This is a genomic window from Halalkalibacterium halodurans, from assembly GCF_004376175.1.
GTDB lineage: Bacteria > Bacillota > Bacilli > Bacillales > Bacillaceae_D > Halalkalibacterium > Halalkalibacterium halodurans.
Genome location: NZ_SNUY01000024.1, coordinates 1 through 50582, shown reverse-complemented (window position 1 = coordinate 50582; position 50582 = coordinate 1). Strand labels below are relative to the sequence as shown.

The window sequence follows — 50582 nt, the reverse complement described above, 5'->3', positions numbered from 1 at the left end:
GAGCCACAGGACAAATTTCTGTAACCCTTGATATTACTGATTCCATTCAATTTGCTACTATAGATGTGTTCCCATACCTTTTTACGTGATCAAGTTCTTTATGTTTTGTCAAACCTCAATTTTAGCGATTTTTGGCCATAATCAGCCATTTCACCATATCGTCATTCTAGTTATTTACAGGATTTTTATGGAAAACGGAAACTTTGATCATTCAGGCAAAAAGAAAAGCCATAATGGTGCTCCTTTGGTAGAATAGAAGTATCTAGCAACTATCACGAAAGGAGTTCATTATGACTACCTCTATCATACCAAAATCTTATTCAAATGTAATCTATCTTCAACCTTCTTTTTCATTTACAGAAGATTCATTTTCTTCTTTACGTCACCTTCCTTATGTTAAATTAGGGTTGGAGTTTCCTTGGGAGGAGGTGTTCTCTCCCATTGAACAAGAATTTCTCCAAGCACGGTTTGAATATCATTTTAAAAAACGAACTTCAACGGATGCAGCCCCATCTTCAACAGAATTATTTCCAGATATTCCACAGGACTTGAGCACATTGCCTACGAGATCTGCCAAAGGACGAAAAGGAGTGAACTTTTATGCTTTATTAAAAGCTTTCCTCTTGGCTCCACTCCTCTATGTGGAAGTAATGGTTTCCAGTGTACACCTTCAAGTTATTGGGAACTCTGACTTCCGGATGGTCTGTGGTTTTGATACACGACCATCCTTGAAAACATTTGAACGTTTTGATCAGATCATGATTGAAAACGGACTTTGGGAGAAAGCTCGGCAACTTATGGTGAGCTACAATCTTTTTCACGGTATCGTAGGAAAAGAAGAACAACTCGCTGTAGATACCACCCATGTAGATGCGGAAGCCACTGTCCATAAAATGAAGAAATGTAGCCATTCTGAGCCATGTCATTGCCCAAAGATTCCTACGGATGATAACGTAGGCGTGATGAGAAAAAGCAATACCGTCACGTACATTGCACATAAAATCTCCTTGGTCTGTGGTGTAGAGTCTGAACTTCCTTTGTCCAGAAGTGTGTTTAAAGGAGACGAACATGATGCAAAAACACTAGAACCCACTTTGGAAAAGGTAACGGAAGATCTTCCTGAAGAGTTCCTAAAAACAGTGCAATACGTGAGCGCAGATGGGATTTATCAATCAGCGGACAATCAACAACACACAAAATCCATTCTTAAAGCAAAGCTATTGGCTCCCATAAATCCACGTAAAATTCAAGATAAAGCACTTGAATCTTGTGGCATGACCAAGCTGGATAGGTATGGTGTTCCTCATTGTATTAGTGGCCATAAGTTACAATTGAAAGGGTTGGATGAAGCAAAAGAACACTATGTTTGGACTTGCCCAGTCTTTGATCCAAAATACAAGCAAGAAGGACTTTCCTGTTCGAATGAACAGCATATTCAATGCTGTAATGGCGCGAAAACTGGTAGAACGCTTCGTATCCATCAATCGATGACACCACAAATTGATACGGAGTTCCCACAACACCTCCAATCGTTCAAAAAGAAATACGCAGAACGAACTGCGATAGAGCGTGTTATTGGAATTGCCAAAGACGGACTTAGTATGCGAAGAGTACATAAAAGAGGTCGCTTGGCAGTCGAAGCTCATGTCGATCGATGTATGATCACTGCACATGCCTTGGCTTATATGTCTGTTCAAGGAACTGGGCAACTATATCGAGGCTGGACGAAATTATCGGCATAATAGAGAATCCACTTAAAACCAATATATGGAAATTATCCATCCATACAACCTCAAGGGGATAGTCTGCCCTTTTTTAATATAATTTCAAAAAAATGTAAACTCACTCTCCGCTCTTAGCCTAATTTAATTTTTTTCTACGCTAGTTCTTCTGTAAAAATCGCTATCAACCAAGCAGAAATTAATTTTGTCCGGACGCTCCTAATAAGATGACATGTTCATCTTGACGCATCGCTAATTGCATGGCTTCATTAATAGCATTCGACATGCTGATTTTTCTTGTCATTATCCGTTCCTCCCTTCGTGATCGTAAGAAACATACACATCAGTTAACAGCTCTTCTGGTTGTGGATAGTCACTCGCGTTTGCAAAATCTACTGCTCGATCGACCGACTGTTCCACCTCGTGTCGTACCGTTTGGATCGCTTCTTCCGTCAGGAGATTATTGCTTAGCGCATACTTTTCGAAAAGTGTAATGGCATCCCGTTCTTCCGTGTGCTCCTCTTTCTCTCTACCTGTTTTGTACGTTTGTGCATCGCCTTCAAAATGACCGTAGTTGCGGTAAGTTATACATTCAATTAACGTCGGCCCTTCTCCTCGACGGGCTCGCTCAACTGCTTCACGTGCAACCTCATAGACAGCGACCACATCTTTGCCGTCCACTTTGACACCTGGTATGTTGTAACCTTTTGCGCGATCAGTAATCTGTTCACAAGCAGAAGCATAATGGAAAGGTGTCGCTTCTCCATAGCCGTTATTTTCCGCGACGAATACAACGGGTAAATCCCATATTGCGGCTAAGTTAATCCCTTCATGAAACGTACCTTGGTTGTTCGCCCCATCTCCAAAAAAGCAGACGGCGACTCCTCCGGTCTGTTTAAATTTCGCTGTTAAGGCAGCCCCGGCTGCAAGGGTAAAGCCGCCACCAACAATTCCATTAGCTCCGAGCATCCCTCGATCTAAATCGGCGATATGCATGGAACCTCCTTTTCCTTTACAAAGGCCTGTGCTTTTACCGTAAATCTCAGCCATCATCCCATCCAGTTCACACCCTTTTGCAATACAGTGACCGTGCCCCCGGTGTGTGCTCGTAATGTAATCGTTGTGATCTAAATGAGCGCATAGACCAACAGCAATCGCTTCTTCACCTGCATACAGATGAACAAATCCTGGAATCTCTCCTTTAGAAAAAATGTCATGGACTCGATCCTCAAACATTCTGATCTCCACCATTTTTTGATAAATCCACCTCGCCTTCTCACTTGTCATTGTTGGACTTGTCTGTTCCACTGTCTTCATCTTTATCACCTCACCTTTTTATGAAGCGCTTTCAAAAAAGTGCTTCTACATTTTGTTTCTTGCAAAAGTTGTGCCAACAATAAAGCCTGCATCTCTACAGGCTTTTACAAAACTAGCAACACTGTTACGTCTCACATTGTCTATAAATGTTCCGATTTGTTCACACGTTCAAGATACTAAAAGAGTGCTCTCAAAGAAGAGATCACTAATGGCTTAACTACAAAAGGTTTCTATACTCTAGTACTGTTCTTTACCGTTCTTAAAAGTAAAAAAGACTCCACCTTTGTGGAATCTTCCAAACGGTTGTCATTTAAATAAAAAATCGCTAACCTTTGTGACCGTCACACCTTCTACCTGTAATTGTGCGTGCAATCGCTCAATAAATGAAAGGGCGGTTGGACTATCACCATGTACGCAAATCGTATCTGCCTCAATCGGAATGTGACTTCCGTCGACAGCGATTACCTTGCTTTCTTTCACCATTTGAATCACTTGTTCGGTCGCTCGTTCACTTTCTTTGATCAGGGCATTCGCTTCACTCCTCGGCGTCAGTGTGCCATCGGGTTGGTACGTACGGTCAGCGAACACTTCATTGGCAACGGTTAGACCGAGCTTTTTCCCAGCCTTTATTAACTCACTTCCGGAAAGACCAAATAAAATTAAGCTAGGATCAATATCGTAAATGGCCTCGGCAATCGCCTCGGCGATCACGCGGTCTTTCGCTGCCATATTATAAAGAGCCCCATGAGGCTTCACATGCTGCATCCGTACACGATGCAACTGGCAAAAACCGTTTAGTGCAGCGACTTGGTACACGATAAAGTTGTAAATATCTTTATGATCTGTTTGGATGTTTCGTCTGCCAAACCCGAGTAAATCGGGAAAGCCAGGATGAGCGCCAATTCCCATTCCCTTGTCAGCCGCGAGCTTGACCGTACGCGCCATGACATTGTGATCTCCAGCATGGTAGCCACAAGCAATGTTGGCAGAAGTCACATGTTCAAGGACACGATCATCCTGACCAATCGTATATGCGCCAAAGCTTTCACCAAGATCACTATTCAAATCTACACGCTGCATTTTCGCTTCACCTCTTTAAGTTAAAATAGCTGTGGTATCATTTGCATCAATGTGCGAATACCTAAAAATAGCGTGAGTATGACAACGATGGCCCCCAAAATCGTTAGCCAGATCGGATGGTTATAATCACCTACAATCTTTTTCTGATGGGCAGCAAGCAAAATGCAGCCAAGTGTTAATGGCAAGATCAACCCGTTAAAGGCCCCGGCTAACACGAGTAGAGTGACTGGTTGTCCAACAAGAGCGAAGACTGATGTGGAAAAGACAATGAACCCGATCGTCCAATAGTTTTTGTTTCGCTCAATACTCGGATGAAAGGTCGTCAAAAAGCTCACGGACGTATACGCAGCCCCAATGACAGAAGTAATTCCAGCCGCCCAGAACACGAGACCGAACAAACGGTAGCCGATTTCTCCGGCCGCATGCTTAAACACATCTGCCGTAGGGTTGTCTGGGTTGAGTGTATACCCCGCAACAACGACACCTAAAATCGCTAGAAACAAAATAATCCGCATGACAGAGGCGACGACAATTCCTGATATCGCTGTATTCGTTACTTGCCGTAAATTTTCCTTTCCCGATATCCCTGCTTCTAATAAACGGTGACCACCAGCGAACGTAATATAACCGCCAACCGTACCACCAACTAGAGTTACAATCGCAAGAAAATCAATTTCAAGTGGAACAACGGAACGAACAAGCGCTTCACCGTACGGTGGCTTACTTACGATCATCACATATGCTGTTAGCAAAATCATGAGAGCCCCAAGATAACGGACAATTTTATCCATAGCCACTTGGGCTTCCTTTAATAGAAAAATAATAATACAAATAACTCCTGTTAAAATAGCTCCCACCGTTGGGCTTATCCCAAGCAATGCATTCGAGCCAAGTCCCCCTCCAGCAACGTTTCCGATGTTAAACGCTAATCCACCAAGGATAATGAAAAAAGCAACAACATATCCGAGCCCAGGCAAAACGGTATTGGCAATGTCTTGACCTTTCATTTTCGTTACGGCAATGATGCGCCATATGTTCAGCTGTGCCCCGATGTCGAGGATAATCGATGCGAGGATAACAAAAGCAAAGCTAGCAAGTAACTGTTCAGTAAATACGGCCGTTTGGGTCAAAAAGCCCGGTCCAATGGCTGAAGTAGCCATGAGAAACGTGGCTCCCATCATCGCGGTCAACCTTCGTTTCTTTGTCAATTCTTTTTCCATAAGCTCTTGTTTCATTCATTTCACCCTTTCGCTAGTTGTCTAGACAGTCTCTATTCCGTTTAGTAGAATGATAAGTAATGATCATTCTTCGGAGGCATACAATGCAAGAAAAAAATAAAACCGTAATTAAATCCATGAACCTCCTTAACCTCTTTCGTACCTATCCAACCCTCACCCTACAAGAGATGGTAAAACAATCAGGGATGCCCAAAACATCCGTTCACCGTATGATCAATTCTTTGGAAGAAATGGGCTTTCTTCAGAAAAGACATGATGGAGCCTACGAGCTAGGTGTCGTGTTCCTAGAGTTGGGTCAATTGGTTTCAGATAGGCTGGATCTTCGTCAAGTAGCCTTCCCTATTATGGAAGCGTTGCGCAATCAAGTGGAAGAGGCCGTTCACCTCACAGTTCGCGATGGCGACGAGGCCATCTATATCGAAAAGCTGGACACGCTACATCCAGTGCGTCTTTTTACAAAGGTGGGACGACGGGCACCATTATATGCCGGAGCATGTCAAAGAGTGATTCTTTCTTTTTTACCAGAGCAGGAGCAAACAGCTTATCTAGAGCGTGTTGAGCTAATACCATTAGCTGACGGGACAATTACCGATAAGCTCCTATTAAAAGAGCGTATTTCCGAAACGCAACAAACGGGTGTTGCGATCAGTCATTCAGAATTGGAAAACAATACGACAGCAATCGCCGCCCCAATTTATGATCATTCTGGAACGATTGTTGCCGGTATTAGCATCGCAGGTCCTGACATTCGTGTCACAGAGGAGCGTTTATCTACGTTGAAGGTGACTCTGAAAAATGCAGCGAAGAGCATTTCCAAGCAATTAGGCTGGCTTGCAACATAAATAATTTAGCGTGTTTGTAAATAAATGCTTGTCTTAAGCTCGTTAAATTCACGTGCTCGTCGTATGTATAGTCGCTCTGCCTCTTTTAGCGACGCTTGTTGAAAACGAATGGCTGCTCCAGGCTTGGCTTGTGCAATAATCGGTAAATCCACGGCAATGACATGGGCGATTCGAGGATAGCCCCCTGTTGTCTGCCGATCAGCCATCAAAATGATTGGGTTTCCGTCAGCAGGCACTTGAATCGTCCCAACCGAAATCGGTTCCGAGATTAACTCCTGTTCTTCTAGACGTTCAAGAGTTGGGCCTTTCAAACGATAACCCATCCGATCCGATTTTGAAGTAACCTGAAACGTTTCGGAAAAAAACTTATGCTGACTAGCCTCTGAGAACTGTTCATAATGTGAACCAACGGTTACCCGTACCACCTTTTCGGCTCCATCCCTACTCCGTTGCGAAGATACGACGCTCCATTTAGTTGTCGCGAACGAATGGACGATTCCCTTTTGACATGTTTTCACTAGTCTTTCTGTCTGCTCCGGTGGAGCTCCGCATATAAGTTCATCTCCTTCGACTAACGCCCTTCCTTGAAAACCACCAATTTTTGCACGAAGATAGGTACTCCTGCTGTTCATGACCTTTGGTACATCGATTCCGCCGCCAATCGCTAAATAGGATCGGCAGCCTGTTTTACAACGTCCAAAAGATAGAACGGCTCCTTTTTTTACAAATACAGGACGATACATCGGTACGGAGTGGCCGTCAATCGTAGGAGACAAGTCCCCACCTGTCATCGCGATCAGCTGATCAGACGTAAATTGAATCGTCGGACCGATAAATGTCATTTCTAAAAGTGCCGCTTTTTCATCATTCCCGACAAGTAGGTTGGCCATTCGGTGAGCATATTCATCCATCGGGCCACTAACAATGACACCGTACTTTAAATACCCCGTTCGACCAAGGTCTTGAATCGTAGTTAACAGACCTGGTCGAAAAATTGTCATGCTCATGCCTCCTCACCTTCCAAACGAATAAATTCTTTCTCTGTAATTGGTTGAAAGCGAACAAAGTCCCCCGCCTGCAAAAGACTTGGTTGTTTTGCTGTTGGTCGAAATAAAGAGAGTGGGGTTTTTCCAATGATTTGCCAACCTCCAGGTGTGTCAATGGAATAAACACCTGTTTGTTCGCCAGCAATCCCGACAGAACCAGCTGGTATAAGCGTCCGCGGTTCCTTCCTCCGAGGAGCTGCGATTCGCTTTGACATTCCCCCTAAATAAGGAAATCCAGGAGCAAAGCCGATCATATACACTAAATATTCCTTGCTCGCATGTATATTCACAACCTCTTCTAGGCTAAGCTGATTATGCTGAGCAACCTCCTTTAAATCCGGGCCATAGCTCCCTCCATAGCACACAGGTATTTCTATGATATTTCGTTTCTTCACCGTTCCTTCGTTCATCTGTTTGAGCTTTTCGTTAACAAGTTCTCGAACAACTTGGAATGCTGTGGAACCATGATCGATCAAGGGCGCTATTTTTAAAATATCGTAATAAACCGCAACACTCGTATAGGATGGTACACATTCAAGCATCCCTAGAAATGGCTGCGTTTCAAGCAAGGTCATAAAGGCATCCACTTTTCGCTGAACATGAGGATCTATCTCTTTTCCAAATTGAACCAGCAAAGCCGACTCTCCTAGTGGAAGAATCTTTACTGTACTTTTCATTTGAATGTAAACCGCCCCCTTTGTTCTGATATTCAGAACAATAGTCCGAATAATAGTTTTTCACTATTATAAATCATACAAAAATAAAAACACAAGAAAAACAAGCGATAAAAGATGCTGGTAGACTTACGACTTTGATTCTTAATGTAAGCAATCACCTTTATAGTAGACTCCAGAAAAGTTTTATCTTCATTGTGGCACGCCCTATAGACGTTCGTTATTGAATGATAAGCAGAAACATTTACCCTCCCCGTTTTAACAATATACCTTCGGGTAACCATTTGTTTAAATCCTGCATACAAAAAGGCGATGCCCAATTGACATCACCTTTCCCTTGAATGGTTATCCATGTGATTTCCACATTTTCTCCAATTTTCGATTCATCTCTCGTTTTACCCAATAAGTATGGTCCTTATCGATTATGAGCGGAATGAACGCCCAAAACCCTTTGTCATGAAACTGATCAATAACATCTAGCAAGTGCTCTTCCTCTTGACTATACGTATTCACTTTTCCATTCCGTCCATAACATGAGTAAATCCATTTGTATTGCCTGTCAGCTTCATCTCTCTCCTCCGTCTCTTGCTCCGTAGCTGTAAACAACGTCACCGTTTCATGATCGCGAACGAATATACCAACCTTTTCCCAGCGTTCCATATGATCCCCCTCTATCGAACTTTATTGTCATGAATTTGCTAACAATCGATATTGATCTATAATCGCCGTTGCTTCCCGTTGAATTTCTTCTGCAAGCTTAGGTGGATGAATCACTTTCACCTTTCCACCTAAAGAAAAGAGCCAATCCATCAATCCTTTGTCTATGACAGCCTTCGTTGCCAAGAGAAAGCGCTCATCCGTTAACGGTTGAATCGTTACATCAAGACCTAAACAATCGAATACGTCTTGCAAGGAATCTAGGTGACATTCAAGCTGCAAGTCTTCTTTCTCTTCTGTCATTACAGAAGAGTGGGTGTGAAGCCATTCCATAAGATCAAACTTTTCAGGCCATGTGAAAAGTGCACCTGTTCGTTCCACATGATACATTTGATCGACCCGTTCATAACGAATCAGACCTTCTTCTTCGTCTTCCCCAATTAAATAATACCTCTGATCATCCCAGATAAGTGCATATGATTTTAATGTATAAAAACGCCCATTTTCACGCAGCGTAAATTCTTTCGTAAGATTGTGTTGCCCATACTGATAGCGAATGATGTCACCGTGTTTAATCACATCATGGAGTAAGTGAACGGTCTTCATGAGCTCTTGAACGTCCCTACTCCCTCGATCTGGCTGTACCACTAGTCGGTTATCCAAATGTTCTGCTAGCCTATGACTCGTTAGCTTTTTTAATTTGTTAATCATTTGCTCAGTCTCTTCTTTGCTGATGAACGACGCGGTCGTAAGAGCATCTGCCAAGAGGCGCAGTTCCTGAATGGTAAATAATTTCGTTCGATGTTGGTACGTTTTCTCTACTCCGTTCTTTTCTTGTTTGACCACAATTGGAAATAATCCAGAATCTTTAAGGGTATTTAAGTCATCACGCAACGTTTTTTTATTGACTTCCGTACCTTTGACAGCATGAAGCTTTGTCATAATTTGCTCAAGAGTTAACTCATTCTCCTCATCGGTCTCTTTTTGCAAGATGTCTTGTACATATAATAATCGCTCTTTGTTGTTCAAATCCCCTCACCTCATTTCTATAACCCCTAACTATTTTTCATCCCCTCTTTCTATATATCGGACAGTTTTTCAAAGAGATCGAGTGAAAATAAGAAAAACCTTTCCCTGTCGTAAACATAAGAAAAGGTTTTTTGCTTTATGGTGTTAGCCTTTTAGCTAACTGTCATTTCTAGCGATTTTTGCAGTTTTTTGATCTCCTTATCTGCAATGTTAGCAAACAACTCGTTGTCCTGAATGTCGAAAATCATTTTTGCTTTTTCTAAAAACTTCACTGCTTCTTTTTTTCGTCCAAGATCAATCAAGTTTTGCCCTTTTTGATAATGGAATTCTCCGAATGAATATAAAAATCCATGCTGCTTACAAAGAATAATGCCTTTGTTACACAAATCAATTGCTTCCTTATATCTCTTAACATTGTTTCGGTTTAACGAATAATTAAATAAAAATCGAAGTTGAATTTTTCGATCGGATAGATAGTTTAATGCCTTTAAAGAATCATTGATGTCTTTGTAGATTTTTGTCGAGAGATTGTATTTCTTCTCTGAGTCATGAAAGTTAGCGAGACTAATCAAAATTTCAATTTCCCGCTCAGAATAAGAATTCCCTTCTTTATGAGTAAGTTTAAGTGCTTCTTCAATCGCTTCCACTGCTTCGTTATATCTTTTGTTTAGAGAATATTCACAAATCGCTTCATGCCACAATAAAAATTGCAAATATTTGCTGTTGTTAAAAATCGGATTTTTCTGTTCTGTCTTAATAATGTTAAGTGCTTCCTCATAATTGTGCTCTTGCACTTGTTTCCGTATTTGGTACTGTACTTCCAAAATATAATCTAAGGAATTGTCATGCGTTTCCAAGAAATAATCTGCTGGGGCTCCGAGCTTTTTGGCAATATTAAAAAAGACATCAACTGTAGGCGTCGTTTTGTTTTTTTCAATATGACTGATTAACGCTTGAGTGCAAATCCCTTCAGCTAAATCGCGCTGTGATAACCCTAAGGACTGTCTAAGCGTCTTAATTTTATGTCCAACCGATAATGTCTCCATAATAGCCCTCCAAGTAAAAATTAATATATTAATAAGCCCATACAAGAGAACTAGATAATTCCGTAATTTGGTTTAGAAATCGCGTAAAAACCCTGTATTTTCATTCTTTTCGCTTTTTTTTTCCACCCATTTTTCGTTTATACTAATTGTAAACCTACACGAAAGGGGAAATACTTCATGAAAATGGTAAAAGGTTTATTTGTTGCGACATTAGTTTTAGGTGTATTTACGATTGGCTCCTTTGATGCTGTGAGCCAAGATGTTATTACTTCTCTTGGAAACAACTTGCCTTATATGCATTAATTATATTTTCATCCGCCGTACAATACGTGCGGTTTTTTAGGCAAAGCGATGGTTACTGCAAGGGAGCTCCCTTGCAGTAACGTTTAGAAGAAGTCAAAAAGTAACGGACGCCTTCTTGGAATCATCCGCGCAAGCCGTTCAATTTCCCCCTCTGGGCCGTTTACAGCTTCAATTGCTAAAAGATCAATCACTGTTTTGTATCCGAATAAAAGCGCACTTAAATGATTTATTTCAATGACTACCGCTCGGTTCCCTGCAAATTCATCCACTTTCGTACAAGTGCCCTCCGTCAATTTAAATACCCCTCGATTCCATGGTGCTTGTTTATCCAAAACATGCAAAAACAACGGTTCGTCATTCTCTTTCAATAAAAATGGACATTGTGTTAAAAAACGCTGAACATCCACAATCCTCACCATGCCGAAGGGCTTTTGTTCAATGCGCTCTTTGACGTGCAAGCAAGTATATAGCAGTGGATCATGTTCTTGTAACGTAATGGTAATCGTTTGTACCATTGAATCGTGTTGACAAATAAAATTCCATAATCCTAGCCGAGCCTCATGTTGGAGGGCTACAAACTCATCTATGATCATCTTTGCGTCTTTCACTTGATAAAGAATATACCCAGTAGGGCTTCCTTCTTTAGTATAATAAATGGCTATTTCACAATCGTTTACGACCTTCTGTTGCCACCAAGAGTCCTTGCGATCAAGTATCCCTGAATACGTTTTTGCATATTCATCGTAAATCGTACGAAGCTCTGCAAGCGTAGCCTTAGCGGTACGTCGCCTCATATATCCTGAGGGCTCCTCCATAAGAACTAGCTCCTTAACTGAAAAGTCAACCGAAACATAATAAGAAAAAAGCTCCCAGCCATACTTTCGGTAAAATGGGATTGAAAAAGGGTGGAGGATCGAAACGGATTGACCATTGCGCCTCATCTCTCGTAATGAGTGAAGCAGCAAATCTTTAACAAAACCTTGACGCCTATATTCAGGATACGTTGCGACACCAGCAATACCACCCATCTCTATTTTCTGACCATTAAACCATATTTGGAATGGATAAATATGTAGCTTTGCTGCCAATTGTTCATCATGAAAAATACCGTAAATGTCTTGTTCCTTTAAAATAATCGCACGTTCTTGTCTCTCGCTTTGGGTCAATGGATATTGAAAAGCATAGCTTGATAGATTAAGAACTTCGTCATAGTGAGATTCATTCAACTGTATAATGGCCATCATCTCATCACCCTACTTCTTTCCCTTTAATTACCTGCTATCATTTATTATACCCTTCAATAAGTTTAAACTATGACCTTACGAGGACAAAACCTCCACATAAGCCCCTCGATCCGCTCGTCTCTGAGCTTCTTCATTCCACTTTTTCACCTGTTTAGAGAGTGAGGATATTCGTTGAAATGTTCCATCTAGATACACATGAGGATCAATTAGCCGGAGCTTGTTCGTTTTATGAATATGGTAGTGATTTTCATTTTCGCGAACGTTAACGTGTGGATGGAGGGTAGCAAGCTGCTTTTGGATCGAGTCATCGTTCAATCGTTGTAATTGCTCCATGAGTTCTTCGTCTGTTTTTAAAAAGTCATCTAGGCCTAGTGCTTTTCGTTCAACGGCACTCTTTAGCACTGATGTTAAAACAGACGAACCGTATACGTTCAATGGATCTAAAAAGAAATCAATCACTTCCTTGTAGTATGCTCTTACAAACCACTCAGCCCCTGCAACAGAAGACGTGCTAATGATTCCATCTACAACAATCAAATTAGCGATAAAATCATCCACTTCTTGTTTGTTAATATGACCATAAGTGTATAAATCCCGAAGTGTATAATCGATTCGATCAGCACATAGAGACGGTGAGGGTTGCTCTAGTAAAGTCCAGCACGAATGATTAAGGACGATTCGTTCTAAGTCAAAGCCGTACTTGTCTAAAATGTGTGGAATCTCGGAAGCCCGTATCACTTGCTCGTAAATTTGCTCGTGATAGTCTTCCTCCTCTTCCGCTAATACATAATCAATCACATGGGAAAAAGCGGTATGAGAGACATCATGGAGTAACCCGGCGATTTGCTCTTCAAGAGAGCCTCCTAACTTCCGAATAAGGAGCATGACCCCAATCGAATGCTCAAAGCGAGTCACATTCCATGATGGTTTTACTAAATAGCACGCTCCACCCTGATGAATACCTTTTAATCGTTGTACTGGCGCTGAATCGATCAGCTCCGAAATGACAGGTTCTACCGTATACGTACCATAAATGGAATCTACTAATTTCATTTTACTCCTCCTCATCATTAATCATTCGCCATTCACTCGTACCACTCCTTCATTTTACCAATTTATTCCCTGTTAACAAAGCGTGAATCTTTTTTATTAAACTTTTAGCTGGTTTTGACTAATGGTTGAGACATCCTGCATTTTACGAATACAACATCCGCCAATCATCGAAGCCATCAAAAGAAAAATACCTGAACCGAAACACATGATTTCTAAAAGTTTACGAAGCAAGACAACAAGCACGAAAAACAGAAATCTATCACGATCATTTTGATACAAAAGTGGCACACGAAAAAACCTTGAAAACTTAAGCCTTCAAGGTTTTGAAACCTAAAATCATTCTATTAAAACTTTCGTCCACGGCCACCATATGATCGGCCACTACTAGAGCTTCGGACCGTCGATCGTCCTGGACGCGACCCGCTAGAGGACTGCGTCTGAATTCTCCGCTTTGTCACTTTCGTATTGTAGTGGCGATCCTCGTGTCGAATCAACCGAAACGAATCTTTTAACAAATAAGTTCCCTTACTTATACTAGACGTGCTTCGATTTTTCGTTGCCATTCCCCCGACAACCAGCAACCCGATTACGCTCGAAATACCAAGGTATACTAATAATTTATAGGCTAAGCTCGTTTCGGTTTTTTCGCTTACTACTACTGTGTGTTGGCCCGCAGGTATTCCTTGTTGAACGTATTCGTTGACCCCTGTTAAGAAAAACTCCACCGCAGAGGTGTAATTCTGTTCAGATAAATAAGGATAGATGTCATCCAAAACTAAGTCCAGTCGTTGATCTGTTAAATATTTGCTCCCGAGCCCGCTCGTCAATATAAAGACTTCCCGACCGTCCATGTCAATGAGAAGAAGGACACTGTCTTCACCATCCTCGTAACCTAAATCATGCTCGTCAAAAAAGTCCATTGCATTTTCCTCAGCTGTTTTCCCAGCATTGTCATCGATCGTAACTACGGCAATATCCAATTGAACCTGTTCTGAAAGTGTTGTTGCTTGCTGCTCCAAATCATCCCGTTCTGAATCAGTAAAGAGCTTAGCATGATCATAAACATGAGGCGTGGCACTGTTTACCGGATTCGAGAATGTAATAAGTAACATAATGGCGATACCCATACGATAAAATAGCTTCATGACCACATTACTCATAATACCCATCCTCCAATTAACATCGTGAGAAACGACGCTCCGGTAACAATCCCGAACCATGCAGCAGCTCGTTTCATACTAATTGGGAGGTTTCTGGAAATTTTTCCTGTTTGCCCGTTCATCGCAAAGACGTACGTCTTGCCTTTGTATTGGTATGTGAACATCCAGACAGGGAGCAATACATAGGTCGCATCAACTTTCTTAATATTAAACGATGAATCTTTGATCGAAACACTCCCATACCCCTTGATCGTTTGCCGAAGCAGAGAGCTTGTATGCTGCCGGATGACATCCGATATTCGACCGTACACATCATTTTGATTGAGATCATACTTTTCCGCTAGATAGCCCGATAAATAAGACATGGAAAAATCCTTTAAATCTGCATAATCATAAGGTTCAAGTCCACCCATGAGCTTCTCATCCATTTTTGTTGAACCATCAGCAGGGACTTTTCGATAATCTGCTTTCCCTTCTCTGATCACTCGATAATATTTTGTTTCTGTGTAACGCATATTTCCTCGAGTATACGATCGTGATTTCGTTGCTTCTGCATCAATGCTCCCTAATGTATCGCAATCAAAGAGCCAAAAAGGGACATAAATTCCCGATAATTTCTCGAGTTGCGAAGGCAATGTAAAGTATTTGGACAAAAGGGGTTTTTTGTTACACCATTGAACGAACGATTCTTCCGCTTGTTCTTTCGTAATTTGAAAAGGAATCACTTGTGCTGGGCGATAGTCTCCTGATAATTGTCCGGGAATGATCGTCGGATTATGACAGTAGTAACAAAAAGTTGCAGCCGTCGTTTCCTCCGTTACAATTTCCGCCCCGCAGCTTTTGCAGCTATAACTCTTCGATTTTTCTACAAATTCAATCTCTTGTCCCTTCTCTTTTTCGAATGTTTCTGTATCCATTTCTGCCACTGCTTGTGACTTTTGCTCATCCTCAAAGCGCTTCATGTCCTCTGCACTAAAATCGCTTAAACAGTATTCACACTCCCTCTTTTGAGACTCTGCCTTGAATTCCAGTGGCCCACCACAATTTAAACATTTATAGACAATGACCCCCAAAGTACGCCCCTCCTATTCATGATTAAAATCATCAAACCGCTAATCATTAAACGATTGGCCGCATTCTGGACAAAATTTCATAGCCACATTCGGTGGAGGCGTAAACCCACAATTATTGCATGTCACAGCTTTCATTTCTTCAGGCTTTTTCAAGCCACATTCCATACAAAAATTCCCAGTGTTATGTTGTCCACACGTGCACGTCCAGCCTTCCTGATTTGGACTCGGCTTTGCTGTTCCACATTCGGTGCAAAAGCGACCATGGTTCATCTGACCGCAACGTCATTTCCATTTATTGGAATCTTGAGCTGCCTGCTGTTGTCCGCCCGACTGTTGAGCCTGCTGCATTTGCTGACGATTAGCATCTGAAACGGCGCCCATAAAGCCACCACTTCCTTGCATCCCCATGCCGACCCCCATAAAGCCTTGCATCGCACCACTTTCATTCGAACCAGCAGCCTCTAATCCTCGTGCAACTGAACCTTGAACATACCCTTCTCGCACGGTAGGATCTTGTAGCATCGCCCCTTTATTTCTCATGTTGATTAAGTTTTGCGATTGTTCATCATATGAAATACTGGCAATTCCGACAGATTCCACTTGCATCCCGCGCATCCGACGCCAATCTTCATCTAAAACGGTCGCCATATATTTCGCTAGCTCCATTCCCTTTGACGTGACAAACGAGATGCGTGTCCCGTCACTTGACATTTGGTTGATGGCCGCCTGCAAGGCATTCATAAACTCTGAGAGATATTGTTCGTTAATTTGTTTAATATCAACGACCGACTGATTACGTGGAATTGCCTCCATAAAAAATTTTATTGGGTCAACAATCTTGATTGAATACGTTCCGTGAGTTCTTAAAAATAATTCAGCATTGTAAAAGTTATCGAAATAGTTAATTGGATGACGAGTCCCAAATTTAATACCTTTAATTTCTTGTAGATTAATAAAGTAAACCTTCTGTGTTTTCGATGGAACCCCGCCAAACTTCACTCGATTAAACGTCTCTTTTAGTGAATCGCCAAACTCCCCATTAAACATGGACGGCATTCCAAAAAAGTCCACCTCATAATAGCCTTCCTCTGCCGTATAGTCCACGATTTCTCCCCCGTCGACTAACATCATAAATTGATTCGGGTACACATGAATGATCGAACCGTTTGAAACAGTAGCTTCGGTTCCTTTGAAATTTTGATTACGCCGATCTTTTGGCCGCACTTTTACGCCAACAGACATCACTGTACTATCGCTCATTCCCTGCGGTTCTATAACTTCGAGCCACTGATCCGCCAATCCACCTTTTACTGCACTTACCGCAGCTTTAATAATTCCCATAAGTCCCTCCAATAATATAAAAGTTTTCTTTATTTCAATTGCATTTTTCAACAAAAATCTACTCGTTCTATCTTAAAATAAAAGAATTTTTCAAACAACATTTTTTCATAGATTTTCCACCTTCTTTGCTTCTTAAGATCCTATTAGCTTCTGTTCGTTCTCTTTTTTTTATATGATTTGTGCCCGTTTTCACTTGTGATTTGAAAACTCTAAGCTTTTTTACCGAATTGACTGTATATAATAGGTAAAAGAGGTGTTCGGTTATCATATTGACTTTCACGACAAGCGTTACCAATATAGTTACGCAACAAGACGAGCTGACGTTTCATGGATCAAGAAGATGTCTATCCTTCTTGATTCTCCAACAGGACATGCCGTGGACATCGGCTGTGGCAGAGGTATTTATACAAGGGCTCTTACTTCATAAGGGTTTGATACGGTAACAGGTGTAGACAGTTCCCTTCCTATACTTGAGGTGGCAAAACAATTGCACCCAACTCTCCCTTTTCACCACGGGCAAGCTGAGGCTACTGGACTTGCATCTGGTCACTACTCCCTCGTTTATTGTCGAGCTCTGATCCATCAATTGAATGAAGTTGAACCTTTCCTTTCTGAAGCCTTTCGCTTGTTAGAAAATGATGGGCAGTTGATCGTACAAGATCGCACGTCGGAGGACTGCTTTTTGCAAGGAAGTCCATCCCATATCCGTGGCTATTACTACAACCTATTTCCTCACTTGCAAGAGATTGAAAGAAAACGACGGCCAACAATTCAAATGCTTTCTTCCACAATTATTCGCTCAGGGTATGAGGTCGAACGGGTAGAAACGTTTTTGGAAACGAGACAGACATCATCCAAGCAACATTTCCTGCAAGAGATCCGAGCTAGAACTGGGTGCTCGATCCTCCACGCATTATCAGACCTCGAATTGAACAAGTTAATTGACTATCTCGATCAACAAATCCAAGAATTCATTGAAGAAACCGACCGTTGGACCATATGGGTTGCTAGAAAATAATCGCTCACTTTATTACAAAATATCAATTTTTTTATTACACCGGTCACCCTATAGTAATATTTTCGTAAAATTTGCTACTTTTATTTCAAGCACTTCCCATGTCTTGCTTTCAGCGTAGCAATGCCCATCTTGCCCACCGATTCCCGCTATACTTTTCAAACGTAACCTATTAAGATGAAAACCATGAGATACTTAACACAATTTTTTATCATTTTATTGTTGTCTGTTGTCTGTGTCTTTGGTATTGGGGAAAAGGCTGAGGCTTCCACTACACATACTGTTGTCTCAGGTGATACGATGTGGAAGATCGCTGCTCGCTATCAGGTCGGCGTATCCGAAATCATTCAAGCGAACCCTCAAGTTTCGAACCCAAATGTGATTTACCCAGGGCAAAAGCTAAACATCCCAGCCAAAAGCGCTCATCTAAATTTTGAAGAGGAGGTTGTAAGACTCGTAAACCAAGAGCGCGCAAAATATGGGTTAAAACCATTAAAATCAAATTGGGAGTTGGCGCGGGTAGCTCGCATTAAATCAGAGGATATGAGAGATCGCAACTATTTTAGCCATACATCCCCAACATACGGTAGCCCACATCAAATGATTCGCAATTTCGGCATTAGCTATCGTTCATCAGGTGAAAACATTGCTGCTGGCCAATCCACACCACAAGCTGTATTCCAAGCATGGATGAATAGTTCGGGGCATCGTCAGAACATTCTTTCATCTAATTACACCGAAATCGGTGTCGGTTATGCACGTGGAGGCTCTTACGGTCATTACTGGACGCAAATGTTTATCGGGCGTTAAGTAGCATATAAACATTGAGTAGTACATACCAACGTGATGGTTTGTGCTACTTTTTTATTTGGAGGATAACCCGAGTACGCTTGAGTCTATGAAATGGGGAAGGAAAAAAGATTGGGTAAGGAGGAAATTCATTTATTTGTGATTGTAGTGATAACTAGTTCAATGCCATAAAAGAGACCATTATCCCTATGACTCAAACTTAGACAAAGTAAACGAAGAGGGAATGACCACTCCCTCTTCGTTGTATCGTGTGACAATCTTTTCTGTTCATGTTTTTCTGAAGCCGTCTTTCATTCAGCTTAAGCATCATCCGCCAACGGCAACGAGATTTGAAAGGTCGTACCATTTTCTGAGGAGTCCACCAACTGGATCGATCCGTGATGATTTTCAATGATTCGCTGAACAATCGTAAGGCCTAGTCCGGTGCCACTTTCTTTTGAACTTGAGAACGGTTCAAAGATCGTCTCTTGTAAGTGTGAAGGAATCCCTTTTCCCGTATCACGGATAAAGAGGTGATACCAACCACTCTCATCCACTTTCGAATAAAGAGTAACCGTCCCTGTGCCCCCCACCGCATCAATGCTGTTTTTAATTAAATTGTGTAACACTTGTTTCATTTGCTTCCGATCCATCATGACCACAGCTGAATCTAATTTCATTTCGATCTTGAGATCATCGTGTCCATATGAATGGCGAATCAGCGGAATTAACTCCTCCGCCATTTCTTTTATATCTCCACGCTTTAAGATTGGTGCCCCTGGCTTTGCTAATAAAAGCATCTCGTCAATGATACCATTGATCCGATCAATTTCTTGCAATAGCAGTGGCATATAGCTTTTGTTTTCATTTGAATCAGGCATCGTCTGTTTCATTAAGCTAATAAACCCGTGGATCACGGCAAGTGGATTCCGAATTTCATGGGCAGCTCCAGCAGCCATTTCACCTACAAGTGCAAGCTTCTCCGATTGGTGCATGCGCTTAGCCATTTCTTCCACTTCTGTAATATCAATAAAATAAAAGATTTGTCCAATGACGATCTGTTGATCATTAAACAATTCTGTTTTCGAGACGAGCACTTGATGAGTCCCCTCTGAATTCGAGAACGACACCTTCACGTTTTGACACATACTATTCGACCAAAACAGTTGCCAAAACGCCTGATTTTCTTCAACCTGTCGCAAGAGAATATCAGACTCAGATGCTTGCACCCAAAGTCTTGCAGCCGTATTCAATGAGAGTTCATTGCTTTGATGATCGAATGTAATAATTCCGATTGGCAACGAATTTAAAATTTGCTCACGGTATTTTTTTTCGTTAAATAATGTATCGAACGACGATTTTAATCGCTTGGACATTTCATTTATGGCCACCGTCATTTGCTGCATCTCAAACTGAGGAGTTGATGTAAGATAGAGTCCATATTGACCTTTCGAAATCGCATCCACTTGGTCGACCATTCGTTCAAGAGGATTTGTTAATTTTCCACTAATGCGATAGGCAGCAACAATGGAGAATCCGATGACCATCACCGTCACGATAAACAGAAGCCATAGCGATTGATGAATGATCGTCGTTAAGCTAGAAGAATGATCATTTAATGTCGAAAGAACGTTACTTCTCGCTTCACTTAATTCTAGTTCGACTTCTTCGATTCGCGGCAAAAATTGAGTTTGTAAATAGGAACGGGCTCCTTCCTCATCTCCAAAGTCAAGCAGCCCTTGAACGTTGTTAATCATCTCAAAATCGAGCCGCTCCATACTCATTTTAATCTCTTCTAATGAAGAAGGAAGCCTGGTCCAAGCCTCTGGGATGTTGCCATCCTGATCTGAATGAATGGATTGATATTCCTCGACAAGATCACAACACCATTCCTCGTTTAAGTACGATTCCACCAAAAAAGTTTTAACGGCGAGCTCCTCTTGCCAGCTCGTAAGCCACGCCAATTCTGGAACACCTTCATTTGATATTTTTTTGCTTACATCATTCACTTCACTAATCGAAGCTATTAATACAAGCGAAAAGCTGCTCATCAATAACGTGATGAGCAATAGCACAACTAAAATCCGATTACGAAATGACAAAGACTGGAACCAATTTCTCATAAAATATCCCCAAGCCTGTAATGTATCTATAATTCACCACGATAGTAGCGATCCAACTCTTCCTGTAAACGTTTTTTTTCTTCCTCTGTAAACATCTTCCCGAAAGGCGCCAAGCGAAAAACACCGTCTTTTCCCGAGAGGATAACGATCCCATTTGGAAAAGGCTCTTCCTCGTTAAAATAATCTTCTATAATTTTAACATAGGCCTGAGTAACATCGTTCAATACACTTGTCAGCACGTGCTCCTCACCAAGGTACGACTGGTCATCAAGAAAGCCGATGACATAGATGTCATGTTGTTTCGCGTAATGAATCACGTCTCGGTTGAACGCGTTGCCACGGGAATAGACGACGTCAACTCCTTCTTTTATTAATTTATCCATCACTGCTTTCGCCTGCTTTCCATCATGGCGGCTGTTTACAACGTAATAAAAAAACTCGATATCATTAGCATATTTTTCAAGGCCTCGTTCAAAATAAGGCTCATCTTCTCGTCCATCATAAGCATCGATGAGTGCCACTTTTCTCGTTTTCGATTTCATCGTAGCGGCAAGGGCTGCAATCAGTTCAATTTTCCCCTTTTCAAACGTATAGACCGTTTGATTCTCATAAGTTGCGCTTCCATGAATCGTAACAAATCGAACAGTTGGATAGCTTGGTGCAACTTTTGTAAAAAAGTCAGAAAACTCTCGCCCGTGCCCAATAATCAGTTCCGTTTTTCGATCTATGGAGGCATGCAAGGATTCTTCCATTTTCTCTATTGTATCGACTTCACTATAAAGTTCAATATCGACCGGAAACTTCTTCTCCACATGGAGCTGAGCCAAATAGGCTAAGCTGCCCCAACTCTGATCCACCAGTTTATCTGACGTAAAAATACTCATGATGACTCGGTCAGTTGGTTCAGTATCTGGACTTAACACAATTTTTACTGATTGATAGCAAAGAATCATTAAGATGATGGCTACAACAATTAAAGTTGCCACTAACATCCACAATCGTTGTCGGGATTGTTGCATACACTATCCCCTTTTCGAAAATCTCTTCTTACGTATTATACTGAAAACTTGTCCATGAAAGCTACCCAAAAATGAAACGACCACCTGCTTAAGTAGGTGGTCGTTGGGATAAATGCCCACTGCTATTCGTGTTTTCAGGTCATAAGTCCTTTTCCATCCGTTTGACTTATGGTTAAAGCTGGCTCCTCATTTGAATGATTGATTAAAAAATGGAGATCAATTCCTTCGTATACGGATGACGTCCTTCTGAAAATAAGTGGTCACTCTGAAATTCATCGACAAACGTGCCATCTTTCATTACGATGATTCGTTGACTCATTTGTTCCACAGCGGCAAGGTCATGGGAAATAAACAAGTACGCTACATTTAGCGTGTTCCGCAGGTCTGAGAGCAAGCGGAGAATCGCCCCTTGTGAAATCACATCAAGGCTCGCTGTAAGTTCATCTAAAATGATCAGGGCTGGCTCTATACTTATCGCTCGAGCGATCGTAACCCGCTGACGTTGTCCCCCGCTCAGCTCATGAGGATAACGCTCTGCTAAAGAGCTTGGAAGTTCTACCGCCTCTAGGAGCTGTCTAACAAAAGCGTTTTTTGACGTGTAGCTAAAATGACGAAGCTTGAGCCCCTGTTTGTATTGGTCGTATGGGTCAAGGAGGGAATCTTTCACTTTAAGCTTCGGATTCAAGGCCGCCGTTGGGTTTTGAAATACAGCCTGTAGATCTTTGCGAAACGGGCGTAATCGCCGCTCTTTAAGGCGCTCAATTGATTGATGTTTAAACGTAATCGAACCACGATCAATCGATTCGATTCGTAGTAAACAACGGGCAAGAGTGCTTTTTCCGCAACCACTCTCCCCAACAAGGCCGAGACATTCCCCTTTATTTACATCAAAGGAAACATCGGAAATGGCTACTTTTCCTGTCCCGTATGATTTCACTAAATGGTCGACAGATAGTAACGTCACCCCTCCCCCACCTCCGGCAAACCTGAGGGCAATCCATGTCCTAGCGTAGGCGCTGCTTGGATCAGTTGCTTTGTATAATCATCTTTCGGATGATCAAGTACACGATGTTTCCTACCTGATTCTACTATTGTCCCTTCTTTCATAACAGCAATGTGGTCCGCATAACGTCTCACATGGCGCCAATCATGGGTTATAAAAAGAATGGCACAGCCTGTTTCTCTTTGTCGTCTCGCAAGCAGTTCCAAGATCCGATGGCCAGAAACACTATCAAGAGCGGTTGTCGCCTCATCCGCAATTAGTAAATCAGGTGAAAGCAAGAGAGCGAGCGCAATCGAAACCCGTTGAAGCTGGCCGCCACTTAGCTGAAACGGATATCGATGATAGAGCATTTCCTCAAGACCGACCGATTGAAGGGCACGCATGGCTTCGCCTTTTCGTTCCTTAGCCGAACGGGTTGTATGGTTTTTTTGGTATTCTTCAAAATGTTGGGCAATTGTACGAAATGGTGTAAAAGAGCCTTGATAGTCTTGGAAAATGTAAGAGATCTTAGATCCACGAAGGGTTCGCATCTCTTTTCGTGATAAAGTAAACAAGTCTCGTCCTTTGAATGAGATCTTTCCCTCCACTTGCAAATTAGGGGCTAACATTTGTCCAATGGCTTGGGACAACAAACTTTTCCCACTCCCACTTTGGCCGACGAGAGCAAACCACTGTCCAGCTCGAATTTGGAGGGAGACTTGATCGACGATGATGTTTTCTTTACTTCTAATTGTCACTTGCTCAACAGATAAAATCATTGTCCCACCTCCTTCTTCACATCAAAATAATCTCGTAAGTAATCCCCCAGCATATTGGTAAGCAACACAACAATGACGATCGCGAGACCAGGATAGATCATTAGTTGCGGCATCGACTGAAAATAAGGACGAGAATCATTGAGCATCGCCCCCCACTCAGGAGTCGGCGGTTGGGCGCCAAGCCCGATGTAAGACAAAGCTGAGATCAGCAAAATGATTTTTCCAAGGTCCAAAGTAGCCATTACTAATACATGTCCAACGATATGAGGAAATAAGTGTTTACGCATAATTTTGCTTGACGATAAACCGTTTATCCGTGCGATCGCAACATAGTCTTTTTCCACCTCAGTCAGGACCGTACTTCGTACAAGACGGGCATAACTGACCCATTTCACCATGACGATCGCAAGGACGAGATTGCCGATGCCAGGCCCAAGCAAACCACTTAAGACAATGGCTACAATCGTATCAGGAAACGCTAAAAATCCATCGGCGACTCTCATAAACACCCGATCCACGATGCCGGCGTCCAAGCTTGATTCGGTCACGTTAGACACCGTAAGAAGTTTCAAAAAATTTTATGAGGCTGTCGGTTCTAAATAACGAGCAAAATGGTAGAGCGCTTCAATTGAACCGATGTCTTCTGGAAACAACGGAACGCGCAGTAACGTTTGCTTGCGAAAAGTGTTGTGAATTTGCTGCAAGTATCGCTGTTCTATTTGTCTTCTTTTTTCTAAAAATTGGCCATCTGCTACATCTGGCAAAATTTTATTAATGATTAATGTCTCCACATGTAAATCGTGTTTTGCTAGGAGCTTGACAGCTTTTTCCGTTTCCAATATCGGCAGCCGCTCTGGTATTAAAACAAACATGAACCCCGTCTTTTTCGGATCGAGTAATACGTTTCGAACGGCAGCAAATCGCTCTTTCCGCTGCTGCAGAGTATCGTAGATCGGATCATCTACTGGTTCCCCATCGTTTAACAAATTGGAATAGTTTTCGTTTATTTTTTTCCGTTTTTTCACCATCCCATCGATCCAGACGCCCATCATTTCCGGAAGAGTCAATAGACGGATCGTGTGTCCAGTCGGCGCTGTATCAAAAACGAGCTTGTCGTACGTTCCTTGTTCGTCTAATACAATGGATGAAATCGCATTAAACATCGCTGCTTCATCTGCACCGGGTGTCGCGGCGGCGGCATCGATCTGCCGATTTACTTCGTCCAGCATCGTCGATTTCACCATGCCCCTTAAATTATCCTTAACCGATTGAATGTATCTCCTTGTTTCTTGCTCTGGATCAATTTCGGTCGCAAACAGATTATCCGTTATTTTTTTATGCTTTGCGCCGATTTCTGTATGAAATAGATCTCCTAAATTGTGCGCTGGATCGGTGGAAATGAGAAGCGTTTTCTCTCCACGTTCAGCGCAACGCCAAGCAAATGATGCAGCAGACGTTGACTTACCCACGCCTCCCTTTCCACCGATGAAATAAATGTGCTTTGTATACAAATGTGACATTTGCACCCATCCTTCTCCGTTAAGTTAGCAACAACGAATCCCTTGCAATGGTGACTTATCCATCCCCATCCGCAAATGCCATTCGTGAAACGTTTCAATGATGTACGGGTAAAGTTCAAGCGTATAATAAAAGGCTGGATTTGGCACGCCTAGCATCTCTGAATAGACGAGAAGCAAAAACAAATCATCCTCATCTTGGAGCTCCCGATGAATTTCTGCTCGATGGGGAACACGTAACATTTCATCATAAAGTTCGAACAATCGTTTTAACGATAGCTTTTGCTCCATTGGTTCCCCTCCTTCCTTTACATCTACATGAATGAAAGGGATTAGTGAGACTAACCCCTTCCTTTTCGTTCTTTACGCACTTTTTCTTGAATCATCCCTTGGCTTGGATTTCATAATTTCAGAGATGGCGACAATGACAATCCAGAACGCAAATACGAGAATAATTGAACCTAGCGTAAATAAGAGAATGTTCGTCCCCGTACCACCAAATGGTGACCATTGAAAGAGGACTTGTTGTAACATAGCATACAGCGTCATAAACAAAACGAAAACCATCGGGATCAAAGTCGGTAAATAGTTACGCCCTTGACGTTTCAGCCAAATCGTTATTAGCAGCAAGGTAATCCCTGCAAGAAGCTGATTTGACGTTCCAAATAGTGGCCAAAGCAAGTAACCTCCTGAACCAAATCCATTTGGTCCTTCTGGTAAAAGAACGAGCGCCGCACTTGACACAACGGCAATTGAAGTGGCCACATGAGTTTTAGATAACGCTGGCACCTTATATTCTTGACCGAGTTCAGCAATAATGTATCGCATTAAGCGGACAGAGGTATCCAGTGTGGTCGCGGCAAAGCTGACGATGATCACAGCCACGATCGTCGCCGCCATATCTTGCGGAATGAGGAGACCTGTCGCAAGCTGACCTGCGGCTTGAACGAAGTTTCCTAGCCCGCCTTGATTTGCTGCACCAAAGCTTGAGTACACCTCGGAGAATGCTTGAGGCGATGCAAAGAACGTAGCAACTGCGACGATTACGATGAGAGCGAGTAGCCCCTCACCAATTGCTCCTAAATACCCAACAAACCTCGCGTCTGTTTCCTTATTCAGCTGTTTCGATGTCGTCCCAGAAGAAACGAGACCGTGGAACCCGGAGATCGCACCACACGCAATGGTAATAAACAGCAACGGGAACCATGACGTATCAGGTGAACCGTTGACAGCAGGTGCTGTAACCTTTGGGTTAGAAAACAGCAAACCTAAGTATAAAATAAGCAAACCGACGACGAGCTGATGGGAGTTAATGTAATCCCGTGGCTGTAACAGCTTCCAAACCGGCAATGTGGAGGCGATGTAGACGTAGATCATAAGGACGATAATCCAGACGAAGAACGACATAGCGACCCCATCAAGACCAAAAGCTACGATGTTTTCCTCCCCACCAAAATAGCGGACAAGGTCAATTTGTAAAGCAGGTACTCGGCTTGCCACAATGGCTGACACGTACATCACCGCCAGCGCCACAAGGGACGGGATGAGCATTCCTCCTTGTCGTTTGTATACATGGTAGCCAATCCACACTGCTAATGGAATTTGAATAAAAACGGACAGTACCGCTGAAGGATTTGAGATAAACAAGTTGGAAATGACCCAGGCAAACACAGCGTTAACCATAAGAACAAGGATCAAAATAATAAATAAAAATAACAGCTTGGCCTGACGACCGATGAGCTTATCGGCTAACGTTCCGACCGATTGACCTTTGTTTCGAACCGATAAAACAAGTGCCCCAAAGTCATGAACACCTGCTGCAAACACCGTCCCAAGGGTGACCCAGAGAATTGCTGGTAGCCAGCCCCAATAAATCGCAATTGCTGGCCCTACGATCGGTGCGGCACCAGCAACTGAGGTAAAATGATGTCCCCACAGAACAAACTTGTTGGTTGGGACAAAGTCTTTTCCATCCTTAAATTGATGGGCAGGCGTTACAAAATTAGGGTCAAGGCGATAAATTCGTTCGGCGATAAACTTTGAATAATACCGATACCCTAACGCAAACACGAGCATGCCTAAAGCTGCAAGTAATACTCCGTACACGTCAACAGCCCCTTTCACCAGAAAACCGATTGATTTTAGACTATTCTTAATATAAAGAATAGAAAACGCTTACAGAGTTTATTATAAATAATTGTAAAATATGAATCAACGCATATTTTACCTATCATAGATTTCCATGATTGGTTCTTTTAAGTAAATGACAGAAACTCCTAACGGTTTTTTCTTATTGAAAAAAGAGCGACGACTCGTTCGTCACTCTTTCCAATCGATCGGAATGGGTACCACTTCAGCTACTGACTCACTGTATGCCTGCTTCTCGTTTGTGCTCATCCATAAGTGCACCTTTCCATGATCATGATGGCTACGAATCAAACGGCCGATCCCTTGGCGTAACCGTAGGAGCATATACGGAAGATCCACTTCAACTTCTGGATCACTGGCATGCTTACGTTTCGCTTCAAAAACAGGATCCTTTGGCGGGAAAGGCAAGGATGCAATCACCACTTGCGTGAGCGCCTCTCCAGGAACATCTAGACCTTCCCACAAGTGATAAGAACAAAGCACCGTATCCGTTTCCTTTTGAAATTGTTTCACAAGCTCGCTAATTTCTCTGTCCCCTTCATAAAGAATCGAAAATGACCATTCACTGCTTTCTGCCCACCGGCGAAAGCGATTCATCTCTTCCTGTGATGTGAAGAGAATCAAGCTACTGCCACCATTTTCGCGTAGTGCTTGTCCAATGACCTCCCACTTTTTCATCTCTTCGTCCGTAATGTGCCCTTTCACTTGCATTTGCCTTTCGTAATCGAACGGGGAGTCGACAGAAAAAGTGAGCGGGTCTTCAATCCCTAATGCGCTGGCAAGATAGCTGAAATCTCCGCGTTGCGATAAGGTCGCAGACGAAAAAATAAACGGGATGTTAAGCGAAAAAACCTCTTGACGAAGAACATCTTCCACAAGTCGTGGCATAATGACAAACGTTGTTTCCCCTTCTGTCTCCTCAAGCCAAAAGATCCCGTCTCCTTCTTTCAATAAGATCGATAAACCGTAGCTAAGGAACTCTAAATGCTCCTCGATCATCTTCATATGATATTCTTCAACAACATACATTTCGGAATCAAAGACAAGCTCTTCAAGCAGTTGCTGAACTTTACCGTATAACGCTTTTGCTTGCTCAAGCATTTCCGGACCGAACGGTACCTCCTTGCGGTTGGAGCCCTCAACTGGCACCGCTGTCGTCTGAAGGATGTGAAACCATTCGTCATGAAGGGCTAAAACATCCTCGATAACATAAAGGGTCTTCTCTCTTACATCCTGGTCCATAAAACTCGTCAATACGTTTTGCAATGTGGCTAAGTGAAAACGATACGTTAAGGCTTTTTGCGCTGCAAACTCAAGCAAATGCCCTTCATCAAAAACAACACAGCTCGCCTCTGGTAAAAGAGGAAGCTGTCCCTCCCGCTTTCGTGATTCCTTCGTCCACACATGCTCCATGTAAAAATCATGGGAGCAGATGATCAGGTCGGTCGCTTTCCGGTAATAATCGCGATGGAGCGTCTGACCACAGCGATGTCTCCATTCACAGGTCGTGCATGGCTGTAGAGGGTCCCATGCCATTCGTTCCCATTTTTCATTGGACACCCACGGATAGTCTTTTCGGTCTCCATAACGACGAAACTGCTGCATTGAGGGTGAATCATTAAACACAAACGATGGAATTTCCTCGTGAACTTGGGTCACATCCTCATCGTCACCGAATTGCTGGACAAGTGGGTCTAGCTTGCGCATGCAAACGTATTGCTCTCGCGCTTTCGCCAGACGAACATCCACCTCAAATCCAAGAGCTTGCTCTAATTTACGAATATCTCCTTCTTCTTTCACAAGCTGTTCAATCAACGTTTCGTCGGCACAGGAAATAATCGCAGGCTTACCTGTATAACGTGCATAACAGATTGCATAAAGTAGATAAACAAACGTTTTACCAGTGCCGACCCCTGCTTCGGCAAACATAACGGCTCTCTTTTTAAACGCTTGCTCGAGTTGAAACGCCATAAAAATTTGCTCATCGCGCAATTCATAGCCTTTCTCTGGTAACATTTCATAAAAAACATCGCCAATATAATCCCCTAGCTGGTCAAAGAACTGTTGCTGCTTTGACAGTGGAAACGGTAGTGAACGGTTCATCTTTCTCTCCTTTAGATCCTTGATCATGTACTCCAGCCTATATCATAGCAAACCTGCACTAGATATTGTGAACAAAATCTCATGCTCACAAACTTTTCTGTCTGGAAAGCATAATCAATCGCTACCAATACGAGAAATTAGAAATAAGAGATCGATGAAGGTAGCAAATTTCTCTGTTTGTACAAACGTATCGGGCGGAGTCACCTCGCCAAAATGCAAAAACGCTTCTTTTTTATACCAATCGCTTTCAGAGTCTCGGACTGCCTTCTTTCGCTCACCCCACGCTTGAGACAACGTAGGACTATGTAGAAAAGGCTTTCCCTTAACAAGCGAGCGATGCCCCTGCTGTAGTACCGCTCGCTTATCACTAGAAAACAAGTGTGGCCACATGTCTTCGCGAGATCCTGAAGGTTTAAAGGATTTCGCAAACCATTCATATGACTCGCGATGCCTTGGCAAGCCAAAGATGAGAGCATAAAGTGTTCTGTTCTGTTGAATCCGTTCGGCTACCTCTGTCCACTCATTCATCCTCATTCCAACAACTGTTCGTGGCACTTTTTTCGTCGCAAAAGGAACGAGAATGAACGGTCGGGATAAAAACTGTTCGATGATATATGGAGAATCGGCAAGTGCCGATGTGATACGTTGCCGGTAGTTCGCCATTGTTGATTCGAGGCGATATTGTTCATTTATGAGTAAGGCTGTCGTGACAATTTTAGAATCTTCGGTTTGAAAAAAATCTTCCCAGAATGGGATCATAAAACGGGAGACCCCCAGTGATGGAAGTAGATGAAACAGCGGTTTTCCATGCTTAAGACTTTCTTCAAATAGCAGCAGCTGAGGATAGGCATCCTGAAAGATGACCGAATTGGCTTGCTCGAAAAAAAGATAAAAAGCTTCCTTCTGCTCGAACGATAGAAACGGATGTAACAAGCTCCCTTGAAGATCTGTCATTCGCCAACCATAATTACGAGATACAATGTGGGCAAGCAATGCCCAATGGACTTCTGGATGACGGCTGAAAAACGTTAAATACGCATTCGTTCGTGATCGATTGTTCTCGTTTGCTTTCTCCGTTTTTTGCTTGATCTGCTCAATGATCGTTTTCACTGTCGGAAACAACGCAACGGATTGATAAGAGTACTCATCCACTTGTCGCTTTAATCGTTCCACTCTTTGCTGATCAAAGGAAATCGATGGCCAATCGACAAAGCGAAAGGTTTCTAATTTAACAGTTTCATAGATTTGAGAAATGAATGCTCCGATTGACCCAAACATAATGCCTCTCCTCCTTCATCCATTATATATAGAAAAGGAGGAGAATAGTAGAAGGGAGTGTCAACTTAGATTACTGTTCAGTAAACGATGGCAGAGGATCTGGTAAGGCAGACCAGTCTTGTCCCAACTCTTCGTCTGTTAATAAACAGGTGTCAAGACTTTTCTCGATTTCCTTTTGATCCATATCAAGTCCAATAAAGACAAGCTCATTCATTCGATCCCCGTACTTGCGGTGCCAGCGCGCAGCTAACTCTGGTTCTTCAGCCAACACTTGTTGTTGCTCTTCTTTATCATAAGCTGCGACCCAGAGTCCAGCTCCTTGAATGACAATCGAAGTCCCGGCCTGAGAAATAAGCCCTGCCATTTCGTTGCGCGTCGCTAGCCAAAAGAAGCCTTTCGCACGCACTACCTCTTGCGGCCAATTCTCCAACCATTCCATCCATCGTTCAGGATGAAACGGCCGCTGCCGTTTATACACAAACGATGAAATTCCATATTCTTCTGTTTCGGGGGTGTGCTCCTCATTTAATTCCTTAATCCAGCCAGCACCTTGGCTTGCCTTATCAAAATCAAACAGACCTGTATGCAATATGCGGTTCAAGTCTACACGACCGTGGGAAACTGGCAAAATCTCAGCCTCTGGATTTAATTTACGTAAAACAGCAGTCAGTTCCCGTACGTCATCTTCCTCGACAAGATCTACTTTATTCAAGAGAATGACGTTGGCGAATTCAATTTGGTCAATAAGTAAATCGACAACTTCCCGTGTATCCGCCTCATCATCCGTTTGCTTCCGATCCAGAAGACTCTCCCCTGACTCATAATCCTCCCAAAAGCGGTTGGCATCAACGACAGTCACCATCGTATCGAGTGTACAACGGTCCCCTAAATGTATTCCCAGTTCTTCATCAAGATAAGTGAACGTTTGTGCAACCGGAATCGGTTCAGAGATTCCAGTGGATTCGATTAGGATGTAATCAATATTCCCGAGCCGCGCAAGCTTTTCCACTTCAATAATTAAATCTTCTCGGAGTGTGCAGCAAATACAGCCGTTTTGTAATTCCACAAGCTTCTCATCGGTTCGAGTAAACCCTCCTTGTTTGACAAGAGTGGCATCAATATTAACTTCGCTCATGTCATTGACGATGACCGCCACCTTCATCCCCTCTTTATTGGCCAGCACATGATTTAACACCGTTGTTTTTCCTGCTCCTAAATAACCGCTTAACACCGTTACAGGTACTTTTTCTATGTTCATTTTATGCTCCTTTCCCACGTCTAAATAATTGATAAAAGTTATCATTACGATTTGAATTGCAGAAACAATTTATCATCTTCCCCATTTTTAATCAAAAACGAAGAAACGGTTCAGCCATGGATGCCACCTCCGTTAATAAGCCACGTAAGTAACATCCGAAATCCCAAATTAAATCGTAATAATTACGCTTTGTATTGTAGAGGAATTTTCACGTAACCGCAAGTAGTCCGCTTTTCCAATCTCCCCCTTCACTAAATATACGTTATGCGTTCATTACGTATTGTACATAACATAGAGAGGCTACAATAAAGCAGCCTCTCTAATCTTTATAAGGATCAAATTCCCCTTCGCCTGCCATGCAGACGCCAATTGGCTTCAACACATGTTCAATGCTTAACGTCTGTTTGTGCGCTTCTAAAACGTCTGCTAATTTTTTATAAACAAATGGGCTTTCATCCGTACCACCGCCGCGTAATTCAACACCATATTCTTTAATCGCTTGCTTCATCTGATCCGGTGTGATTTTCCCACCACATCTCGTCCGAGTTTTCCAGTTCATTTTTCCAGCCGCCTCTGTCCGGCTCATGATGCGACCAGCTCCGTGAACCGTACTATAAAAAGCGTCTCGATTTTCCTCACTGTCCACGCCGCGAACGATCACGGAAATGTCACCCATGCTTCCACCGATAAAGCCCCACTGGTTTGGTGCAGATGGGGTTGCCCCTTTACGAACGATGACATATTCTTCGCCATTGTGCGTTTCCTTCCACGCAAAGTTATGATGGTTGTGCACAGAAAAAACAGCTTCTGCCTGCAAGATGTCTAACACTTTTTGAATCACGTAATCTCGGCCAGCATATGCATATTTACCTGCAAGTTGCATCGCCCTGTAGTACATGTCGCCAATTTCAGAATCTAAGTCTAAGAGTGTAGGGGCATCTTCCATCCGTTCGCCTTTGACTTTATCAGAAAACTTTACTCCTTTGGCCAAATTCATGAAGCCGCTCGCCGTTTTGTGTCCAAATCCTCTACTGCCAAAATGGTTCGCCACCCAAACGTCGCCTGTAGCTTCCTCGACAAAAAGGTCAACGAAATGATTGCCACTTCCTACCGTACCTAGCTGTTTTTTCGCCAACGCCTTTAAATTGTCATGCTCCTGCTTTCCTATTTCTTGATAAACGCTCCAATCAGGATCATCGAAAAGATCATGCTCTACCTTCTCGCGATTGCTTCTGCCAACCCCAAAAGAAATCGATTGAGCCAATTCATCCATAATCTTAGATAGCTGATCTTTTATATCCACATATTTCACATTTGTTTTTACAGCCTTGTTGCCACATGCAATGTCATATCCTACCCCTGAAGGTGAGATTTGATTTCGATACACAACGACACCACCGACCGGCTGACTATAGCCCTTATGATGATCAGCCATCAACAGTACTTGTTCTACATCCCCATGCTGAGCGCATGTTACTGCTTGATCAACAGCGTTCTCTATTGGATCTCCCCATACTCTGACACCTTTTATTTCCTGATACAACGTTCTTCTCTCCTTTTCTTTATACCGAGCATCCAACGTAGTGACTAGATGGTAAGTCTCTCATTGGATAACAATACCATAAATATCATCCATATGGAATCATTTCTGAACAATTATGCCGCCACCTCTATCAATCGTTTAAACCTCTGTTTCCTTGATAATACCCAGCCGTATACGATGCAGAAAACGACCGGAACAGTGAGAATCCCGTAAATAAACTCTACTCCCGCTTGTACTGCCACAAAACCAAAGACCGGAGCGCTAATCGTAACAGCTCCTTGATTGAGAAGCATACGTAAACTTGCGAGTCTCCCGTGGTACGCACGATCGGTCGCCATCTGTTGCACCGATTGGAGCAGCACCCTGACCCATGTCGTTCCAGCACCGATGAGAAACAAGCCAATCATTGCACTGTAAAAAGAGGAGGAGAAAAACACAATAGTCAAGCCGAGTACAATGATGAAAAAGGAATGAGTCACTACATGATGTTTCGCTTGCCTCCACCACCATGCACCCGCCATTCCGGCAGCAGCCCCGCCTAGAGCTATTGTCGTATCGAGCCAGCCATGCACAATGGCCGAAACGACAACGCCAAGGTAGCCTGTCATGAGTCCACCTGCAGTAGCACCAAGTAAACCACCTAAAATACCTAAAGCCGATGAGCGGGAATAGATTACAGGTAGTTCCTTTAATTGAAATTGTTCCGCAACAAAAGCTTGAATCGCGGGACGAAACAAAGAGCCTGCGACTTGTATAAGCATATGGCAGCCAATGATCCATCCAATCTGCATGTGATCCAACAAAATGACGCCTAAAAAAACCGCCATTCCCCCACTACTCGTAAGCAACGCAATGATAACAAGGTGCTTGTGTATCCACCGATCCACTATGACACCGATCCACGGCATTAAAAGCACACTTGGTAAAAAGCAGAAGCCAACAAGACTTCCGAGAACAAGTGGGTCTTCTGTCTCATAATAGATCATCCATGTGACCGTCACGAAATGAATGGCACGCCCAGCTTCAGCGAGAAAAAACATATGTAGATGGCAAAAGCTTGATCGCGCATCGGCCTCCCCCCTTTCCACATTCTCCACTATTTACTATAATCAAATTGAATAGATTAAGATACCTTATCTTTTTAATCATCTTTGATTTGAAAAAATTATCAAGGAGTGGGCGCAATGAAACTGGATGACTGTCAGCTATTGATCCATGTTCACAAGGCGGGGACGATGCGAGGCGCAGCGAGATCCTTGCACCTATCACAGCCAGCGATTAGCCAGCGACTCAAGCAAATGGAGGATTTATGGGGCGGGGCAATTTTTATTCGCACACACAAAAAGCTATTGCTTACACCTCTTGGAGAAAAGGTACTTACATTTGCACAAGAAACACTCTGGCGGACAGAGCGACTTCGCGAAGAGCTTGAACAAATGAAAGGGTCTGTCTCGGGGCGATTATCGCTCGGCATCTCTTCCGTTGTCAGCCATTATCTTATTCCGCCACTGTTAGAGAAGTATACGAAAGCGTATCCGCGTGTAAACATTGAGCTCATATCAACGACAAGTGATCAAATTCGCCGAACGTTCTCCTCCTATCATGTGGCGATTTTTCGCGGAGATCGACTGCCTGAGCAAGCGAGCCATTTGCTTCTAGCAGATCCTCTATATCTTGTATTTGACAAGGACATTCCGATTGAGAAGCGACCGCTGATTCAATGGAAAAGTGATCCTTCCCTCGAAGCACTTATTCAAGCATGGATGCGAAGCGTTACTAGCTTCACTTTCCGTGGTCATGTTTCTGTCGATCAAATTGAAACATGTAAACAGCTCATGCTCCGGGGAGTTGGTGCAGCGATCTTACCGGAGATGGCGATAAAAGATGTATCGGATCAATGTTTCCATAAGCTTCCTCTTCAGCTCGATAACCAACCGCTTGAGCGGCAAACATGGGTACTTTATGAAGAAGAAGCCCTTAGCCTTCCACAAGTAGAAGCGTTTTTACAGTTGCTCCCCTTAAAATAAAAAACGTTTTCATCTGGAGCTTCTCATCCTTATCCGATACAATGTGAACTATAGGCGGCTCGCCTGCTCGTCTATTTTCGTGTTCAGATTCCGTTTTTGACTGACAGGAACATACAGGAAGGTGGCTCACCAATGAATGCGATCCAATGCGAAACGAGAACGTACGAACGTGAGTACAACACTCATGATCATTCGTATGGACAAATGTTGTTTGCATTACATGGGGCAATGGAAATCCAGACCCCCGTTTATGATACGTTTCAATTAGAGGCGAACTTCGGGCTTTATTTGCCCCCTCATGTTAACCACCGCTTTCGGGCTGTCGCAAGAAATGAATTTTTAGTCGTTGATATCCCTGCTCGTTTTCTTGGGGATGCGGTTACGACAGAGCAGCATGTAGCACTTGATGAAACGTGGGGAGCCCTTTGTCATCTGTTTCGAGGGGAAGCATATCAGCCTGCTTCCAGCCAATCATTGCGCCCGCTCGTCGACTATTTAACGAGCAAGTTGGCAAAAAAGACACTCCCTGCCTCCATACACTATATGAAGCAGCATTTTTCCGAACCGTTATCACTCGAGACTTTAGCAGCCATCGAGCACTACCACCCAGCCTATTATTCATCATGGTTTAAAGGCTACACTGGGATGTCTCCAAGCGAGTATTTGCAAAAGCTTCGAGTGAAAGCAGCGAAACGGCTACTTGGGGAAACGACATGGTCTGTCGCAAGAATTAGTATAGAAGTCGGCTATACCCATCCGTCAGGGCTCGTCCGCGCGTTTACAAAAGTGGAAGGGATGACCCCGTCGGCTTATCGTAACACCTTACATTAGGCGCTTTTTTTTCTTGATTGAAGCATCACCTTTCATGAAACCGTTGTTTACAATCGATGATGACGAATAGAAAGGAGTGCTTTTTGTGGCAACGTTCGAAGATTTTCAAAAGATCGACTTACGTGTTGGTACGATTCTAACGGCCGAACCATTAGAAAAGGCTCGTGTCCCAGCGTACAAGCTAACGATCGATTTTGGCGAGGATATAGGTGTCAAGCAATCCAGCGCTCAGCTGACCGAGCGATATACGCCTGAGCTGCTGATTGGCAAACAAATAGTGGCAGTTGTCAACTTTCCACCAAGACGTGTGGCTGGATTTAAGTCGGAGGTGCTTGTTCTCGGCAGTGTTCCCGAACAAGGAGATGTTATTTTACTTAAACCAGATACACCGGCCCCTAATGGCTCACCCATCGCATAGCTCTGCCCTCTTTGGGTACACTACGTAAGAGATTTAGCAAGAGGGGGTCCACACATGGATGCACGGGAACAATTAACCGATTGGCTTGAGGCTCACAAAGATCAGAAGTTGATGATTTCTAAACAGGAATATGCAACAGGAATGGCATCAATAACCGATTCGGATCAAGTCTCTATGACGCTAGAGGCCGTTACTTTTATTGATAGTGAGAATCGAGATTTAGACGGTTATGTAGCCAATCATGAACTTGTGCTTCATGGGGAAGGCTCCATTCAAGGCTCCGAACATGCAACAGGTCCACTACCAGATCATCGCTTCGATATTCAACTGGAAGATGGGATGACCATCTCTGCCGACGGAAATCAACTAATCGTCGAAACGAGTCGTGCTAAATATTTTCTAGAAGCGGAAGTGTAGGCATGAAGAAAGAAGGCGGAATTACCGCCTTCTTTCCTCATGCCCGCCATTGTTTTCTGCCACAATCACGATTTTCCCCGCATTCGCCTGAGGCGGATAGCTTTCACGGATTGAGGCATCCCCACTCGGGAGCCAAACAAGTAATTGATCCCCTTCGTTCATTTCGGTAATGGACGTTTCTTTCCCTTCCTCATCTTCAATATTGGTTTGCTCATTGATTGTAAATGAGAAGTTCTGATAGTCATTTCCTTCGTCTGATCCTTGCCCAGTTAACAGCACAAACCCCTGGTTCTCATCTACTACACTTACATGAACAACCTTTCCTTGGTAAAAAGGAGGGAGATCCCCATCGACTGAATGAGCAGTTCCGCAACCTGCCAACAGAAACAGAGCCAATCCATATAAGAGCCATTTCACTGTCGATGTCCCCTTCCATGTTCCTCTCTTTTACCTTTAAGACGTATTGAGGCAAGAAAAAGTTTCACATTTTTTCAATGAACACTATATGATTTTTCATGCGGCAATCGTCACACTTTCACTAACCCCTGTCTTCCTGTTATACTTTTCGTAAGCTAAAACCTTCAGGGGGGAGTAGTACAAATTGAGTATCCCAAAGCCGCTCGTTCAGATCAATCAACTGTTTCTCGTCATTACGGTCATCCTCGGGGTAATTGTGAGTCCTTGGATATTATGGCTGCCTTTTGTCGTTGGTGTGATCGCATTAGCGTTTCGTAAAAACCTTATCATGATCACATTTCAGCCTTTGTTAAAAAAACCTGCTGACACGTATCCGCCAGAAGATGCGGATCAACAACGCTTCAATCAATGGATTGCAACGATCTGCATCGGGATCGCCATTCTTACGTTTGCTACAGGTTTTTCTATACTCGGACTTATCTTTTCGATCATGGTTGTCGTTGCAGCAGGACTTGCCCTTTGTGGCTTTTGTATCGGCTGCACCATTCGCTATCGTTACTTGATGTGGAAGCATAAACAGCAAAATCGATAAAGGAGGCTACCTCAAAAGTTAATTTATTGAGGTAGCTCCCTCCTAAGCTCGTATTCACAATGATGGCCACCGCTACCAGTTTTCCCAAGGTTTACACTTCTTATATGTTTATCCCCTTATCTTCTTCAGCACCTCTTCCAATGGCTCTGGCTTTAAAAATTCAACCGGCGAATAGCCTTTCTCAAACTGAAACGAATCCCCTTCAATGAGTAAGACGTATTTCCCGTTTGTTTTTGCGATGTGGAGTGATTCACCAAAATCAGACAGCATCGCTTTTACTTGCAAATGGTCTAGCTTTAGTTTTAACTCAAGCTCAGGCTGTTGTTCGACAATCGGAGCCGCTGCCTCTATGACTTGCTCTGGCGTCCATTGCTCTTGCAACTCGCGCTTCGGCGTGTTCGCCCATGCTTCAAGTCGCTCCTCTTCTGCCATTCGCACATCGCTTTGCTCTTCATATGTGGCGGCAATATGAGAATGGGCCTGCTGGATGACATGCTCTTTGATGATTTCGGGCATTGGCTTTTCATATGTGACAAATGGTAAAAAATCTTCAAAGTAACGGGCATGTGACGCTTGATGAAGCTTTAACTCACCTTCCTCAACCATTCCTTCCTCTGGCATATACGGATACTGAATCGATTTCATATTTTTAGTTGTAATCGCCATTTCAACTTCCTTGATTAACGTGGAGGCGTCAGAAATATGAGCCACTTTTTGCTCAAAGTCGCATTTTAAAAGAAACAAAAAGGGGTTGTCCATGTATTGGTTTAGCTTAGCCCGAATGACGATGAACGCCCCTCCTCGGATCGCACTCGTATCCATATACCCACGGACTAACGCTTCGCCTTCCTTCTGAAAGGCTTCGGGGTTCTTGGCAATCAGAAGGCGCTGAAATTGATTATAATTCGGGTTCGATGACAGACCATGCCCAGGTTCAACGGTAAAGCGACCGATTTTCGTTGGTACGTTGTCCGATTTCGGAAAGCGGTCCACCTTTCGTTTTGAAATTTTCATCAATTCCCCATCTAAAAAGGACGATAGCGTGCTATGTTCATAGCCAGCTTGATCTAATGTTTGAAAATGTGTAAAGTGTTTGGTCACTTGTTCCCCTTGTCCGTCCATACGGATAACAAAAAAGGATACATACTGTACGGTAAAATCCATCCTACTCTCTCCTCGTGACATGACTCATTACTCTTGTCTATATGAATCGATCCAATTTTGAATCGCTCAAACGATCAAGACGCTCAAGTTGTTCGATTCACTCGTCGCTATCTTTAATCTACATGTCAAAACCCTCTCGCGATGTAGAGGGCTGACTGGATAAAACCTATCGATTGTGCAAAAAAACTTCCACAGCTCGCTTCACTTTTTCATTCTCCTTTGCGTGAATGGGCTGAACGATAAAATGATCTCCATCAAGCTTTCCCTCTACTCTTAGTCCTTGTTTTTCTAGAAAGGATAAGACATCGTCTGCCTCTTCTGACGCCGTCATCAGCTCACATTTGCCAAGATACTCTTCTCCTACATAGAAATCATAACTGTCATGAGCTTGTTTTACATCTTCTGTATTATCTATTGGGAGGAAAGGGATAAAAAATCGCCCTCCTCCAGTGTCATTGTTAAACATCAAACGTCCCTGCTTTCTCTTTTTTATTAGTATGGCTTAGAAGGCCCTCCCTTATGACTCATGACAGCTCATGGAAAACAGGCAGACGGGTATGCTATGGAAAACGGAGAAAGGAGAGAACAAATGGGACTCTTAAAAAGACCAACAACGCTCACCCAATGCAAAACAGAATATGGCGTTTTAAAAGATGTCATTGTCTGTGAACCAAAGCATATGACGCTGCGAAACATGATTAACGAAACGCAAAAAAAATTTAAAAACGAAGACATCCACATTGAAATTGCAATGGAGCAGCACCATGAGTTTGTCCGCGTGTTGCAAAAACACGGTGTCAACGTTCATCTACTTCCCGTCAACGAAAAATACCCTGAACAGGTGTTTACTCGTGACATTGGCTTCACCCTTGGGCAAACGACCTTCGTCGCCGATATGGCGCACGATGTTCGTAAAGGGGAAGAGAACACGTTAAAAGAGTGGCTCGAACTGAAAGGCATTTCTTATTACAACTTAGTAAGTGATGAGATCGAAGGAGGCGATGTCATCATCGATCGCCATTCCATCTACATTGGCATCAGTAACCGTACAAACATGGCAGCGATTGAGCATATCCAACGCCTTCTCCCTGAGTATGAGGTAATCCCCGTTCCATTCCATCCAAAATATTTACACTTGGACTGCGTGTTTAATATCGTTTCTCCCCACGAGGCCCTCATTTATCCAGGTGTAATGAACAGAAAAGAAGAGAAGCTGATCGCTTCTCGCTATGATTTGATCGAAGTCACAGAAGAAGAACAATTCACGCTCGGTACCAATGTGCTATCAATTGGCCATAAGCGCGTCATCAGTCTGCCTGTAAACACGAATGTTAATGAGCAACTGCGCAAGCGCGGCTTTGATGTGATAGAAGTGGACATTACAGAAATTATCAAATCCGGTGGTTCGTTCCGATGCTGCACGATGCCCTTACGGCGGGAGGACGACGTTTAATCATCAAAGAAAGTCATATGCGGCTTTGCTTCCCGATAATAGTCTAATCGGTCGTTCAATGTTCCACAATGAAATTCAAACTTATGGCCATCAGGATCGGTAAAATAAATGGACTGGCGATCACGTGGATCCCGTGGTCGCCCTTTTAAAATATTTACCCCTAATCCAGCAAGACGTTCATATGCCTCCTCCATTTCCTCTTCCCCAACGGTGAAAGCAATATGAGTGTACGACTGATGGATTTCATTTCTTGGGATATCCGGCTCCTCATTTAAGGCAAGCCATATTCCTTGAAGATCAAAATAGGCCGTTGTTCTTCCTTTCACGAGTAGCTTTGCGCCAAGGGCCTTCTTATAAAACTCAATGGATCGCTCTAAGCACTTTACTGAAAAAAGCAAGTGGTTAATCCCTTGAATACGCATAATCCCTCCCCTTTTCATAACAGTCGATTATTTGGTCGTTAGAATGTACCCTTTTCCACGAATCGTTTCGATTTCAATCGATTGAGCGACCTTTTTCCGCACACGATAAAGAAGAGAGTTCACTTCCTCAGCACTAACATCGACCCCTTCACCATCCGTTCGTTTTCGCTCTGGCCAAACGTATGGAAGCAAAGTCTCCTTTGAGACAAATTCTCCATATCGTTGAACGAGAAGTTCAATGCATTTATATTCTTTTTCCGAAAAATGATAGTCTTCCCCTGACACGAGCAACGTTTGCTTCACCGGGTCAAGCTTCACATGATCCGGATACGGCTCCTTGCTCTTTTTTTCATTCACAGGCAAAAATGGTGTTAAGTCAAAGGTTTCCTCCATATCAATTGCTGAAAATGTAAGGACAACGATATCCTTCGCTAACGATAGTCGATCTCCGTGGCTTAATCGCTCTGGAGCATGGGGTGCTAGTCTTTGGTCGTTCACATACGTACCATGCTTGCTATCTAAATCCTTTACAAACACTTGGCCCTCCTCAACGTAAAGAAGGGCGTGCTTTCTCGAAATAAACACATTATCAAAAGCGATATCTGGCTTCCACGATTTCCCCAACCGTCCAATGGACCACGATTCTTTTTTAACAGTAAAAACGGTAGCAGGTTCGTATGGGACCCCTCTTTCTACAATAAGAAACGGATTACTTCTCATTTTTCTTTCTCCTCTACTTTGATCCAGTCTCTGTATTGCGATCATGTTTATCATTTGATTATTATGTCATAACTATTGTGTCTGCGCAAAGGGGAGCATATGATAAAAGCGTAAGATAGGCAGTAGGTCACATGGGAGGGAAGATATCTTGAAACGATTTCGCTCATTCCTTAATTTTAAAGTTAGCATTGTTTTAATCGCCATTGCGTTCGTCCTATACATTAACCATACCGATTTATTATTTGCAAAAGAAACAAAACATGAGCCCCTCCTCCTTTCTCACCGAGGAGCTCACCCAGATTATGTTTTAACGTCTGATGAAATCAATGGATGTTCCGAGATACAGCTCGCAAATACAGAACCGGCTTCGATTGAAAATACGATCCCTGCCATTCGAGCGGCGTACGAGGCAGGTGCCGCGATCGTTGAAGTGGACTTGCAGCAAACCCGTGATGGGAATTTTGTCGCATTTCGTGACTGGAACTTAGATTGTCGAACAAATGGAACGGGTCCCATTTGGGATTATACGACAGAGGAGCTAAAACAACTCGACATCGGCTACGGCTATCAACTTGAAGGAGACAACACGTATCCATTCCGTGGGGACGGTGTTGGTCTTATCCCCACCTTGGAAGAAATTCTTAACAACTTTCCTGAAGAAAGGCTATTACTGCACATTCAAAGTCGCTCTACTTCAGACGGAGAGCGGTTGGCAAACATACTAGAGTCTCTTTCCACTGAGCAATTACAAACACTCATCGTTACAGGAAGTCATGCTACGATTACCTATATAAACGAGCGTTTTCCCTCCGTTCAAATCATGACAAAAGAGGAGTATCAAGAATTTTCCACACCAACAGGTCGAAGCGGCTGGTCCACCTTTCGCTCTTTTGACTAAACATACTTGGTTACTTTACGTTTGTGCAACGTAAAGTAACCATTTTTTCTTCCCTTTTCCTGTCTTCCATCATCTTATCTATCATTGTAAATTTCCTACTTTTTTTAGGTTAAAATGATTGACACTTATCTCCCTTCCAATTATTATAAGTAAGTCTTTAGTGTCTAGAAATATTTCATACTGTAGGGAGGAAGAGTGCTCGTGAAGTCTGAACAACGTCATAAAATGATTCTGTTAATGATCAACATGTTTATTGCGATCGCCAGCTTCGGAATCATTATTCCGATTCTACCTGCCTACCTCGAGTCAATTGGAGAAGGCGGTACCGCCGCAGGTCTCATGATTGCCATTTTTGCTGGGGCACAGCTCGTCATGTCACCTGTTGCAGGGAAGTGGACTGATCAATATGGGCGTAGGTATATGATTATTCTCGGACTTGGCGGGGTAACCCTTTCCATGTTCGTTTTTTATTTTTTTGATTCGATTTGGTGGCTCTACGCTTCTCGCGTTGTCGGGGGTGTTGGCGCAGCTCTTTTGATCCCAGCTATCTTCGCGTACGTAGCAGACATTACAACGATCGATGAACGGGCGAAAGGAAATAGCTTGGTATCAGCAGCCATGTCTCTAGGATTTGTTGTTGGCCCAGGGGTTGGTGGTTTTCTTGCAGACTTCGGACTGAAAATGCCGATTCTACTTTCTGCGATTTTGTCTTTGGTTGCTGTTCTATTCTCGATTATGTTATTAAAGGAAAGTCAAACAGAAGAGGCAAAGGAACTTACAGCCGAACAAGTAAGCGAAAGTCCGCTCGTGAAACAACTCATATAATCCGTCAAAAAGCCTTATTTTATCCCACTCGTTATCACTCTAGTTATGAGTTTTGGGTTAATGGCGTACGAATCCATTCTCGGTTTGTTTGTTGATAATCAATTTGGAGCAACGCCAGGACAAATTGCGATCTTATTAACTTCCATTGGTACGATTAGTGTGATCGTTCAGCTCTTTGTCGTCGAACGATTCGTTCGCTGGCTCGGAGAACGTACCGTGCTCTCGTTGTTTCTTGGTGTCGCCTCTTTTGGCTTTTCACTTTCCCTGTTTGCCCCGAGCTACGGGATGTTTTTTGCGGTAACGATGTTCATCTTTTTAGCTACTTCGATTTTGCGGCCGGTGTTAACGACCTTAATTTCAAAGCTTGCAGGCAATGAACAAGGCTTTGCGATGGGAATGAACAATGCCTATATGAGCATTGGAAACGTACTTGGACCAGCTCTAGCTGGTGTGTTGTTTGATGTGCAAATCACCTATCCATTCATCCTTTGCCTGATCGTTCTTGCAGCAACCACATTTGTTTCAATTTTTTGGCAAAGAAAACACGACCAAAACAAACCTAACACGCCTATTATTGAGCCTGCTCAACCAAACCCAGACGTGTAATCCAAAACCATGCTGGCAGCTTTTCACCTGCTTTGCATGGTATTTTTAGAGGCTGGTACAAAATACAGCTAATAACAGGTGTTTATTTTATAGAAAGTTGATTGCTTCAAAAACCACTCGCTTCCCGCGGGCAAAGCTTCCGCTAATTGGGGGTTTTACGGTTGATTTAAAGATACGACGTGTAAGGATCTACTTGAGAGGGTATGCTGAAAACGATCGTCCAAGGGGGGATTGCACATGTTTCAACGGGCATTCTTGCTTTATAATGGAAAAGCAGGAAACGGAAAAACAGATAAGTACCTAAAAGATGTTGTACCTCGCGCACTACAAAGCATTGGAGAATTGACGATTATTCCAAGCAAAGAAAAAGGTGACATTGAATCGATTTGTCGTGAGCGGGAAGTTGATCTTATGATCGTAATGGGGGGAGATGGCACCGTTCATGAATGTATAAATGGGTTAGCGGTATCCCCCTCTCCCCCTCCACTTGTTGTCCTACCAACTGGGACGTGCAACGATTTTGCTCGCTCTCTTAGAATTCCTCTTTCCTTTGTGGAAGCGGGAAATTTGCTTGAGAGCGGCACATGGAAACGAGTGCCGCTCATTCAAGCAAATCACCGTTGCTATACAAATTTCCTCGGAATGGGGATCATCACAACTGCATCAGAAGGAACGAACCCTGAGTTAAAAGAAACCTTTGGGAGGTTTAGCTATTTTTTATCTGCTCTCCAATCATTACGTGAGCCATCTCCTTTTTCTTATACCATTACATCAACGAAAGGCTCCATGTCTGGGCAAGCCATTCTCTTATTAGTTATGCACGGTCAGTTTCTTGGTACCTTACCTGTCCAATTAGACGAAAACGCCATCGAACAGCCTTTTGTGACGATTTACATTGTGAAGGAGGGTGGTCTCCCTTTCATCAAAGACCTAGTGAAGGGACTCGTCTCCCCTGCTATGGTAAATGAGTCTGATCATATTGATCGGATGACCTGTGATCAGTGCCAGATCGAAACGGAGCCAGTCCTTTCTATCGATATGGATGGAGAAATCTACATGAAGACACCTGTTAACATTACGACAGTTGGAAAAGTAATAACCGTGCGAGTACCAGACGTGAATGTTACTTCTGATGCTGATCATACCATTGGCGGAGCTCAGGATACTCCTTGATTGATCGTTCTATAGGCTTAAAATCACCAATTTCGACAGGTCGGAGTTCTCCGCCAATCTTGACAAGACAAACGTCTTTCACTGGTGTCGAAACAATGTCTTCTACCTCTTCCCCTTTCTCTGCATAAAACTCGTAAACCGATTGACGATCTTGTTCACTTATCGGAAACCTAGATTCATTTTTCGTTCCAGGCTCTGGAGTCAAAGGGTTTTCAGGGGTATTTTTGATCTGCTCGCTTCCAAAGTTACGGATGTGCATTTGTTCAATCAATTCGGAGAAAAATAAGAATAGCCCAGCCAATAAAGCTCCTTTTACCCAATAATCCCAAGTAATTAAAAAAGAAAATGAATAATAGATGTCATGCGCTAAGCCTAAAGTAAGTCCCCCAATGAAAGCCACACCTAAGATAACATAACAAAAATATAAGAGCAGCTTAGCGACTTGATTTCTTCGTTCGAGCATACTCACCCTCCTTTTGTAAATAATGTCATTTAATGCACCATTCAACAGTTGAACAGGTTGCTTGACCTTGTATAAAAGCAACCTGTTCAATAACAATAATAACCATTGTTGGATATTTGTCCAGACTTTTATTATTTTTAGAATTTTTAGAATCTAGAATTCATAAGAATATTCTGTTAGAATAGCACGCGACGAATACGATAAAGGAGTGATTTGGTGGAAAACTGGTTTCGTGCCGACACGTGGTTTGGCAGGCTGGTGGATGTCGGAAACACGTTCATTTGGACATACGTCTTAATCGCTTTACTGTTAGGGCTCGGTCTTTATTTTACGTTCGTTTCACGCTTTGTCCAATTTCGATTGCTCGGAGAGATGGGACGCCTCCTCGTGGAAGGAATGAATCGAAAGGCGTTTAAAGAAAGGAAAGGAACGTCCTCCTTTCAAGCATTCGCCATTAGTACCGCTGCCCGCGTCGGAACAGGTAATTTGGCTGGTGTAGCAGTTGCGATTTCCTTAGGTGGGCCCGGTGCAATTTTTTGGATGTGGATCATTGCTCTAATCGGGGCAGCGACCGGCTTCATCGAGAGCACGCTGGCGCAAATTTATAAAGTAAAAGATAAGGATGGTTTCCGAGGTGGACCAGCCTATTACATGGAAAAAGCGTTAAACGCCAGATGGGCAGGTATTTTGTTTGCCATCTTAATTACGTTATGTTTCGGATTAATTTTTAACGCTGTTCAAACACATACGATTGCAGATGCTTTTGTAGGTGCTTATGATTTAAATCCTTTCTTTATTGGGTTGATCATCGCTTTTGTGATGGCGTTCATTGTCTTTGGTGGGATACGTAGAATTGCGGTCATTGCAGAAGTCATCGTCCCGACATTCGCCATTGCATACGTATTGATTGCCCTTGTCATCGTGCTACTAAATATCACGCAAGTTCCGGCTGTCATCGGTCTGATTGTAGGCAACGCCTTCGGAATACAGGAAGTCGTGGGCGGGGGCTTCGGGGCAGCGATTATGCATGGAATTCGGCGTGGTTTATTCTCGAATGAAGCTGGAATGGGAAGTGCGCCAAACGCAGCCGCAACCGCTCACGTTTCACATCCGGTAAAACAAGGATTGGTTCAATCTCTCAGCGTCCTAACCGATACTCTTATTATTTGTAGTGCGACCGCCTTCTTGATCTTGTTAACTGACGTCTATACAGTCGGTGAAATGGATGGTATTCAGTTAACACAAGAGGCACTAACCGTTCATATAGGTGAATGGTCGATGACATTTGTGACAATTGCGATCTTCTTTTTCGCCTTCAGTTCATTGCTCGGGAATTACTATTACGGTGAAGCGAACATTCAGTTTATTTCTCAAAACCGCGCCTTACTAACAGTCTTTCGCCTCGCATTTCTTACCATGATTTTAATCGGAGCTACAAGTGAGCTTCAGATTATTTGGGAAATGGCCGATTTGATTATGGGTGCGATGGCGATCGTTAACTTGATTGCTATTGCATTATTGGCGAAAATTGCCGTTCAGGCACTAACGGATTATCAGCATCAGCGTAAACAAGGAATCGATCCTGTCTTTTACAAAAACAGCCTGCCTGACCTAAAGAACATTGAAGCATGGGATGAAAAACCAGTAAAAGAGAAAAATTAACGGTCATACATGTGGACACACACCTTAGCAGTAATGGGTGTGTGTCCTTTCATGTCTAACTCCTCACAATTTCCCTATTTCGTTGGCCTTGCCTTTCTAATTCCTTCATTTTTCCAATCGAGTAGGAGGAGGCGGTTAGCCTCCGACCTCTCACACCACCGTACGTACGGGTCCGTATACGGCGGTTCAATAAGTTAAGTGTGTTTAGAATGTATCGAGGAATATAGTTGGGTTAGATTGAGTAAACCAATCCGTTCAAGAAGTTGATTTGGAATTGCGGTATTTAAGATGAAACTATTTGAAATATGCCAGTAGCCTTTCCGAGTGTTTGCCCATTCCCAAGCCTTTTGCTTGGGGATTTTTAGTTTGATGAGACTTTTAAAGCGAGTTTTAACCTTCTTCCACCTTTTCCAGATCATTTGTCTAATCCTTCGACGTATCCAACGATCCATTTCTTGAACATAGGTTTTCACAAGACCGACTCCATAATAGTTGATCCATCCCCTCGTTACTTGGTTGACCTCTTTGATGATCTCACGGATCTCTCCTGGGCGTTTGCGGGAAGTCAGTTTTCTTACTTTTTCTTCGAGTCTCTTTTTCACCTTACTATGCGGACGGACTTGTACTCCATTTCTTGTTGGATGTATACAGAACCCTAAGAACTTCCGTTTCGTCGGTTTACCAACTTCGCTCTTCTCTTTATTCACCGTTAGCTTTAGTTCTTCTTCAAGAAATTTTGTCATGCTTTTTAGGACTCTCTCTCCAGCCCTTTGGCTTTTCACGTAAATGTTACAATCATCTGCGTAGCGGATAAACTTGTGACCACGCCTTTCTAGTTCTAGGTCCAGTTGGTGAAGATAGACGTTACTGAGAAGCGGTGAGAGATTTCCTCCTTGAGGAGTTCCAACCTCGCTTGGCTCATATTTTTCACCAATCATCATGCCACTTCGCAAGAATTTACGAATTAGCTTAAGCACTTTTGGGTCCTGAATAAATTCCTCTACATGGTACATGAGTTTCTCATGGTTGACTGTATCGAAATACTGCTTCATATCAATGTCTACCGCGTATCGATATCCCTCTTCATAGTACCGTTTTGCTTTTCCGATTGCGTCGTGAGCACTTCGATTTGGACGGAAGCCAAAACTGTTTTCCGAGAAATGGGGGTCGATCCATTTTTCAATTACTTGTAGAATCGCTTGTTGGACAAGTCGGTCTTTGACCGTGGGAATTCCTAGCTTTCTTTTGGAACCATCCGGCTTCGGGATTTCCACCCGCTTAACGGGTTGTGGTTGATACGTTCCATTTTTAATGGCACGCACAAGAGACCTGCTTTCTTTGGCTAAGAATAGGGGCAATTTGTCTACCGTCATTCCATCTATCCCAGGTTTTCCTTTGTTCTTCTTGACTCTTTTATAAGCCCTATTGAGGTTATCTCGATCAATAATCTCGTTGATCCATTCTGAACTTTCACCATCTCTTCTTCTAGGTTCAGCGTGAAGTATACTGCACGCTCCCGCTTTATGTTCAGGTTCCACCTTATGTTCCAGCAGGTAGCCATCTTTTGATGTTTTCTGTGGTCGATGCATACTTCTCACCTCCGTTAGTTCCAAGATTCTTATTGTTCAGTCCTTCATCCATTGGACTACTATGACCTCTGCTGACTTCTTACCGTTCACAAGCTCATCGCTGAACTCGTTGTTTTCTTATGGAATTTCTTCATCTCGAAAACCCCAGTAAGATCTCCCCGGGTAAGTCTAACCGCTTTCCTCTCGTAGACACTGGATTTACTGTAGGGATTCGGGCAGTGTTGGACTTCGTTTTGTTTGGGAAACTCGTCCGTCCCCAGTCAGCCTTCTATCCAGTTTCTGTTCGTTGTCCCAAGATTTTGCGTCCGGCTTCCTTCAGATTCTAGGTCACCCTAGACACCCTTGCCATTCGCTAACAGTTCCCACTGCCGAGCCTGTAGTGGACTTTCACCACCTAGCTGTTAGACATGCCGGGCACACCAAAACAACCCTATCCTTTGAAAGACTAGGGTTGAACGTTGATCAGCTTATTGTTGAGAGCCCTCTGGATGACGCGGAGGTCTCGGTCCAAAAAACTGATAGTAATCTGTTTTAATGTTCCCGTTATACAGCTTTCGCTTTTTCGTCGCTTGTTTGCCATAAAGTTCTTCAAACCCCTCATGGGAAGTGAGGATGTAGATGGACCATGTCTCTAAATGTTCACGAAAAACTTCCCCCATCTTTTGATACATCTTCTCTACTTCTTCCCTCTCGCCGATCCGCTCCCCGTACGGAGGATTTCCTATTAATATGCCGTACTCTTCTTTATGTCGAAAGTCGGTGACTTGCATTTGCTTGAAGGAAATCAAGTCGCCAAATCCCGCTTCCATCGCATTGTTTTGTGCGAGTTCGACCATGCGATGGTCAATGTCTGAACCAAGGATATCGAGTGGCTGGTCATAGTTCGCCATATCTTCTACTTCTTCACGTGCTCGATCCCAATGCTCGCTTCCGATCCAATGCCACTGTTCGGAAACGAATTCTCGGTTAAAGCCAGGTGCGATGTTTTGCCCAATCATTGCCGCTTCAATTGGAATCGTGCCTGATCCGCAAAACGGGTCGGCGAAGGGGCGATCTGACTTCCAATGGGAGAGCATAATCATTGCAGCAGCTAATGTCTCCTTTAGCGGTGCTTGGCTGTGAAGGTAGCGGTAGCCACGTTTATGTAGACCTGTTCCGCTTGTGTCGATGGTTAGTGTGGCTATATCCTTATGGAGGGCGACTTCAATTCGATAGAGTGGACCATTTTCATCAAACCAGCCACGCTTGTATCGTTTTTTCATGCTCTCCACAACGGCTTTTTTTACAATGGCTTGGCAATCGGATACGCTAAATAGTTTTGATTTAACAGACCGACCGATGACTGGAAACTCCGCATGTACTGGAATGATATCTGCCCAAGGAAGAGACTTCGTTTTTTCAAGAGCGTCCGGACAAAATTAATTTCTGCTTGGTTGATAGCGATTTTTACAGAAGAACTAGCGTAGAAAAAAATTAAATTAGGCTAAGAGCGGAGAGTGAGTTTACATTTTTTTGAAATTATATTAA

Annotated in this window: 45 protein-coding genes and 4 pseudogenes; 15 read left to right on the top strand and 34 right to left on the bottom strand. The window is 43.1% G+C overall.

Going from position 1 to position 50582, the window contains the following annotated elements; translation table 11 throughout:
* The first annotated feature begins 428 nt into the window (after positions 1-428).
* Positions 429-1742 (top strand): transposase, encoded by a 1314-nt coding sequence (locus tag E2L07_RS09790; RefSeq protein ID WP_243854939.1) that lies wholly within the window; start codon positions 429-431, stop codon positions 1740-1742.
* Positions 1743-2024: 282 nt separating this feature from the next.
* Here E2L07_RS09790 and E2L07_RS09785 read toward each other — a convergent pair whose 3' ends face one another.
* The 3 genes from E2L07_RS09785 to E2L07_RS09775 form a co-directional block, all read right to left on the bottom strand.
* Positions 2025-3038: a thiamine pyrophosphate-dependent dehydrogenase E1 component subunit alpha gene (locus E2L07_RS09785; RefSeq protein WP_010897983.1), complete on the bottom strand. Its 1014-nt coding sequence runs from the start codon at positions 3036-3038 to the stop codon at positions 2025-2027.
* A 306-nt stretch (positions 3039-3344) separates the two neighbouring features.
* Complete coding sequence (locus E2L07_RS09780; RefSeq protein WP_010897982.1) at positions 3345-4118, bottom strand: 5-oxoprolinase subunit PxpA; 774 nt, start codon at positions 4116-4118, stop codon at positions 3345-3347.
* A gap of 20 nt (positions 4119-4138) precedes the next feature.
* Positions 4139-5353: an NRAMP family divalent metal transporter gene (locus E2L07_RS09775; protein WP_134229475.1), complete on the bottom strand. Its 1215-nt coding sequence runs from the start codon at positions 5351-5353 to the stop codon at positions 4139-4141.
* A gap of 86 nt (positions 5354-5439) precedes the next feature.
* Here E2L07_RS09775 and E2L07_RS09770 point away from each other — a divergent pair, with 86 nt between their 5' ends.
* Positions 5440-6198 (top strand): IclR family transcriptional regulator, encoded by a 759-nt coding sequence (locus E2L07_RS09770; RefSeq protein WP_010897980.1) that lies wholly within the window; start codon positions 5440-5442, stop codon positions 6196-6198.
* Between the two features lie 5 nt (positions 6199-6203).
* On the opposite strand, the gene E2L07_RS09765 is transcribed toward E2L07_RS09770, so the two are convergent.
* From E2L07_RS09765 to E2L07_RS09745, 5 genes are all read right to left on the bottom strand, one after another.
* The gene (locus E2L07_RS09765) at positions 6204-7205 is read right to left on the bottom strand and encodes a 5-oxoprolinase subunit C family protein (protein WP_041820523.1); all 1002 of its coding nucleotides are present in this window, start codon (positions 7203-7205) and stop codon (positions 6204-6206) included.
* Positions 7202-7921 carry a 5-oxoprolinase subunit PxpB gene (pxpB, locus tag E2L07_RS09760; RefSeq protein ID WP_134229474.1) on the bottom strand — a complete coding sequence of 240 codons (720 nt, stop codon included), beginning with the start codon at positions 7919-7921 and terminating at the stop codon, positions 7202-7204. Before pxpB ends, E2L07_RS09765 begins: the two co-directional genes overlap by 4 nt.
* Before the next feature lie 342 nt (positions 7922-8263).
* Complete coding sequence (locus E2L07_RS09755; RefSeq protein WP_134229473.1) at positions 8264-8578, bottom strand: hypothetical protein; 315 nt, start codon at positions 8576-8578, stop codon at positions 8264-8266.
* A gap of 27 nt (positions 8579-8605) precedes the next feature.
* Positions 8606-9604: a helix-turn-helix transcriptional regulator gene (locus E2L07_RS09750; RefSeq protein ID WP_134229472.1), complete on the bottom strand. Its 999-nt coding sequence runs from the start codon at positions 9602-9604 to the stop codon at positions 8606-8608.
* A 152-nt stretch (positions 9605-9756) separates the two neighbouring features.
* On the bottom strand, positions 9757-10650 hold the full coding sequence (locus E2L07_RS09745; RefSeq protein ID WP_134229471.1) for a helix-turn-helix domain-containing protein: 894 nt from the start codon (positions 10648-10650) through the stop codon (positions 9757-9759).
* A 177-nt stretch (positions 10651-10827) separates the two neighbouring features.
* Here E2L07_RS09745 and E2L07_RS21520 point away from each other — a divergent pair, with 177 nt between their 5' ends.
* A complete protein-coding gene (locus E2L07_RS21520) occupies positions 10828-10953 on the top strand; it encodes a hypothetical protein (RefSeq protein ID WP_010897974.1) in 126 nt (41 codons plus the stop codon).
* 83 nt (positions 10954-11036) lie between these two features.
* On the opposite strand, the gene E2L07_RS09740 is transcribed toward E2L07_RS21520, so the two are convergent.
* The 5 genes from E2L07_RS09740 to E2L07_RS09720 form a co-directional block, all read right to left on the bottom strand.
* The gene (locus E2L07_RS09740; RefSeq protein ID WP_134229470.1) at positions 11037-12197 is read right to left on the bottom strand and encodes a GNAT family N-acetyltransferase; all 1161 of its coding nucleotides are present in this window, start codon (positions 12195-12197) and stop codon (positions 11037-11039) included.
* A gap of 75 nt (positions 12198-12272) precedes the next feature.
* Positions 12273-13250 carry an HD domain-containing protein gene (locus E2L07_RS09735; RefSeq protein WP_134229469.1) on the bottom strand — a complete coding sequence of 326 codons (978 nt, stop codon included), beginning with the start codon at positions 13248-13250 and terminating at the stop codon, positions 12273-12275.
* A gap of 344 nt (positions 13251-13594) precedes the next feature.
* Positions 13595-14410, bottom strand: a complete 816-nt coding sequence (locus E2L07_RS09730) for a TPM domain-containing protein (RefSeq protein WP_166740053.1) — start codon at positions 14408-14410, stop codon at positions 13595-13597.
* On the bottom strand, positions 14407-15483 hold the full coding sequence (locus E2L07_RS09725) for a TFIIB-type zinc ribbon-containing protein (RefSeq protein ID WP_134229467.1): 1077 nt from the start codon (positions 15481-15483) through the stop codon (positions 14407-14409). The genes E2L07_RS09730 and E2L07_RS09725 overlap by 4 nt, the downstream gene beginning before the upstream one ends.
* A gap of 282 nt (positions 15484-15765) precedes the next feature.
* Positions 15766-16824 (bottom strand): SPFH domain-containing protein, encoded by a 1059-nt coding sequence (locus tag E2L07_RS09720; RefSeq protein WP_243854938.1) that lies wholly within the window; start codon positions 16822-16824, stop codon positions 15766-15768.
* 448 nt (positions 16825-17272) lie between these two features.
* Here E2L07_RS09720 and E2L07_RS09715 point away from each other — a divergent pair.
* Positions 17273-17842, top strand: a pseudogene (locus E2L07_RS09715) (methyltransferase domain-containing protein); the annotation flags it as partial.
* A 183-nt stretch (positions 17843-18025) separates the two neighbouring features.
* Positions 18026-18649 carry a SafA/ExsA family spore coat assembly protein gene (gene safA, locus E2L07_RS09710; RefSeq protein WP_134229465.1) on the top strand — a complete coding sequence of 208 codons (624 nt, stop codon included), beginning with the start codon at positions 18026-18028 and terminating at the stop codon, positions 18647-18649.
* Positions 18650-18948: 299 nt separating this feature from the next.
* Here safA and E2L07_RS09705 read toward each other — a convergent pair whose 3' ends face one another.
* From E2L07_RS09705 to E2L07_RS09645, 13 genes and pseudogenes are all read right to left on the bottom strand, one after another.
* Positions 18949-20751 (bottom strand): sensor histidine kinase, encoded by a 1803-nt coding sequence (locus tag E2L07_RS09705; protein WP_134229464.1) that lies wholly within the window; start codon positions 20749-20751, stop codon positions 18949-18951.
* Positions 20752-20777: 26 nt separating this feature from the next.
* Positions 20778-21770, bottom strand: a complete 993-nt coding sequence (locus tag E2L07_RS09700) for a BMP family ABC transporter substrate-binding protein (RefSeq protein ID WP_233443890.1) — start codon at positions 21768-21770, stop codon at positions 20778-20780.
* A gap of 202 nt (positions 21771-21972) precedes the next feature.
* A complete protein-coding gene (locus E2L07_RS09695; RefSeq protein WP_134229463.1) occupies positions 21973-22734 on the bottom strand; it encodes an ABC transporter ATP-binding protein in 762 nt (253 codons plus the stop codon).
* Positions 22731-23531, bottom strand: coding sequence for an ATP-binding cassette domain-containing protein (locus E2L07_RS09690; protein ID WP_134229462.1), 801 nt, complete (start codon positions 23529-23531; stop codon positions 22731-22733). The genes E2L07_RS09695 and E2L07_RS09690 overlap by 4 nt, the downstream gene beginning before the upstream one ends.
* A pseudogene (locus tag E2L07_RS09685) lies at positions 23528-24055 on the bottom strand (ABC transporter permease); the annotation flags it as partial. The gene E2L07_RS09690 and the pseudogene E2L07_RS09685, both read right to left, overlap by 4 nt.
* Before the next feature lie 54 nt (positions 24056-24109).
* A complete protein-coding gene (locus E2L07_RS09680; RefSeq protein WP_053431290.1) occupies positions 24110-25051 on the bottom strand; it encodes an ArsA family ATPase in 942 nt (313 codons plus the stop codon).
* A 24-nt stretch (positions 25052-25075) separates the two neighbouring features.
* Positions 25076-25339 carry a cory-CC-star protein gene (locus E2L07_RS09675; RefSeq protein WP_134229461.1) on the bottom strand — a complete coding sequence of 88 codons (264 nt, stop codon included), beginning with the start codon at positions 25337-25339 and terminating at the stop codon, positions 25076-25078.
* 72 nt (positions 25340-25411) lie between these two features.
* Positions 25412-27154 (bottom strand): carbon starvation CstA family protein, encoded by a 1743-nt coding sequence (locus E2L07_RS09670; RefSeq protein ID WP_083445548.1) that lies wholly within the window; start codon positions 27152-27154, stop codon positions 25412-25414.
* Positions 27155-27367: 213 nt separating this feature from the next.
* Positions 27368-29299, bottom strand: a complete 1932-nt coding sequence (locus E2L07_RS09665; RefSeq protein WP_134229460.1) for an ATP-dependent DNA helicase — start codon at positions 29297-29299, stop codon at positions 27368-27370.
* A gap of 114 nt (positions 29300-29413) precedes the next feature.
* The gene (locus E2L07_RS09660) at positions 29414-30577 is read right to left on the bottom strand and encodes a DUF2515 family protein (protein ID WP_134229459.1); all 1164 of its coding nucleotides are present in this window, start codon (positions 30575-30577) and stop codon (positions 29414-29416) included.
* A 70-nt stretch (positions 30578-30647) separates the two neighbouring features.
* Positions 30648-31835, bottom strand: a complete 1188-nt coding sequence (locus E2L07_RS09655; protein WP_134229458.1) for a GTP-binding protein — start codon at positions 31833-31835, stop codon at positions 30648-30650.
* Between the two features lie 319 nt (positions 31836-32154).
* On the bottom strand, positions 32155-33378 hold the full coding sequence (locus E2L07_RS09650; RefSeq protein WP_134229457.1) for an RtcB family protein: 1224 nt from the start codon (positions 33376-33378) through the stop codon (positions 32155-32157).
* Positions 33379-33491: 113 nt separating this feature from the next.
* Positions 33492-34466 carry an MFS transporter gene (locus tag E2L07_RS09645; protein ID WP_134229456.1) on the bottom strand — a complete coding sequence of 325 codons (975 nt, stop codon included), beginning with the start codon at positions 34464-34466 and terminating at the stop codon, positions 33492-33494.
* A 96-nt stretch (positions 34467-34562) separates the two neighbouring features.
* Here E2L07_RS09645 and E2L07_RS09640 point away from each other — a divergent pair, with 96 nt between their 5' ends.
* From E2L07_RS09640 to ymzB, 4 genes are all read left to right on the top strand, one after another.
* Positions 34563-35405: a LysR family transcriptional regulator gene (locus E2L07_RS09640; protein WP_010897948.1), complete on the top strand. Its 843-nt coding sequence runs from the start codon at positions 34563-34565 to the stop codon at positions 35403-35405.
* Between the two features lie 132 nt (positions 35406-35537).
* Positions 35538-36236, top strand: a complete 699-nt coding sequence (locus tag E2L07_RS09635) for a helix-turn-helix transcriptional regulator (RefSeq protein ID WP_053431295.1) — start codon at positions 35538-35540, stop codon at positions 36234-36236.
* An 85-nt stretch (positions 36237-36321) separates the two neighbouring features.
* Positions 36322-36654 (top strand): chaperone CsaA, encoded by a 333-nt coding sequence (gene csaA, locus E2L07_RS09630; protein WP_010897946.1) that lies wholly within the window; start codon positions 36322-36324, stop codon positions 36652-36654.
* Positions 36655-36708: 54 nt separating this feature from the next.
* Positions 36709-37071 carry a protein YmzB gene (gene ymzB / locus E2L07_RS09625; RefSeq protein ID WP_010897945.1) on the top strand — a complete coding sequence of 121 codons (363 nt, stop codon included), beginning with the start codon at positions 36709-36711 and terminating at the stop codon, positions 37069-37071.
* A 21-nt stretch (positions 37072-37092) separates the two neighbouring features.
* On the opposite strand, the gene E2L07_RS09620 is transcribed toward ymzB, so the two are convergent.
* A complete protein-coding gene (locus E2L07_RS09620) occupies positions 37093-37488 on the bottom strand; it encodes a hypothetical protein (protein ID WP_010897944.1) in 396 nt (131 codons plus the stop codon).
* Between the two features lie 184 nt (positions 37489-37672).
* Here E2L07_RS09620 and E2L07_RS09615 point away from each other — a divergent pair, with 184 nt between their 5' ends.
* Positions 37673-38080, top strand: a complete 408-nt coding sequence (locus tag E2L07_RS09615) for a DUF4395 domain-containing protein (protein ID WP_134229455.1) — start codon at positions 37673-37675, stop codon at positions 38078-38080.
* A 108-nt stretch (positions 38081-38188) separates the two neighbouring features.
* Here E2L07_RS09615 and E2L07_RS09610 read toward each other — a convergent pair whose 3' ends face one another.
* Positions 38189-39244 carry a DUF3900 domain-containing protein gene (locus tag E2L07_RS09610; RefSeq protein ID WP_053431297.1) on the bottom strand — a complete coding sequence of 352 codons (1056 nt, stop codon included), beginning with the start codon at positions 39242-39244 and terminating at the stop codon, positions 38189-38191.
* Between the two features lie 166 nt (positions 39245-39410).
* The gene (locus E2L07_RS09605) at positions 39411-39710 is read right to left on the bottom strand and encodes a hypothetical protein (protein ID WP_010897941.1); all 300 of its coding nucleotides are present in this window, start codon (positions 39708-39710) and stop codon (positions 39411-39413) included.
* A 123-nt stretch (positions 39711-39833) separates the two neighbouring features.
* Here E2L07_RS09605 and E2L07_RS09600 point away from each other — a divergent pair, with 123 nt between their 5' ends.
* Entirely contained in the window at positions 39834-40697 is an 864-nt protein-coding gene (locus tag E2L07_RS09600) for a dimethylarginine dimethylaminohydrolase family protein (protein WP_010897940.1), read from the top strand.
* On the opposite strand, the gene fosB is transcribed toward E2L07_RS09600, so the two are convergent.
* On the bottom strand, positions 40694-41119 hold the full coding sequence (fosB, locus tag E2L07_RS09595) for a metallothiol transferase FosB (RefSeq protein WP_010897939.1): 426 nt from the start codon (positions 41117-41119) through the stop codon (positions 40694-40696). The genes E2L07_RS09600 and fosB overlap by 4 nt on opposite strands.
* Before the next feature lie 27 nt (positions 41120-41146).
* Positions 41147-41839, bottom strand: coding sequence for an FHA domain-containing protein (locus E2L07_RS09590; protein ID WP_134229454.1), 693 nt, complete (start codon positions 41837-41839; stop codon positions 41147-41149).
* A gap of 148 nt (positions 41840-41987) precedes the next feature.
* Here E2L07_RS09590 and E2L07_RS09585 point away from each other — a divergent pair, with 148 nt between their 5' ends.
* The 3 genes and pseudogenes from E2L07_RS09585 to E2L07_RS09575 all read left to right on the top strand — a co-directional run bounded on the left by E2L07_RS09585 (position 41988) and on the right by E2L07_RS09575 (position 45341).
* Complete coding sequence (locus E2L07_RS09585) at positions 41988-42737, top strand: glycerophosphodiester phosphodiesterase family protein (protein ID WP_166740051.1); 750 nt, start codon at positions 41988-41990, stop codon at positions 42735-42737.
* A gap of 201 nt (positions 42738-42938) precedes the next feature.
* Positions 42939-44168 (top strand): annotated as a pseudogene (locus tag E2L07_RS09580) (MFS transporter).
* A 237-nt stretch (positions 44169-44405) separates the two neighbouring features.
* Positions 44406-45341 (top strand): diacylglycerol/lipid kinase family protein, encoded by a 936-nt coding sequence (locus tag E2L07_RS09575; protein WP_053431299.1) that lies wholly within the window; start codon positions 44406-44408, stop codon positions 45339-45341.
* On the opposite strand, the gene E2L07_RS09570 is transcribed toward E2L07_RS09575, so the two are convergent.
* Positions 45292-45804 carry a hypothetical protein gene (locus tag E2L07_RS09570; protein ID WP_134229452.1) on the bottom strand — a complete coding sequence of 171 codons (513 nt, stop codon included), beginning with the start codon at positions 45802-45804 and terminating at the stop codon, positions 45292-45294. The two genes, E2L07_RS09575 and E2L07_RS09570, sit on opposite strands and share 50 nt — an antisense overlap.
* 216 nt (positions 45805-46020) lie before the next feature.
* Between E2L07_RS09570 and E2L07_RS09565 the strand changes: the two genes are divergently transcribed.
* Entirely contained in the window at positions 46021-47466 is a 1446-nt protein-coding gene (locus E2L07_RS09565) for an alanine/glycine:cation symporter family protein (protein ID WP_134229451.1), read from the top strand.
* Positions 47467-47660: 194 nt separating this feature from the next.
* On the opposite strand, the gene ltrA is transcribed toward E2L07_RS09565, so the two are convergent.
* Complete coding sequence (gene ltrA / locus E2L07_RS09560) at positions 47661-49055, bottom strand: group II intron reverse transcriptase/maturase (RefSeq protein WP_134229450.1); 1395 nt, start codon at positions 49053-49055, stop codon at positions 47661-47663.
* 467 nt (positions 49056-49522) lie between these two features.
* Positions 49523-50464: pseudogene (locus tag E2L07_RS09555) on the bottom strand (THUMP domain-containing class I SAM-dependent RNA methyltransferase); the annotation flags it as partial.
* Between the last annotated feature and the right edge of the window lie 118 nt (positions 50465-50582).

Bases quoted from the DNA above. Each gene is read 5' to 3' on its own strand.
- E2L07_RS09785 (WP_010897983.1), bottom strand. From the start codon at position 3,038: ATGAAGACAGTGGAACAGACAAGTCCAACAATGACAAGTGAGAAGGCG.
- E2L07_RS09780 (WP_010897982.1), bottom strand. From the start codon at position 4,118: ATGCAGCGTGTAGATTTGAATAGTGATCTTGGTGAAAGCTTTGGCGCA.
- E2L07_RS09775 (WP_134229475.1), bottom strand. From the start codon at position 5,353: ATGAAACAAGAGCTTATGGAAAAAGAATTGACAAAGAAACGAAGGTTG.
- E2L07_RS09770 (WP_010897980.1), top strand. From the start codon at position 5,440: ATGCAAGAAAAAAATAAAACCGTAATTAAATCCATGAACCTCCTTAAC.
- E2L07_RS09765 (WP_041820523.1), bottom strand. From the start codon at position 7,205: ATGAGCATGACAATTTTTCGACCAGGTCTGTTAACTACGATTCAAGAC.
- pxpB (WP_134229474.1), bottom strand. From the start codon at position 7,921: ATGAAAAGTACAGTAAAGATTCTTCCACTAGGAGAGTCGGCTTTGCTG.
- E2L07_RS09755 (WP_134229473.1), bottom strand. From the start codon at position 8,578: ATGGAACGCTGGGAAAAGGTTGGTATATTCGTTCGCGATCATGAAACG.
- E2L07_RS09745 (WP_134229471.1), bottom strand. From the start codon at position 10,650: ATGGAGACATTATCGGTTGGACATAAAATTAAGACGCTTAGACAGTCC.
- E2L07_RS21520 (WP_010897974.1), top strand. From the start codon at position 10,828: ATGAAAATGGTAAAAGGTTTATTTGTTGCGACATTAGTTTTAGGTGTA.
- E2L07_RS09740 (WP_134229470.1), bottom strand. From the start codon at position 12,197: ATGATGGCCATTATACAGTTGAATGAATCTCACTATGACGAAGTTCTT.
- E2L07_RS09735 (WP_134229469.1), bottom strand. From the start codon at position 13,250: ATGAAATTAGTAGATTCCATTTATGGTACGTATACGGTAGAACCTGTC.
- E2L07_RS09730 (WP_166740053.1), bottom strand. From the start codon at position 14,410: ATGAGTAATGTGGTCATGAAGCTATTTTATCGTATGGGTATCGCCATT.
- E2L07_RS09720 (WP_243854938.1), bottom strand. From the start codon at position 16,824: ATGGGAATTATTAAAGCTGCGGTAAGTGCAGTAAAAGGTGGATTGGCG.
- safA (WP_134229465.1), top strand. From the start codon at position 18,026: ATGAGATACTTAACACAATTTTTTATCATTTTATTGTTGTCTGTTGTC.
- E2L07_RS09705 (WP_134229464.1), bottom strand. From the start codon at position 20,751: ATGAGAAATTGGTTCCAGTCTTTGTCATTTCGTAATCGGATTTTAGTT.
- E2L07_RS09700 (WP_233443890.1), bottom strand. From the start codon at position 21,770: ATGCAACAATCCCGACAACGATTGTGGATGTTAGTGGCAACTTTAATT.
- E2L07_RS09690 (WP_134229462.1), bottom strand. From the start codon at position 23,531: ATGATTTTATCTGTTGAGCAAGTGACAATTAGAAGTAAAGAAAACATC.
- E2L07_RS09680 (WP_053431290.1), bottom strand. From the start codon at position 25,051: ATGTCACATTTGTATACAAAGCACATTTATTTCATCGGTGGAAAGGGA.
- E2L07_RS09675 (WP_134229461.1), bottom strand. From the start codon at position 25,339: ATGGAGCAAAAGCTATCGTTAAAACGATTGTTCGAACTTTATGATGAA.
- E2L07_RS09665 (WP_134229460.1), bottom strand. From the start codon at position 29,299: ATGAACCGTTCACTACCGTTTCCACTGTCAAAGCAGCAACAGTTCTTT.
- E2L07_RS09660 (WP_134229459.1), bottom strand. From the start codon at position 30,577: ATGTTTGGGTCAATCGGAGCATTCATTTCTCAAATCTATGAAACTGTT.
- E2L07_RS09655 (WP_134229458.1), bottom strand. From the start codon at position 31,835: ATGAACATAGAAAAAGTACCTGTAACGGTGTTAAGCGGTTATTTAGGA.
- E2L07_RS09640 (WP_010897948.1), top strand. From the start codon at position 34,563: ATGAAACTGGATGACTGTCAGCTATTGATCCATGTTCACAAGGCGGGG.
- E2L07_RS09635 (WP_053431295.1), top strand. From the start codon at position 35,538: ATGAATGCGATCCAATGCGAAACGAGAACGTACGAACGTGAGTACAAC.
- ymzB (WP_010897945.1), top strand. From the start codon at position 36,709: ATGGATGCACGGGAACAATTAACCGATTGGCTTGAGGCTCACAAAGAT.
- E2L07_RS09610 (WP_053431297.1), bottom strand. From the start codon at position 39,244: ATGGATTTTACCGTACAGTATGTATCCTTTTTTGTTATCCGTATGGAC.
- E2L07_RS09605 (WP_010897941.1), bottom strand. From the start codon at position 39,710: ATGTTTAACAATGACACTGGAGGAGGGCGATTTTTTATCCCTTTCCTC.
- E2L07_RS09600 (WP_010897940.1), top strand. From the start codon at position 39,834: ATGGGACTCTTAAAAAGACCAACAACGCTCACCCAATGCAAAACAGAA.
- fosB (WP_010897939.1), bottom strand. From the start codon at position 41,119: ATGCGTATTCAAGGGATTAACCACTTGCTTTTTTCAGTAAAGTGCTTA.
- E2L07_RS09590 (WP_134229454.1), bottom strand. From the start codon at position 41,839: ATGAGAAGTAATCCGTTTCTTATTGTAGAAAGAGGGGTCCCATACGAA.
- E2L07_RS09575 (WP_053431299.1), top strand. From the start codon at position 44,406: ATGTTTCAACGGGCATTCTTGCTTTATAATGGAAAAGCAGGAAACGGA.
- E2L07_RS09570 (WP_134229452.1), bottom strand. From the start codon at position 45,804: ATGCTCGAACGAAGAAATCAAGTCGCTAAGCTGCTCTTATATTTTTGT.
- ltrA (WP_134229450.1), bottom strand. From the start codon at position 49,055: ATGCATCGACCACAGAAAACATCAAAAGATGGCTACCTGCTGGAACAT.